Origin of the sequence: Saccharopolyspora karakumensis (assembly GCF_004349225.1) — a bacterium.
Taxonomy (GTDB): Bacteria; Actinomycetota; Actinomycetes; order Mycobacteriales; family Pseudonocardiaceae; genus Saccharopolyspora; species Saccharopolyspora endophytica.
In genome coordinates, this window is sequence record NZ_SMLA01000055.1 from 1 (window position 1) to 41,922 (window position 41,922).

At 69.3% G+C, this 41,922-nt stretch carries 32 protein-coding genes; 20 read left to right on the plus strand and 12 right to left on the minus strand.

Annotated elements, in window-relative coordinates:
• Positions 1–127 (plus strand): adenosylhomocysteinase (locus E1202_RS25705; protein ID WP_132624608.1); only part of this gene is annotated, 127 nt, incomplete at its 5' end.
• 209 nt (positions 128–336) lie between these two features.
• Complete coding sequence (locus E1202_RS25710) at positions 337–1,221, plus strand: mycobacterial-type methylenetetrahydrofolate reductase (protein ID WP_132685710.1); 885 nt, start codon at positions 337–339, stop codon at positions 1,219–1,221.
• Positions 1,222–1,492: 271 nt separating this feature from the next.
• Here E1202_RS25710 and E1202_RS25715 read toward each other — a convergent pair whose 3' ends face one another.
• A complete protein-coding gene (locus tag E1202_RS25715; RefSeq protein WP_132685711.1) occupies positions 1,493–1,870 on the minus strand; it encodes a hypothetical protein in 378 nt (125 codons plus the stop codon).
• 25 nt (positions 1,871–1,895) lie between these two features.
• Between E1202_RS25715 and E1202_RS25720 the strand changes: the two genes are divergently transcribed.
• The 3 genes from E1202_RS25720 to E1202_RS25730 all read left to right on the plus strand — a co-directional run bounded on the left by E1202_RS25720 (position 1,896) and on the right by E1202_RS25730 (position 6,168).
• Positions 1,896–3,182 (plus strand): wax ester/triacylglycerol synthase family O-acyltransferase, encoded by a 1,287-nt coding sequence (locus E1202_RS25720; protein ID WP_235879012.1) that lies wholly within the window; start codon positions 1,896–1,898, stop codon positions 3,180–3,182.
• A gap of 57 nt (positions 3,183–3,239) precedes the next feature.
• Positions 3,240–4,700, plus strand: a complete 1,461-nt coding sequence (locus tag E1202_RS25725; protein WP_165943990.1) for a carboxylesterase/lipase family protein — start codon at positions 3,240–3,242, stop codon at positions 4,698–4,700.
• Between the two features lie 67 nt (positions 4,701–4,767).
• Positions 4,768–6,168, plus strand: coding sequence for an FAD-binding oxidoreductase (locus E1202_RS25730; RefSeq protein ID WP_132685713.1), 1,401 nt, complete (start codon positions 4,768–4,770; stop codon positions 6,166–6,168).
• Positions 6,169–6,196: 28 nt separating this feature from the next.
• Here E1202_RS25730 and E1202_RS25735 read toward each other — a convergent pair whose 3' ends face one another.
• Positions 6,197–7,108, minus strand: a complete 912-nt coding sequence (locus tag E1202_RS25735; protein ID WP_132685714.1) for a DMT family transporter — start codon at positions 7,106–7,108, stop codon at positions 6,197–6,199.
• Between E1202_RS25735 and E1202_RS25740 the strand changes: the two genes are divergently transcribed.
• Positions 7,107–8,483, plus strand: coding sequence for an aminotransferase-like domain-containing protein (locus E1202_RS25740; protein ID WP_132685715.1), 1,377 nt, complete (start codon positions 7,107–7,109; stop codon positions 8,481–8,483). The genes E1202_RS25735 and E1202_RS25740 overlap by 2 nt on opposite strands.
• A 238-nt stretch (positions 8,484–8,721) precedes the next feature.
• Here E1202_RS25740 and E1202_RS25745 read toward each other — a convergent pair whose 3' ends face one another.
• The gene (locus E1202_RS25745; RefSeq protein WP_165943991.1) at positions 8,722–10,392 is read right to left on the minus strand and encodes a right-handed parallel beta-helix repeat-containing protein; all 1,671 of its coding nucleotides are present in this window, start codon (positions 10,390–10,392) and stop codon (positions 8,722–8,724) included.
• A gap of 273 nt (positions 10,393–10,665) precedes the next feature.
• Here E1202_RS25745 and E1202_RS25750 point away from each other — a divergent pair, with 273 nt between their 5' ends.
• From E1202_RS25750 to E1202_RS25765, 4 genes are all read left to right on the plus strand, one after another.
• On the plus strand, positions 10,666–11,667 hold the full coding sequence (locus E1202_RS25750) for a UDP-glucuronic acid decarboxylase family protein (RefSeq protein WP_132685717.1): 1,002 nt from the start codon (positions 10,666–10,668) through the stop codon (positions 11,665–11,667).
• 173 nt (positions 11,668–11,840) lie between these two features.
• Positions 11,841–13,664 (plus strand): glycosyltransferase family 2 protein, encoded by a 1,824-nt coding sequence (locus E1202_RS25755; RefSeq protein ID WP_207918915.1) that lies wholly within the window; start codon positions 11,841–11,843, stop codon positions 13,662–13,664.
• Positions 13,665–13,683: 19 nt separating this feature from the next.
• A complete protein-coding gene (gene galE, locus E1202_RS25760; RefSeq protein WP_268952364.1) occupies positions 13,684–14,742 on the plus strand; it encodes a UDP-glucose 4-epimerase GalE in 1,059 nt (352 codons plus the stop codon).
• A 12-nt stretch (positions 14,743–14,754) separates the two neighbouring features.
• The gene (locus tag E1202_RS25765; RefSeq protein WP_132685718.1) at positions 14,755–16,062 is read left to right on the plus strand and encodes a UDP-glucose dehydrogenase family protein; all 1,308 of its coding nucleotides are present in this window, start codon (positions 14,755–14,757) and stop codon (positions 16,060–16,062) included.
• A 631-nt stretch (positions 16,063–16,693) separates the two neighbouring features.
• Here the strand turns inward: E1202_RS25765 and E1202_RS25770 are convergent.
• Genes E1202_RS25770 through E1202_RS25790 form a run of 5 tightly spaced genes read right to left on the minus strand, consistent with a single transcriptional unit; the run spans position 16,694 to position 23,708 of the window.
• Positions 16,694–18,898: a thiamine pyrophosphate-dependent enzyme gene (locus tag E1202_RS25770; RefSeq protein WP_132685719.1), complete on the minus strand. Its 2,205-nt coding sequence runs from the start codon at positions 18,896–18,898 to the stop codon at positions 16,694–16,696.
• Positions 18,895–19,809, minus strand: coding sequence for a LysR family transcriptional regulator (locus E1202_RS25775; RefSeq protein WP_132685720.1), 915 nt, complete (start codon positions 19,807–19,809; stop codon positions 18,895–18,897). The genes E1202_RS25770 and E1202_RS25775 overlap by 4 nt, the downstream gene beginning before the upstream one ends.
• An 18-nt stretch (positions 19,810–19,827) precedes the next feature.
• Complete coding sequence (locus E1202_RS25780) at positions 19,828–20,979, minus strand: Glu/Leu/Phe/Val family dehydrogenase (RefSeq protein ID WP_207918918.1); 1,152 nt, start codon at positions 20,977–20,979, stop codon at positions 19,828–19,830.
• A 12-nt stretch (positions 20,980–20,991) separates the two neighbouring features.
• Positions 20,992–22,128, minus strand: a complete 1,137-nt coding sequence (locus tag E1202_RS25785) for an NAD(P)/FAD-dependent oxidoreductase (RefSeq protein ID WP_132685721.1) — start codon at positions 22,126–22,128, stop codon at positions 20,992–20,994.
• Positions 22,128–23,708: an aldehyde dehydrogenase family protein gene (locus E1202_RS25790; protein ID WP_132685722.1), complete on the minus strand. Its 1,581-nt coding sequence runs from the start codon at positions 23,706–23,708 to the stop codon at positions 22,128–22,130. Before E1202_RS25790 ends, E1202_RS25785 begins: the two co-directional genes overlap by 1 nt.
• 154 nt (positions 23,709–23,862) lie before the next feature.
• On the opposite strand from E1202_RS25790, the gene E1202_RS25795 reads away from it, so the two are divergent.
• The 5 genes from E1202_RS25795 (at position 23,863) to E1202_RS25820 (ending at position 27,852) form a co-directional block, all read left to right on the plus strand.
• Positions 23,863–24,801, plus strand: coding sequence for an ornithine cyclodeaminase family protein (locus E1202_RS25795; protein ID WP_132685723.1), 939 nt, complete (start codon positions 23,863–23,865; stop codon positions 24,799–24,801).
• A gap of 298 nt (positions 24,802–25,099) precedes the next feature.
• Positions 25,100–25,609, plus strand: coding sequence for a DUF6879 family protein (locus tag E1202_RS25805; RefSeq protein WP_207918919.1), 510 nt, complete (start codon positions 25,100–25,102; stop codon positions 25,607–25,609).
• A complete protein-coding gene (locus E1202_RS25810; RefSeq protein WP_132685724.1) occupies positions 25,596–26,450 on the plus strand; it encodes a helix-turn-helix domain-containing protein in 855 nt (284 codons plus the stop codon). The genes E1202_RS25805 and E1202_RS25810 overlap by 14 nt, the downstream gene beginning before the upstream one ends.
• A gap of 283 nt (positions 26,451–26,733) precedes the next feature.
• Entirely contained in the window at positions 26,734–26,967 is a 234-nt protein-coding gene (locus E1202_RS25815; protein WP_132685725.1) for a hypothetical protein, read from the plus strand.
• Positions 26,968–27,021: 54 nt separating this feature from the next.
• Positions 27,022–27,852, plus strand: coding sequence for a serine hydrolase (locus E1202_RS25820; protein ID WP_132685726.1), 831 nt, complete (start codon positions 27,022–27,024; stop codon positions 27,850–27,852).
• Here the strand turns inward: E1202_RS25820 and E1202_RS25825 are convergent.
• The 3 genes from E1202_RS25825 to E1202_RS25835 form a co-directional block, all read right to left on the minus strand.
• Positions 27,813–29,993 carry a terpene synthase family protein gene (locus E1202_RS25825; RefSeq protein ID WP_132685727.1) on the minus strand — a complete coding sequence of 727 codons (2,181 nt, stop codon included), beginning with the start codon at positions 29,991–29,993 and terminating at the stop codon, positions 27,813–27,815. The genes E1202_RS25820 and E1202_RS25825 overlap by 40 nt on opposite strands.
• A 131-nt stretch (positions 29,994–30,124) precedes the next feature.
• Entirely contained in the window at positions 30,125–31,723 is a 1,599-nt protein-coding gene (locus E1202_RS25830) for an amidohydrolase (protein WP_132685728.1), read from the minus strand.
• Between the two features lie 317 nt (positions 31,724–32,040).
• Positions 32,041–32,862 carry a hypothetical protein gene (locus tag E1202_RS25835; protein ID WP_132685729.1) on the minus strand — a complete coding sequence of 274 codons (822 nt, stop codon included), beginning with the start codon at positions 32,860–32,862 and terminating at the stop codon, positions 32,041–32,043.
• Between the two features lie 511 nt (positions 32,863–33,373).
• Here E1202_RS25835 and E1202_RS25840 point away from each other — a divergent pair.
• The 3 genes from E1202_RS25840 to E1202_RS25850 all read left to right on the plus strand — a co-directional run bounded on the left by E1202_RS25840 (position 33,374) and on the right by E1202_RS25850 (position 36,182).
• Positions 33,374–34,567, plus strand: coding sequence for a Glu/Leu/Phe/Val family dehydrogenase (locus E1202_RS25840; RefSeq protein WP_132685730.1), 1,194 nt, complete (start codon positions 33,374–33,376; stop codon positions 34,565–34,567).
• 308 nt (positions 34,568–34,875) lie between these two features.
• Positions 34,876–35,079, plus strand: a complete 204-nt coding sequence (locus E1202_RS25845; protein ID WP_132685731.1) for a cold-shock protein — start codon at positions 34,876–34,878, stop codon at positions 35,077–35,079.
• 164 nt (positions 35,080–35,243) lie between these two features.
• Positions 35,244–36,182 carry an NAD-dependent epimerase/dehydratase family protein gene (locus tag E1202_RS25850; RefSeq protein WP_132685732.1) on the plus strand — a complete coding sequence of 313 codons (939 nt, stop codon included), beginning with the start codon at positions 35,244–35,246 and terminating at the stop codon, positions 36,180–36,182.
• Positions 36,183–36,250: 68 nt separating this feature from the next.
• Here the strand turns inward: E1202_RS25850 and E1202_RS25855 are convergent, their stop codons facing one another.
• Entirely contained in the window at positions 36,251–39,133 is a 2,883-nt protein-coding gene (locus E1202_RS25855; RefSeq protein WP_235879016.1) for an FAD-binding and (Fe-S)-binding domain-containing protein, read from the minus strand.
• 170 nt (positions 39,134–39,303) lie between these two features.
• Here E1202_RS25855 and E1202_RS25860 point away from each other — a divergent pair, with 170 nt between their 5' ends.
• A complete protein-coding gene (locus tag E1202_RS25860; RefSeq protein ID WP_132685733.1) occupies positions 39,304–40,494 on the plus strand; it encodes a pyridoxal-phosphate-dependent aminotransferase family protein in 1,191 nt (396 codons plus the stop codon).
• Between the two features lie 2 nt (positions 40,495–40,496).
• Positions 40,497–41,762, plus strand: a complete 1,266-nt coding sequence (locus E1202_RS25865; RefSeq protein ID WP_132685734.1) for an SLC13 family permease — start codon at positions 40,497–40,499, stop codon at positions 41,760–41,762.
• Positions 41,763–41,922: the final 160 nt, after the last annotated feature.

Sequence of the window (41,922 nt, forward strand, 5' to 3'; positions counted from 1 at the left end):
TGAGAAGGTCGCGCGTCTGCACCTGGACGCGTTGGGCGTGAAGCTGACCAAGCTGACCAAGGAACAGGCCGCCTACATCGGCGTCGACGTCGAGGGCCCCTACAAGCCCGAGCACTACCGCTACTGATCCGGCCGGTGGTCACCGCTCCCCGCGGGCGGTGACCACCCCCGGTTCCGCGATAGCCAGGCGGGGTGTCCACGACGGCCCGCCGGTCGCGTCGAAAAACCTTCTCCTTGAAAGAAAACGGTCCCTGTCGCACACGCGCAGGTTCGCAGGCGAATCCACTTGAAGCGCCGCGGTGACCGAAGTCGACAGAAGGAATACCTGAGGCCGACATGACCACCATCGCACTCGAACTGGTTCCGCCCGACCTCGACGGCGGTGTGCAGAGGGCCGTTGAAGAGGGTCAGAAGATCGCCGAGCTCAGCCGCAAAACGGGGCTGACCGGCCGCATCGGACACGTGATGATCCCGGGGATCATCCAGGAGGACGGCGACCGCCCGGTCGACTTCCGGCCCAAGATGGACACCATCGACTTCTGGCGCACGATCCGCCCGGAGCTCGGCGACCTGCGGGGTCTGTGCACCCAGGTCACCGCGTTCCACGACGAGCGCGCGCTGGCCGAGCGGCTGCAGGCGCTGCGCGACGCCGACATGGACGGCATCGCCTTCGTCGGCGTGCCCCGGAACATGGCCGACGGCGAAGGCCCCGGCGTACCGCCCACCGACGCGCTCACCAAGTTCCAGGACGTCGTCCCGCACCGCGGCTCCATCCTCATCCCGACCCGGGAAGGGGAGCAGGGCCGGTTCGGGTTCAAGTGCGAGCGCGGCGCCACCTACGGAATGACGCAGCTGCTCTACTCCGACGCGATCGTGGACTTCCTGAAGGAGTTCGCGCGCACCACGCCGCACCGCCCGGAGATCCTGCTGTCGTTCGGGTTCATCCCGGGCGTGGAGGGCAACAAGAAGCTCATCCAGTGGCTCATCCAGGACCCGGGCAACGCGGCGGTCGCCGCCGAGCAGGAGTTCGTCGCCCGCACCGCCGAGCTCGGTTTCGAGCAGCGCAAGCAGGCGGTCGTCGACCTCTACAAGCGGGTCGTCGACGGCGTGCACGACCTCGGCTTCCCGATCAGCGTCCACCTGGAAGCCCCCTACGGCTACAACGCTCCCGCGTTCGAGACGTTCGCGGCGATGTTGGAGCACTGGGAGCCCGGCAAGTAGGCAGAACCACCCGGCTGGGAATCACGCGACCCCGCCCCCGCAGCGCGACACGCCTGCGGAGGCGGGGTCTCGTGCTTTCCGGGGCAGCGTTCGAGTGACAATCCGGCGGCTTCGCGGGTTCCGCTCCGGTGCTCGGCGTCATCGCTTCGTCCGTCGGAGCCGGATCATCGGCGCTGCTGCATGCTTTCGGGTGATCGGCTGAGCGGGAACGGGCACCGAACGAAGTGATCAAAACTCTTCCGGGGTTCAGCGCGGGCGATGTCGGTCGTTCTCAACCGATCATTTCTTCGCTAAGGTCGACGCACTCGTCAGCGGTTACGATGACGAATCGTGCAACGGCGCACCGGTACGTGAATAACGCTCGTGCGTCAAACCGAAAAACCCTCATCGCTGCCGTGTTCGGTGCGCGCACACCGATCGCCGACAGCACCGGAAGGAACCCGTCGATGTCGTCGCCACCAGCATGTTCGTGCTCGTTCGCAGGACTGCCGGTCCACCAGATCGTCGGATTGCGAGCCGGATTCGGTTTGGTTCGCAATCCTGCCGCGCGGTCCTTTCGGAAACTGATTTGTAAAGCGAATGACCAATTCATTGTTGACGGGAAATAGGCGATGAGCGCAACCGAGACGCCATCCAGAAGTGAACTCACGCCACTCGACTGGGCCTTTCTGTGCATGGAGCACGAGGACACGCCCATGCACGTCGGCGCCGTCGCGGTGTTCCGCTCCGACGGCCCGGTCGACCGGGACCGGTTGCGGCGGGTGCTGGCCGAGCGCGCGCAGCGCATCGCCCGGCTGCGCATGCGGCTGGAGCGCTCGTGGCTGCAACCGCACTGGCGCGAAGCCCGCGACTTCGACGCCGCCGAGCACGTCTACGACCACGAGATCCCCGCCCCCGGCGGGCGCGAGGAGCTGGCGATCCTGGCCTCCGAGCTGATCGCCGATCCGCTCGACCAGCGTCGCCCGCTGTGGGAACTGCACCTGATCACCGGCCTGGCCGACAACCGGTTCGCGGTGCTGATGAAGTTCCACCACTCGCTGGTCGACGGGCACGACGCGGTCGAGGTCGGGGTCCGGCTGCTCGACGAGTTCACAGATCTCACCGACACCCCCGCGACGCCGCCGCCGAACCCGCTGGACGAGGCGTTCGGGCTGATCCGCCGACCGGAGAAGCTGGTCGGGGCGCTGCGCGGCACGCTGTCGAAGTCGAGCGAGTCGCTGGGGATCGCGGCGTCGGTGATGCGCAACATGCGGGTCCCGGCGCAGTCCTCGCCGATGCACGCCTCGACGTCCCCGGCGCGCCGGCTCGCGCTGGTGCCCATCGACCTCGCCGACGTCCGCCGCATCCGCTCCCGGCACGGCGGCGGCACCAACAACGACGTCGTGCTCGCGGTGATCGCCGGAGCGCTGCGGATCTGGATGGCCGCGCGCGGCGAGGACTCCGCCGAGGTCCCGGTGCGCGCGCTGATCCCGGTGTGCCGCAGGCGCAGCAACCAGCCCCGCAGCGGCAACAACCAGCTCTCCGGCTACCTGTGCGAGCTGCCGGTCGACGAGCCCGATCCGGCCACCCGGCTGGCGTCCATCCGCGCCGAGATGAGCGGGAACAAGAGCGCCGGACCGCTGCGCGGACCAGGGGCGTTCCCCGTGCTGGCCGGCCGGTTGCCGCAGGTGCTGCACCACGTGGCCACACCGCTGGTCGCGCAGGGCGCGCCGCTGCTGTTCGACACCATGGTCACCAACGTCCCGCTGCCGACCTTCCACGCCGCGCTCGACGGCGCCGAGGTCGCCGAGCTGTTCCCGCTCGCGCCGCTGGCCTCCGGCCACTCGCTGTCGATCGCGGTCTCGCAGTTCCGCGGCACGGTGCACATCGGTGTGCAGGCAAACCGGGCGGCGTTGCCGGACTTGGAGAAGCTCGCCGAGGCGCTGCCGCAAGCGGTCGCCGAACTCAGCGACGGGACGTGAGACGTGGACGCTGGAAATCCGCCTTCGTTATCGAACTTCGGCTGGTTATACGGAGGCGTGGACCTCATCGTTCGAACCGAGCACGGCGCCGTGCGGGGCACCTCCGACGGCGATGTCATGTCGTTCAAGGGGATTCCCTACGCGGCGCCCCTGGACGGTCCGCGCCGGTTCCAGGCGCCGGTGGCGCCGCAGCGCTGGGACGGGCTCCGGGACGCCTCGCGCTACAGCGCGTCGGTGCCCCAGGCCGCGCTGGACCCCGCGCTTCCCGCGTGCTGGCGGCCCGGTGACTCGACCGACTGCCTGACCGTCAACGTCTGGACTCCCGATCGCGGCGGCCACCTGCCGGTCATGGTGTGGTTCCACGGCGGCGCGTACCTGGGAGGGACCGCCTCGACGGACGGCTTCGACGGGGCGACGCTCGCGCGCGACGGCGTGATCGTGGTGACGGTGAACTACCGCGTCGGCTACGAGGGCTTCGGCTGGGTGGACAACGCCCCGTCCAACCGCGGGATCCTGGATCAGCTGGCCGCGCTGCGCTGGGTCCGCGACAACATCATCTCCTTCGGCGGAAACCCGGACAACGTCACGATCTTCGGGGAATCGGCCGGTGCGGTCTCGGTGGCGACCCTGGTCGCGGGTTCCGCGCGGCGCGGGTTGTTCCGCCGCGCCATCGCCCAGAGCCCGGCGGCGATGTACTGCGACGAGGCCGAGAACCGCAAGATCGGCGAGCTGATCACCGGACGGCTCGGCATGCCCGCGACGACCGCGGCGCTCGCGGAGGTCCCGCCCGAAGACCTGCACGCGGCGCAGACCCACGCGATGGCGGAGATCAACCGCAACCGGGCGGCCTGGACCAACAGCACGCCCTACAACGTCGTCCTCGACGGCGAGCTGCTCTCCGAGCTGCCGTGGGTGGCGATGCGCGGTGGCGCGGCCAACGGCATCGACGTGATCGCCGGTTTCAACCGCGACGAGGCCACCGGGTTCACCATCGACCTGCCCGCCGAAGCCCGCGACGTGCAGCGACTGGCCGATGACCTGCACCTGCCGTCGACGACGGTCGCCGAGTACCGGTCGGCGCTGCCGGGCGTGGCCGATCCCGACCTCTACACCGTGCTGCTGGGCGACAGGCTGTTCCGGATGCCCGCGGTGTGGATGGCCGAGGCGCTCGCGGCGGCCGGTGGGCGCGGTTTCCTGTACGAGTTCACCTGGGAGACCCCGCAGCGCGACGGCCTGCTCGGCGCGACGCACGGGCTGGACGTCCCGTTCACCTTCGGCAACGTCGACGACCCGCTGGCGCTGGCGATGCTCGGTGCCTCCCCGGCCGGGTTCGAGGAGCTGTCGGCTGCGATCCGCGGGGCCTGGGCCTCGTTCGCCGCCACCGGGGATCCCGGCTGGCCCGGCTACCAGCTCACCGACCGGCGGACGCGGATCTTCGACGTGCCGCTCTCGCTCGCGTCCGATCCGGTCAGCGGGTCTCGGCAGATCTGGGCGCACCGCTTCCCGGAGCTCGGCTAGGACCTCCCGCTCCACGTCCTGTTCACGGAGTTAGTGTGTGGGCATTTCGCGAAGTGGGAGGTCATCGATGGTGGACAACTCGGACAACGCGGCGTTGCGGGCACTGCGCTCGGCCCTGCCGGACGAGGTGGTGCTGACCGATCCGGACTCCACCGGACGTTTCTCCCACGACGAAGCCGAGTGGGCTCCCTACGGGAAGCCGCTCGCGGTCGTGCGCGCCCGCAGCACCGAGGACGTCGTCGTCACCGTCGAGGCCTGCGCCGAGCACGGGGTGCCCGTCGTGCCGCGCGGAGCCGGGACCGGCCTGTCCGGTGGCGCGAACGCCATCGACGGATGCGTGCTGATCTCGCTGGAGGGCATGAACGAGATCCTGGAGATCAACCCGCGCGAGCAGCTGGCCGTGGTCCAGCCCGGTGTCGTCAACGACGATCTGCGCGCCGCCTGCCGCGAGCACGGCGCCTGGTACCCGCCGGACCCGGCGAGCTCGCCGTGGTCGACCATCGGCGGCAACGTCTCCACCAACGCGGGCGGCGTGTGCTGCGTGAAGTACGGCGTGACCCGGGACTACGTGCTCGGGCTGGAGGCCGTCGTCGGCTCCGGCGAGGTCGTGCGGCTCGGCCGTCGCACCGCGAAGGGCGTCGCCGGCTACGACCTGTGCGGTCTGTTCGTCGGCTCCGAGGGCACGCTCGGCGTGGTCACCGAGGTGACGGTGAAGCTGCTGCCGGGCCTGCGCGCACCGGAGCGCACCGTGGTCGGCTACTTCGACTCGCTGGTCGCCGCGGGTGAGGCCGTCGCGGCCGTCGCGGCATCCGGTGTGGTGCCCTCGGCGCTGGAACTGCTCGACCAGCACTGCCTGCGCGCGGTCGACGAGTGGAAGAACATGGGCCTGTCCGCCGAGGCCAACGTGCTGCTGCTCGGCCGCTCGGACGCGCCGGGCCAAGCGGGGGAGCAGGAGGTCGACACCCTCGTGCGCTGCTTCGAAGAAGCGGGCGCGACCTGGAGCGCGCGCTCCACCGACCAGCAGGAGGCCGACGCCCTGTTCTCGGCCCGCCGCCTGGCCTACCCGGCGCTGGAGCGTCTCGGCCCGCTGCTCACCGAGGACGTCTGCGTCCCGCGCGCCCTGGTCCCCGAGATGCTCGCGCGCATCGAGACCGCCGCGGAGCGGCACGACACGCAGATCGCCAACATCGCCCACGCCGGCGACGGCAACCTGCATCCGCTGATCATCACCCCGCCCGGCGACGACGAGGCCCGCCTGCGCGCCCAGCGCGCCTTCGACGACATCGTCGCCGACGCCATCGACCTCGGCGGCACGGTCACCGGCGAGCACGGCGTGGGTCTGCTCAAGCGCAAGGGCCTGCACGCGGAGCTGTCGCCGAAGGTCATCGACATGCACCACGACATCAAGAACGCCCTCGACCCCGCCGGGATCTTCAACCCCGGCAAGGTCTTCGGCGACCCCTCCTGATCCGGTGCGGTTCTCGGCAGCGCCCCGGTCAGGACGTGAGGCGGGTGCGCACTGAGAGGGCCGCGAAGAGGACCACCGCCAGAGCACCGAGCACGGTGGGCCAGGTGAGGGGTTCGGCCAGCAGGAGGGCGGCCCAGAGGATCGTCATGACCGGCTGGGTGAGCTGGATCTGGCTGACCTGGGCCATCGGGCCGATCGCCAGGCCCCGGTACCAGGCGAGGAATCCGAGGTTCTGGCTGATCACCGCCAGGTAGGCGAAGGCCGCCCACTGCACCGGGGTCGCGCTCGGCGGATGTTCGGCCACCTCGATGCCGGTGATCACGATCATCACGGGCGCGGCCAGCACGAGAGCCCACGAGACCGTCTGCCAGGCACCGAGTTCCCGCGCGAGCAGTCCGCCTTCGGCGTAGCCGATCGCCGCGGCGACGACGGCGCCGAACAGCAGCAGGTCAGCGAGGTGGAGTCCGCCCAGGCCCTGCAGCGAGGCGAAGGACACCGCGGCGATGGCCCCCAGACCGGCCATGATCCAGAACGCCTTCGGCGGCCGTTCGTGCCCGCGCAGCACCGCCATCACCGCGGTCGCCGCGGGCAGGACGCCGATCACGACCGCGCCATGGCTGGCCGGGGTGGTGGCGAGCGCGTACGAGGTCAGGAACGGGAACCCCACGACCACACCGCCCGCGACGATCGCGGCGCGCGCCCACTGCGTGCCGCGCGGCAACGCCTGCCGGGTGACCAGCAGCGCGACGACGGCGATGAGCCCGGCGACGGCGCCCCGGCCGGCGCCGATGAACAGCGGCGAGAGGCCGTCGACCGCGATGCGGGTGAGCGGGAGGGTGAACGAGAACGCCACCACGCCCAGGAACCCCCAGGCGAGTCCCGCGCGAGAGGGGGATAGCGCCGGTTCCCGGAGAGCAGTAGCGCTACTATTGACTGTCATGTCGGATGATAGCAGTTCGCGGATCGTCGCGGAACTCCGCGAGTGGATGGCCACGGCCCGACCGGGCGCGAAACTGCCGTCCACGCGCGAGCTCGTCGCGGAACACGGGGTCAGCCCGGTCACCGTGCAGAAAGCGCTGCGCACCCTGGCATCCCGAGGGCTGATCGAAAGCCGCCCGGGTGTGGGGACGTTCGTCCGCTCGGTTCGGGTGGCCCGCCCGAGCGACTTCGGCTGGCAGACCGCCGCGCTGGGGTCGCCGAAGAACAGCCGCCCGACGCTGTCCACCGCCATGCGGCCCGCGCCCAACGACGTGATCGCGCTGCACTCCGGGTACCCGTGCCGCGAACTGCTACCCGAACGGCTGGTCCGATCCGCGTTCACGCGCGCGGCCCGCAGCGACGCCGTCTTCGACCGGCCCGCCACGGCCGGCGTCCCGGAGTTGCAATCGTGGTTCGCCACCGAGCTCGGCACTGCGGTCCCGGGCGACGTGGTGATCTTCCCCGGCAGCCAGAGCGGGCTGAGCGCGATCTTCCGCGCGCTGGTGGGCGCCGGACGTCCGCTGCTGATGGAGTCGCCCACGTACTGGGGAGCGATCGTGGCGGCCGCCCAGGTCGGCGTGCAGACCGTGCCCGTCCCGAGCGGACCGGACGGCCCCGACCCGGACCAACTCGCCCGCGCCTTCGAGCGCACCGGTGCGCGCGCCTTCTACGCCCAGCCGAACTTCGCCAACCCCACCGGCGTGCAGTGGTCTTCGCGCCTGGCCGAGGACGTGCTCGACACCGTGCGCCGTCACGGCGCCTTCCTCATCGAGGACGACTGGGCCCGCGATCTCGGCATCACCACCGACCCGGTTCCAGTGGCCGCACGCGACGAGGACGGGCACGTGGTCTACCTGCGGTCGCTGACCAAGACCGTCTCGCCGTCGGTGCGCGTCGCCGGGATCATCGCCCGAGGCCCCGCGCGGGAGCGGATCCTCGCCGACACGCAGTCCGAGGCCGTCTACGTCAGCGGCATGCTGCAGGCCGTGGCCCTCGACGTGGTCACCCAACCGGCCTGGCGCACCTACCTGCGGGAACTCCGCAAGCAGCTCGCCGCCCGCCGCGACCTGCTGGCCGAGGCCGTGCGCGAGCACGTCCCCGGCGCGCACCTGGACGTTCCGGCGGGCGGGCTCAACCTCTGGGTGCGGTTGCCGGACACCACCGACCTGCCCGCGCTCGTGCGCGACTGCGAAACCGCCGGGGTCGTCGTGGCCCCGGGCGACGAGTGGTTCCCGGCCGAACCGACCGGCCGCTTCCTGCGCCTGAACTACGCCGGTCCGAACGCCGGCGCCTACCCGCAGGCGGCCCGGCTCATCGGCGAGGCGCTCGTCAGGTAAGGAGCGTGCGACCGTCGGTTACTCAACCAGCGCGGGCAGCTCGGCTGGCTCGTCAGGGGCCACGTCCTGAAACATAGTTGGCGGACGTTGCGATTGTGTCGACCGCACCACCGCACTCGCCTTCGGCGCCTCCGGAGCGCCTCGTGGCCGGCTCGCCGACCTGGTCGACCTGCCGAGAGCCGCCGGTTGATCACGCGGTCGAGACGGGTCCGGTGTGCCGGGCCTCTCGGCCACGCGATCAACCGGCACCGATGCTGGCGCGGTCGGCGATCGGCTCGCCGAAGTAATCGCGTCCACCCGTATCGATGCCGAAGTACTCGCCCAAGGGCAACCCGTTGCCGATCAGCGGTGAGTCGCGGACCGGTTTGATCGCCGTGAAGTCCTCTACCTCGGCGGCGGGCACCACTCGGGTGGGCGTGTGTGCGTTCAAAAGCTCGGGGTCGCCTTCGATGCCCGTGGGGTGGTTCGCGCGTTCTTCCTGCCCGGTAGCGGCACGCCAACTCCCCAGTGAGTCGTACTGCGCTCCGTCCCAATCGAAGGCCGGCCCCGCGGACGAGAAGTAGCTGTTGCCCGCGAAGACGGCGTCGGCCGGTGTCGCGCCGACCGGCATGTGCACCAGGGCCCCCGAGGAGTGGGAGGCGAACACGTTGTTGTGGAGCCCGATGTACGCCGGCGCGTAGTTCTCGGGCAGTGCAAGGTACACCACGGGCGACTCGGGACCGGAGCGCTGAAGCACGAGTACCGTGTTGTTGAAAACGTTGACCCTCTGCACGTTGCCCATAAGCGTCAGCGCGCCGTAGAAGGAATTGCGGCGCGCGTCGTCCACGCTCACGTTGAACCGGAACGTGTTGTTGCCGAAGCAGTTTCGTGGCTGGTCGCTGAACATCATGAAGCCGGGCCCGTCGTTGCCGTACGACAGGTTGTGCTGAACCACCGAGGCGGTGACGTTCTGGTCGAGGTCGAATCCCCCGCCGTCGGCGTGCTGGGTGCGGTTGAAGCACGACACGTTGTGCTGGATCAGCACGTCATCGGAATCGTAGGCCCAGATCCCGAAACCGCCTTGGGGGGCGCGGCTCTCGCTTCCGTTCCGGTAGGCCTGAGACCGTTGCACGCGGGCGTTCCGGACGCTCCCGAGGATGATGCCGCTTCCGGTGTTCCGGGACTGTTCGTCCGGGTCGCCCTTGTTGTCGCGCGCTGTCGTGTCCGAGATCGCGATGATGCTGTGCGAGTAGGACGGGGACTCCGGATCGAATTCGGGGCCGTAGGAGGAGAAGCCAGAATCGCGATTGTCGTGCAGGACTGAATTTGCCACGGAAACGTCGCGGAACCCGGAACGCGAAGTCGCCGATCCGACCTCGATCCCGTTCTGAAACCCGCTGATGTCGAGGTTGAAAATACTGATTCCGGAGAATTCCCGCCCAGGGCCGATTTCCGCGAAGAGGGCGACCCCGCCGTTGTTGTGGAATGCGGTATCCGCGTGCCCGGTGAGGATGAGATCCCGTATCTCGACCCCTCCCGTGTTGTGCACGAAGATCCCCGATTCGGGAGAGTGGATCCGGGCCCGTCCCCACCCGTAGGACCCGATGACCACCGGCCGTGCGGGGTCGCCGGCATCTTTCGGGCCGAGCCGCACCATCCCCTCCAGCGCTGTCCCGCCTTCCAGAAGCAACCTGTCACCGGGGAGGAGAGACACCGACTTCGCCCGCTCGAGCGTTCGCCATGCGCTGGCCGGCGATCGGCCGTCCGCCGAGTCGTCCCCGTTAGGGCTGATGTGGAAGGTTCTTCCCGCCGATACCTCTTCCGGTGGCCTCATCGCCGCACCGACCATTCCACGCCGGGTCATGTCGACGCCGAGGCTGACTCCGCCACCTGCTATGAACGGCCCCATCGCGAACCAGCTGATGGCCATGCGCCGACTGATCCTCCGGGGGGATGCTTTTGCAATCATGGCCGTTCCAATTCTCTTTCTGGTCTGATCTGGCAAGCCCTGCTCAGGTACGCAATCCGGCAAGATCGTAATATCGGGGCTGCGGTTTCCGCAGTGCGCGAATCAATTTCGCGAATGACACTTCTGAGTGGACATTGGGTCCGACCCCCCGGGATGAGTGAATACCGGCAAGCCCGCTGATCTCCCCGCCCATACAGTCGATCAGGTTCGGAGCGGAGAGGTTAGGAGACTCACATGCGCGTAGTGATCACCGGAGGTGCCGGATTCATCGGCGCACACCTCTGTGAGGCCCTGCTCGACCGTGGTACCGAGGTGGTGTGCGTGGACAACTTGGTCACCGGGAGCAGAAACAACATCGCTCACCTCCTCACGGACAGCGCATTCTCCTATCTGAAGCAGGACGTGAGCCTGCCGTTCGATGTGACAGGCCAGGTCGACGCGGTGGCGCACCTGGCGAGCCCTGCCTCACCGGTGGATTACCACCGGATTCCGCTGGAAACCCTCGCCGTGGGCAGCCGCGGAACCGAGCACGCGTTGCAACTTGCCAAGCGGAACGGAGCGCGGTTTCTACTGGCCTCGACCAGCGAGGTCTACGGTGATCCGCTGGAGCACCCGCAGCAGGAGAGCTATCCGGGCAACGTCGACCCGGTGGGACCCCGGAGCGTGTACGACGAGGCGAAGCGGTTCGCCGAAGCCCTCTCCGCCGCCTACCGGCGTTCTGCGGACGTCAATACCGGGATCGTGCGCATCTTCAACACCTACGGGCCTCGGATGCGCGATACGGACGGGCGCGTGGTGTCGAACTTCATCACCCAGGCCTTGGACGGAAGGCCGCTGACCATTTATGGCGACGGTTCGCAGACACGCAGTCTTTGCCACGTTGGTGATCTCGTCCGCGGGCTCCTCGACATGTTGTCGTCGCCGGAACCGGGTCCGGTCAACCTGGGAAACCCCGAGGAGATCACCATCAACTCCCTGGCCGAGACGGTACGAGAGTTGACCGGGAGCAACTCGGAGGTGGAGTACCGGGAGTTGCCCGTGGGAGACCCGGTACGACGTCGCCCGGTGATCGATCGCGCGAGGCACGTCCTCGGCTGGAGCCCGACGACCCCGTTGGAAGAGGGACTGCGGAACACCATCGAATGGTTCCGGACTCCTCTTTCGGCCGAGCTGGTGCTCCCCACCACCGGGCCGGAAACCCAGCCGATGAGGGCGACCACCAACGTCGGCTCGTGATGGTCGTGGTGCTCCGGTGACTTTGGCACGGATGAACTCGCCGGGCATTCCCGGGGAGGTCCATTCCCGAAGGGCCGGTTCTCCGCTTCAGTGGGTTGGGTTGGATTCCACGCGCAGCTGTCGTGCGGTCGCGCGGAACAGCCGGGCGCAGATCTGGGGATTACGAGGAAACTATGACGACGACCGATGGTCCGGGCAGCGTGGAACGTTTCGTGACCGACCTGTCCAACGGCAACATCGCGACGATGGGGCCTGCCGGTCCCAAGTTCACCCGGACTTCGCGGCGGAAGCGACCCGCCCGTTCCACGTTCGTCCACGCGCTCGCGCGGCGCGACCGCGTCGTGATCGGGGTGCTCTCGGCGGGCTGGCTCGCCAGCTTGGTGTACTTCTGGTGCTGGTGGCTGCAGCCCGCCCACCGAGCGAGCGTGTTCGGGCTGGTGGCCAACAGCGTCCTGATCGCTTACCTCTCGGTTATGCCGGCGTACTTCCTGCTTTCCATCAATCGGATGCGGAAAGTGGATCCGACGAAGCGCCTACCCGCCGTGCGCACCGCCATGGTGGTGACCAAGGCGCCTTCGGAACCGTGGTCGATGGTGCGGCGGACGCTGCAGGCGATGCTGGTTCAGCGGTACCCCGGCCCCTACGACGTGTGGCTCTGCGACGAAGATCCCACCGACGAGGCTCTGCGCTGGTGTGCCGAGTCGGGTGTTCTCGTCTCGACTCGGCGGGATCGTCCTGATTACCACCGGTCCGCGTGGCCGCGCAGGACGAAGTGCAAAGAAGGCAATCTCACCTTCTTCTACGATCACTGGGGCTACGAGCACTACGACGTGGTCGCCCAGCTCGACAGCGATCACGTGCCGACCGAGAGCTACCTCGCCGAGATGGTGCGCCCGTTCGCCGATCCTGCGATCGGCTGGGTCTCCGCTCCCAGCGTGTGCGACGCGAACGCCGGCGAATCGTGGTCGGCGCGCGGCCGGCTGTACCGAGAGGCCGCGTTCCACGGTCCGATGCAGATGGGGCACAGCGGGAAGTACGCCCCGGTCTGCATCGGATCGCACTACGCGGTCCGGACGAGCGCGCTGCGCGAAATCGGGGGACTGGGGCCGGAGCTCGCGGAGGACTTCTCGACGACCTTCCTGCTCTCCTCGGCCGGCTGGTCGGGGGCCTTCGCACCCGACGCGATCGCGAATGGAACCGGACCGGTCGGGTTCGGCGGCATGATCACACAGGAGTTCCAGTGGTCGCGCAGCCTGGTCACGCTGTTGATGGGCCTTGTTCCGCGCCACGTGCCGCGTTTTCCGTGGTATCTGCGCGTGAGGTTCCTTCTGGTGCTGACCTACTACCCCCTCGTGGCGTTCACGACGATGGCAGGGCTCGTGTTGCCCGCCGTCGCCGCGGTTACGGGTGTGCCGTGGATCAACGTGAACTACTTCTCCTTTCTGGCGCATTGGTGGGCGGTGTTCGTGTGGTTGTTCGCGATCCAGCTGCTGCTGCGCAGACGTGGTTTGCTGCGGCCTCCCTACGCGCCTGTCATCAGCTGGGAAATGTGGCTGTTCGCCCTGGCGCGATGGCCCTACGTCGCGTTGGGAGTGTCGGCCGCGGTGGTGCAGAAGGTTCGCCGCGCACCGCTCACGTTCAAGGTCACCCCCAAGGCTCAGAACCGGCTGGAACCCATGCCCCGACGGTTGATCGCGCCGTACGTGATGATCGCGGTCGGTCTTTCGCTCTCGGCGGTGGTCGGTGAGCTATACACGAACGCAATCGGATACACGTTCCTATGCCTGCTGGGCTCTACTGTGTACACCGCCGTGGCAGTGATCCTTCCGCTGCTGCACGCGCTGGAGAACGCGCGTTCGGCCGCAGTCCCGCTGGGCGTGGCGTTCGACGTGACCGCCGCTGCTCCGATGCGCCTCGCGGTGTCGGCGTTGTTTCCACTGGGCCTGGCCATATCAATGTACCCGCCCTATGTCGACATTCTGCTGGGCTGGTTCTGAACTTCTCGGGAGGCTTCGAATGTACGGATCTCGCACCATCCTGGTAACCGGTGGTGCCGGTTACATCGGCAGTCACATCTGCGTGGACCTTGTGGAACGCGACTACGAGGTCGTGGTGGTCGACGATTACTCGAACAGCTCACGGCTGGCTCTCGACCGGGTTGCCGAGATCACCGGAAAGAAGGTAGTGGCCCACGAAGCAGACGTGCGGAACTACCGTGAGCTGGCGGAAGTGTTCGAACGTCATCGCATCGACGTCGTGGTGCACCTCGCGGGAAAGAAGCACGTCGCCGAATCGATTGAGCAGCCGCTGGCGTACTACGGCGTCAACGTGGCAGGGACCCACAACGTCCTGAGGTTGATGGACGAACACGGTGTCCCCGAGATGGTGTTCTCGTCCTCCTGCTCGATATACGGGCATGCGCAGGCGATGCCGCTGCAAGAGAGCTGTGCGCCGAACCCAACCAACCCCTACGCGCGCTCGAAGTGGATGGCGGAGCAGATGATTTCGGACCACTGCCGCCGCTCGGACAGCTGCCGCGCGATCTCCCTGAGGTACTTCAACCCGATCGGTGCGCACCAGAGCGGGCGCTTGGGGGAGGCCCCGGTGGGGTCGGTGACCAATGTGGTTCCCCACCTCATGCGAGTGGCCACGAACGAGAGTGGTTGCGCCGACGTGTTCGGATCCGATTACGACACATCCGACGGAACGCCGGTGCGGGACTACCTGCACGTCGTGGACCTCGCCGATGCTCATCGCATGGCGATCGAGCACGCCGGCGATTCGCCCGGCCTGGAGATCTTGAACGTCGGAACCGGTCGCGGAACCTCGGTTCTGGAGCTGATGGCCTTCGTCGGTGAGACGTGCGGACACGAGATCCCGTACCGCATCCTCGGGCGCCGTCCCGGTGACGTCGGCGAGCTCATCGCCGACGCGAGTGCTATCGCGGCCCGGTGGTCCTGGCGCCCTAAGCGGGACATGTCCGAGATGTGCGCCGACGCGTGGCGGTTCCACCGCGCGAACCCGAGCGGTTACCAGGAACCGGCCCACGGCCGGTTCCTGGTAAGCGAGATGTGAACGGAGTTGACGATGCGGGTGAGTGTTATCGGAACCGGCTACCTCGGTGCAGTCCACGCGGCGTGCATGGCCGAGTTGGGCCACGAGGTGCTGGCCACCGACGTTGACGTAGCGCGGCTCGAATCGTTGTCGGTCGGCCGAGCGCCGTTCTACGAGGAGGGTCTCCCGGAACTGCTGGACCGCGGGTTGACCACCGGACGACTGAGATTCACGCCGTCGATCCGAGAGGTGGGGGAGTTCGCCGAGGTCCACTTCATCTGCGTGGGCACTCCGCAGCAGCCCGATTCCGGTGCCGCGGACATACGTCACATCCGCTCGGTGGTGCGCGAACTAACACCTCATCTGCGCACCGGCTGTGTGGTAGCGGGCAAGTCGACGGTGCCGGTTGGAACAGCCGCTCGGATCAAGCACGAGATCGCCGAGAACATCGATCCCGGAACGGAGTTCGCTGTCGCGTGGAATCCTGAGTTCCTCCGCGAAGGATTCGCGGTGCGCGACACCCTGCGCCCCGACCGCGTGGTCATCGGCGTGGAGACCCTGGAGGCCGCCGATAAGCTGCGCGCGGTGTACGCACCTCTGCTCGGGGAGACCGACCTGATCGTGACCGACCTCGCCACCGCTGAGCTCGCCAAGGTCGCGGCCAACTCCTTCCTGGCGACTAAGATCTCGTTCATCAACGCCATGGCCGAGATCTGCGAGGTCGTCGGGGCCGACGTGCACTCGGTGGCCGATTGCCTCGGCCGGGATTCGCGGATCGGCAGGAGCTTCCTCTCCGCCGGTCTGGGTTTCGGCGGCGGATGTCTCTCCAAGGACATACGAGCGTTCGCAACCGCCGCAGAAGAGCTCGGTGCGGGACGTTCGCTCCGCTTCCTGCGCGAGGTCGATGCGATCAACCTGAGGTGCCGGGATCGCACTGTGGACCTGGCGCGGAGATTGGTGGGCGGTTCGTTCACCGGACGGAACATCGCGGTGCTGGGCGCCACGTTCAAACCGAACACCGACGACGTCCGTGATTCGCCAGCGTTGGAGGTGGCGGCCTCGGTCCAGTCGGAGGGCGCCTCGGTGCGCCTGCACGATCCGAGGGGTATCGACAACGCACGCGAGGTGTACCCCGCTCTCAACTACGTGCACGAGGTGGGCAAGGCCTGCGAGGGAGCGGACCTGACACTGCACTTGACCGATTGGGACGATTACCACGACATCGACCCGGCTTCGCTGGGCAGCGTCACCCGGTGCATGTCGGTCCTTGACGCGCGCAACAGCCTGGACGCTCCTCGCTGGCGCGAGGCTGGTTGGACCGTCCGAGTGCTCGGAGCTTGAGCTAGGGCCTTGGCGGAAGGTGGTGGTCAACTTCGAAGGGTGGCTCCCCGGGCTGAGCGCATCGGATTCGTAACGCATGCCGATGCGTTCCGATCCTCAAGATCGTCAGCGTGAGCGCGAGCTGGCACCAGGAGTGATCGACGGTGCGCGTGGCGATGTCGGCGACTACGTCGTCGAGTACCTCGGGGACCGGGGAGGGCGTGCTGATCGCTGACGAGATTGGGTTTTGAAGGACCGCTCGGCGGGGATGCAGCGACACTGCTCGGGCACCACCGGCCGCTCAGAAAACTGCAAGATTGGTACCTTGTGACCTACACCTCCGTGCCTGGGCATGCTTTGCTCAACCGGGAGTTGCACCTGCCCGAGTCTTGGACCCGGTCTGGCTCGCCGACACCAAAGCTGCCTTCGGAACGGTGCAGGCGGCCGCTGCCCCAGGCGTCGCTCGGCTGCGGACCGGATGGCTTCGAAGTGCTCTCGGCGAGTCTCGCGGCTCGTTCGCGGCGACCGGCCCCCGCTGGGGCCCCTATCGGCAGACCGATCGCCTCACCCGTATCTTCGACCTTTCCGTCTCCTCGACCTCCGCCCCTGGTCGCGCACTGCCGACGATCTGGGCCCACGGGGCTCCCAGAACTCAACGCATGAGCTTGAGCGCGGCGGTCTCGATGGTGTCCTCGTCGAGCAGCACGTGGTAGGCCGCCGCGCCGAGCGGGATGAAGCTGTCCTCGCTGGCCACGCGGCCGATCCGGCCGGTGAACCCGGCGTCGACCAGCGAGGTGACGACGGGCTCGGAAACGCCTCCGCTGCGGCGGGTCTCGTCCGCGACCAGCACGGTGCCGGTCGCCTCGGCGGCCCGGAGCAGGTCCTCGGCCGGGAGCGGGGCGAGCCAGCGCAGGTCGAGGACTCGGGCGTGCACGCCCTGGTGCCGGAGTCGTTCGGCGACGCGCAGGCTCATCGGGACGCCGTTGCCGAAGCTCACCAGCGTCAGGTCCTCGCCGTCGCCGTGGACCCGGGCTCGACCGATCGGCACGTGGTGCTCGCCCGGCGCGGGGTAGCGGGACAACCAGCCGTCGTCGCCGGCTTCGTGCAGGTCACGGGTGTGGTACAGGGCGATGGGTTCGAGGAAGGCGCACACCCGCCCGTCCTCGCGGGCGGCGGCCACGCAGGTGCGCAGCATCGCCGCCGCGTCGTCCGGCCGGGACGGCGAGGCCACGACGACACCGGGCAGGTCGCGCAGGGCCGCGACGCTGTCGTCGTTGTGGAAGTGCCCGCCGAAGCCCTTCTGGTAGCCGTACCCGGCGATGCGCACGACCATCGGGTTGGTGTAGCGGCCGTTGGAGAAGAAGCTCAGCGTGCTCGCCTCGCCGCGCAACTGGTCCGCCGCGTTGTGCAGGTAGGCCAGGTACTGGATCTCCGGGATCGGCACCAGGCCCGCCAAGCCCGCGCCCAGCGCCGTGCCGAGCACGCTCTGCTCGTCCAGCAGCGTGTCGAAAACCCTGCTGCCGCCGAACTTCTTGCGCAGACCGCGGGTCACGCCGTAGACGCCGCCCTTGCGCGCGACGTCCTCGCCGAAGACGATGACGCGGTTGTCACGCCCGAGCTCCTCGGCCAGGGACCGGTTGATCGCCTGCGCCAGCGTCAGCGGCCCCTCGTCCTCGGGTGCGGTGCCGAAGGTCGTGGCGCGGCCCGGCGGGGTTTCGGCGGTCCGCGCGGCGATGGCCTCGGGGGAGTGGGCGTGCACGGAGGCCATGACCTCCGCGGCGCTGCCGAGCTTGCGACGGCTCAGCGCGTCCTCGGCGAGAGCGGCGACCTCCGCGCGCACCGCCTCGTAGCGGGCGAGGACGTCGTCCGGGGTGAGAACGCCTCGGGAGATGAGGACTTTCGCGGTCGCCAGCAGCGGGTCGCGCTCGTGGTCGGCGGTGATCTCGGTGCGCGACCGGTACGCCGATTCGACGTCCGAGCCCGCGTGGCCCATGAGCCGCACCGTGCGCAGGTGCAGGAACGCCGGCGCGCGGTGCTCGCGCACCCAGTCGGCGGCCTCCCGGGACACCCGCAGGCACTCCACCGGATCGGCCCCGTCGGCGGTGAAGTAGCGCAGGCCGGGCCGGTCCCGGTAGGTCTGGGCGATCCAGCCCGACGGTGTGCGCACGCTGATCCCGATCCCGTTGTCCTCGCAGACGAACAGCAGCGGCAGCGGGAGTCCCTGAAAACCGCAGTGCAGCGCGGAGTTGATGGCGCCGGTAGTGGTCGAGTGGTTCGCCGAGGCGTCGCCGAAGCTGCACACCACGACCGAATCGGCGGGCCACTCCGCTGATACCCCGAGCTTCGCGCCGCGCTCCAGCGCGAACGCCAGTCCCACCGAGCGCGGCAGGTGCGAGGCGATCGTGGAGGTCTGCGGGATGACCGACAGGTCGGCGTTGCCGAAGACCTTGTGCCGACCGGCCGAGATCGGTTCGTCCGCCGATGCGACGACGCCCAGCAGCACGTCCATCAGCGGGGTGCTCCCGGCGACCGGGCGGGCCCGCTGGAGGTAGAACGCCCCGGACCGGTAGTGGAGCAGCGCCGGGTCGCTCACCCGCAGCGCCGCCGCCACAGCGGCGTTCGACTCGTGCCCGGACGACCCGATGCTGTAGAAACCCACACCTCGTTTCCCCAGCTCCCGGGCCTTGAAGTCCAGGTGACGACTCCCCGCCTGGGAGTCGAACAACGCCACCAGATCCTCACCCGAGACACCGGCGGACCCGATTTCAGTGGAACTCGGGGTCCCGATTTCCACTGAGATCCGGTCATCGAAGTGGGCGAGGGACTGGACGAAGTGTTCGTCGATGGGTTCGGTCATGGTTGCTCCCACTCGGATGCGACCGCTGTGCAGGACTTGGCGAGGAATTCCAGGGCGACGGGGAGCAGCGGGTTGGTGTTCTGCTTGCGGTAGAGGACTTTGACCCGCCGGTGCGGTTCGAACCCGATGATCCGGGCCACGCCCTCCTGCTCCCGGGGGATGGCGAGCGCCGGCAGGACGGCGACGCCCAGGTCCCGGCGCACCAGGTCGCGGATGACGGAGTAGTCGTTGCTGCGGAAGGTGATGCGCGGCGCGAAGCCCGCCGCGGCGGCCAGCCGGACCAGCGAGCGGGCGCCCGCGGTGTCCTGGCGGGTGCAGATCCAGTTGTCGCCCGCCAGGTCCGGCAGTTCCACCCGGCCCCGGCCCGCCAGCCGGTGCGAGGAGGGCAGGACCACGCGGAGCGGCTCGGCCAGGAGCTCCTCCGCGCACAGCTCGATCGGCCACTGACGCGGGTCCAGGTCGTACTCGAAGACCAGGGCCGCATCGAGCAGCCCGTCCAGGACGCCGTCGACGACCTCGTCCGGTTCGCCCTCGTCGAGCTGCACCTCGGCGTGGGGGCGCTGCGAGATCACGGCCGCGAGCACGTCCGGCAGCACGCGGGAGTTGGCGGTGGCGAAGGAGGCGAGGCGGAGACTGCCCTCCTCGCCGACCACCATCGCCCGCACCTCGCGCTCCAGCGAGTCCAGCGCGCCGAGCGCGTCCCGGCTGCGATCGGCCAGCCGCAGCGCGAGCGCGGTGCTGCGGGCCGACCGGGCCGAGCGCTCGAACAGCGGTGCCCCGATCGCCCGCTCCAGCAGCACCATCTGCTGCGACACGGCCGAGGCCGTGTAGCCCAGCATTCGCCCGGCCTCGGCGAACGAGCCCGTGCGCACGCACTCCTGCAAGGTCCGCAGATGGATGGGGTTGAGCACGCCGACTCCTCAGGTGGTTCAGGCCGGGACCGGCAGGCGGCCGCGCAGCCGCATCGCCTCGCGGACCCGCTGCTGGGCCATCTCCAGGGCCGCCGCGTGCGGGAGCACCCCGGTCTCCGCCGCGGCGTCGAGAACCAGCAGGGTGTTGCGCCTGGTCCGGGTCGCGACCTCGTCGAGGATCGTGGCCGGCTCGGGGCGGAACGCGGAATACCGCTCGTCCATGGCGAATCCGGCCGCGATGGCGCCACCGGCGTTGGCGATGAAGTCCGGCACGACCGCCACCCCTCGTGCGGCCAGCGCGGCGCGCGAAGCAAGACCGGTGGGCAGGTTGGCGCCTTCCACGACCAGCCCGGCCCGGATGCGGGACGCGACCGAGGAGTCGATGACGTCCTGGCGGGCGGCCGGGATCAGCACGTCGCAGTCCACGGTCAACTCCTCGCCGTGCGCGATGCGTTGCGCCGGTGCGGCTTTCGCGACGCAGGTGTCGCCGAACTCCGCCTTGGCGGCCAGCCACGCGGGCACGTCGAGACCGTTGGCGTCGTGCACCGAACCGTCCGCTGTGGACAGCGCGACCAGCTGCGCGCCCAGCTCGTGCAGCCGAGCGGCCGTGGCCGCCCCGACCGCCCCGAAGCCCTGCACCGCGACCCGGGCCCCGGACACCGGTTTGCCCGCTCGCTCCAGAGCCGCCACCGCGGCCTCGGCGACACCGTGCCCGGTCACGCCGAGCTGGTCGTAGGGAACCCCGCCCAGGGCTTCCGGGACGCCGACGGCCGCACCGCGATCGCCGAGCTCGTCCTGGATGATCGCCGCGTCGTGCTCGGTCATGCCCATGTCGAGCCCGGCGACGTAGCTGGCCGGGATCTGGTCGGCCAGGCGTCGCGCGAACGCGCGCACCACCGCTTCCTTGTCCGGCGAATCGGGATCGGCCGCGATGCCCGCTTTGGCGCCGCCGTGGAAGAGGTCGACCGCAGCCCACTTCCAGGTCATCACCCGCGCCAGCCGGGCGACCTCGCCGATGGTCACGCCCGGGGCCATCCGCGTGCCGCCCTTGCCGCTGCCGCGCGCGGTGTTGTCGATGACCAGCACGCCCCGCATCCCGGTGCGCGCGTCGGAGACGCAGACGACCTTCTCCGGGCCCCACTCGTCGATCTCCTGCAACAGATCAACCACGGTTGTCCCTTCCTACACGCAGTTGTGCTCGGGCCGGACCTCGGCGCCGTCGAATCGGCGCACGTCGAGACCGGAGACGTCGATGGGTGGTGTGCGGCCCAGGACCAGGTCCCGCATCACCTCGCCGATCGCCGGGCTCTGCAGGAAGCCGTGCCCGGAGAAGCCGGTCGCGTAGAAGAACCGGCCGACGTTGCCGACCAGCGCGTTGTGGTCCGGGGTGATCTCGTAGAGACCGGCCCACCCGTGCGCCACGCCGGCGTCGGCCACCCGGGGAGCCCGTCGCGCGACGGCCTCGCTGAGCCGCCCCAGCCAGCGGTCGTCGGTGCCCAGCCGGAACCCGAACTCCTCGTCGGGATCCGACATGCCCACCAGCAGGCCGGGCCCTTCGTCGTGGAAGTAGAAGCTGGTGGCGAAGTCGATGGTGAACGGCAGCCGGGGCGGCAGGTCCGGCATCGGCTCGGTGACCAGGACCTGCCTGCGAAGCGGACGCACCGGCAGCTCGACACCGGCGAACTCGCCGACCGCCGCGGACCACGCCCCGGCCGCGCACACCACAGTCGAGGTCCGCACGGTCCCGGCGTCGGTGCGCACGGCGCTGATCTCACCGCCGCTCGTCTCGATGCCGGTGACCTCGACGCGGCGCCGCAGCACCGCGCCGTGCTCGCGAGCCGCTCGCGCGTACCCACCGACGACGCCTTCGGGAGTGCAGTGCCCGTCGGTCGGGGAGTAGGCCGCCGCCAGCAGGCCCTCGGGCGAGACCAGCGGGGACAGCTCGCGCGCCTGCGGCACCGTCAGCATGCGGCTCGGCACTCCGAGCGAGTTCTGCAGCGCCACGCTCGCTTCGAAGGCGGCGACATCAGCGGGGTCCGACAGCAGGAACAGGTACCCCTGCTGCTTGAGATCGATGTCGCCGCCCGGCCGCCGGGCGAAGTCCTCGAAGGCCCGCAGGCTGCGATGCCCGAGCTCGATGTTGACGGGATCGGAGAACTGCGCCCGGACACCGCCGGCCGCCTTGCTGGTGCTGCCCGAACCGAGTTCGCCGCGTTCCAGCAACAGCACGTCCGCGCCGGCTTCGGCGAGGTGGAAGGCGGTGCTGACACCCACCGCCCCGCCGCCGACGACCACCACATCCGCTGCGGGCGGAAGCACTAGTTCCCGCCCAGTTCCGGAGGCAGGCGGTAGTCCATCTCGGGCTCGACGGTGTCGACGTCCATCTGGGCCTTCTGCAGCTTGCCGGAGAAGTCCCAGTTCAACGACTGCCACCGGGTGAACTGGTCGAGCACCCAGATGCCCGACTGACGGCTTCCGTTGCCGGACTTGCCGTTCCCGCCGAACGGCAGGTGCGCCTCGGCGCCGGAGGTCGAGTTGTTCACGCTGACCATGCCCGCGCCGATGCCCTGCCGGAACCGGAACGCCTTGGCCGGATCGGTGGTGTAGATCGCCGCCGACAGACCGTACCCGGGTGCGTTGCCGAGCTCGATCGCCTCGTCGAGGGTCTCGTAGGTGGTGACGCCGACGATGGGACCGAAGGTCTCGTTGCGGAAGATGTGATCGTCGGTGCGCATCCCGTCCACCAGCACCGGGTGGTAGTACAGGCCCGCGCCCGCATCGCCGTGAAAGCCCTTCCGCGGCTTGTCGTCGGTGATGCGACCGACCGCATCCGAGCCGAGCGGCGTGTGGTGCGGCTGCAGGGTGTCGAGGATGGATTCGAAGTTGTCGGCGAACTTCTGGTCCAGCATCGGACCGTAGAGCACGTCCCCACCGGGCTCGCCGACGGTGGCCGCTCGCAGCGCCGCGTCCAATCGCGAGGTGAACTCGTCCTTGATGTCGCGGTGCACGATGAGGTTGCCCAGCGAGGTGCAGCGCTGACCGGCGGTGCCCCAGCCGGAGAACAGCGCGCCCTCCACTGCCAGGTCGAGGTCGGCGTCCTCGGTGACGATCATCGGGTTCTTGCCGCCCAGCTCCAGGCACGGGTTCTGCAGGTGACGCCCGCACAGCTCGCCGACCCGCGTGCCAACCGCGCTGGAACCGGTGAAGCCGACCTTGTTCACCGTGCCCGCCTGCAGCGAGGACTCCAGGCCCTTGAAGGTCGCTTCGCCGTCGGTGTAGACGAGGTTGAGCACGCCCTTCGGCACGCCCGCCTTCCACGCGAGCTCGGCCACCGCACGAGCCGCCCCGGCGGCGTACTCGGCCGGCTTCCACACCACCGCGTTGCCGCACAGCAGCGCCGGGACGAGGTACCAGGACGGCACCGCCACCGGGAAATTGCCCGCGGTGATCACCACGGCCACCCCGACCGGCACGCGGAAGGTGAACAGCTGCTTGTCCGGCATCTCCGAGGGCACCGTCTGCCCGTAGAGCCTGCGGCCCTCGCCGAGGAAGAAGTCGCAGGTGTCGACGATCTCCTGCACCTCGCCGAGCGCTTCGGCGTAGGGCTTGCCGATCTCGCGGGTCACCAGCCTGGCCAGCGACTCCTTGTTGGCCTCGACCAGTCGTCCCAGGCCCGCGATGACGCGACCGCGCACCGGAGCGGGGACCTGCGCCCACTCCTTCTGGGCGCGATGGGCCTGCTCGGTCGCGGCCACCAGGGTCTCGGGGGTTCCCAGCGCGACCTTGGCGACCACGTCGTCGAGGTTCGCGGGGTTCTTCGAGAGGTACTCGCCTCCGCCGTCGATCACCTCCGGGGTGTCCGGACCGATCACGGAGCTCAACGTCGCCTGCACCGACATGCACCTCTTCCTGCTCGGGACCACGCTGAGATCACCGTAGAACGGCGGAGCGCGCTCTGTTGAGAATCAGAAGAGTGATTTCTTGTCGCGCTGAGACCCAGCGTCGCTGGGGCTGCCTTCCGATGGGCGAACGGATGTGCCAACGTCGGTGCGCATGGACCTCCTCAGCGACGCGGACGTGGCCGCCTCCCTCGACTACGACGCGGCGATCGGCTCGCAACGCCTGGCCTTCGCATCCCTGGGCCGGGGAGAGGTGCAGCAAGCTGCGAAAACAGCGATCCGGACGGGGGAGGACACGGTCCTGTCGTACCTGAGCCGCCTCTCGCCCCGGCACGGACCGGTGGCCAAGCTCGTCTCGGTCAACCCCGGCAACGCCGATCGCGGCCTGCCGTCGATCAACGCCACGGTCCTGGTGCTCGACGCCGAGACCGGCGCGCTCACCGCGACCATGTCCGGCACGACCCTCACCGAGATCCGCACCGCCGCGGGCAGCGCGGTCGCCCTCGACGCCCTGGCACCGGCTGAGGCGGACGTGCTGGCGGTGATCGGCTCCGGCGTCCAGGCCCGAGCGCACGTCCGGGCGATCTCCCGCGTCCGCGCGCTCACCGAGGTCCGCATCCACAGCCGCGACGCGGCCCGCCGCGAGTCGACCGCCGCTGAACTCGCCGGCGAGCTCGGGCTCGACGTCCGCGCGGTCGCCGCGTCGGCCGAGGCGGTCCGCGACGCGGCGATGGTGGTCGCCTGCACCCTGAGTCCCGACCCGGTCGTCGCGACCGCGGACCTCGCCCGGGGCGCCACCGTGGTCAGCGTCGGGAGCTTCGAGCCCCACCGGCGAGAGGTCGACGGCGACCTCCTGCGCGCAGCGGACAGGATCGTCGTCGACGACGTCGACACGGCCACCCACCACGCGGGCCCGATCATGGCCGCCCTCGACACCGGCGACCTCGACCGGGACGCCCTGACCCCGCTCGGCGCGATCCTCACCGCCCAATCCCCGGGCCGAAAGTCCGCCGAGGACCTCATCTTCTACAACAGCGTCGGAATCGGAGTCCAAGACGCAGCAGCAGCCCTCGCAGTGCTCGGCCTGCTCTGATGGCCTCCGGCGTGGCACATGCGGGTGATGGTTACCCAGCATCGTGCATAAAACCTCCTGGAGCTTGATCAATCGTTTGAGCGCGACGAATCATGGAGCCATGAAGCTATCCAAGGTGACGGAGTGCAAGGACGAGAACTGTCCTGCCGTGTACGTGTCCGACAGGGGACGGCCGTGATCCAGGGGGTGCCGGTCGAAGTGGGCACGGAAGGGCTCACCCTGGGAGATGAGGAGGCCGCCGTCGAGCTTCCCCCGGAAGTTGTTCTTGCCGCTGTTGGAGCCCTTCAGGAGGTCAATAGTGTTCCTTTCGAACCTGCGTGAGCGGTTCGCGAACTGTCATAGCTCAGCGTGGCGGTTCGAGGCTCAGCCGACTTACACCATGCCTGGTGAGCAGGATGAACTGGAGCTCTGGCGTGCTGGGAAACCCATGCCCGAGGGATTCAACTCCGCCTGGCACGAGCGTGTTTCGGGCTATGTCGAACGCGGTGTGTCCATGGGACGTGTCCGCGTGGTCCGCAGGCCGCTCACCGAGTACCTGCGGCATCAGTTCGAGTGGGCGATTCCTGGCAACATCAAGGCGGGGGAGGACATTCGGGTTCTGGATCTGACTGAGCTCGACCTTGATCTGCCGTCTCAGGACTTCTGGCTCTTCGACGATGAGATCGTCGTTGATCTCAACTTCAACCCTGACGGTACGATGATCAACCGGGAGCAGCTCGAAAATCCGGACCTCTCGAAGTACCGGAAGTGGCGCGATACAGCACTTGCGCACGCGGTTCCCTTCCACGAGTTCAATGCTGGAACCTGAGAACGAGAAGCGCGATCGCAGGGACTTAGCTGATTCGCTGAAGCAGTTGCGCAAAGCGGCCGGGCTCTCTGGGGAGAGGCTGGCCGCTCGTGCTGCCATGTCGCAGTCCAAGATCAGCAGGATTAAATCTGGTCGGGTCCTTCCCAGTGTTGCCGATGTCGAACGGATCATGCGGGCGCTCGATGTGCCGGCGGACGCCCAATTCGACATCCTCACGGCCGCGCGATCGGCCAATGTTGATTACGTCTCGGCTCGTTCGGCAGCCCGGCTGGGGATCTGGCGGCGGCAGGCCGAGATCAAGGCGCTTTGCGAAGCATCCAAGACGGTTCGACATTTCCTTCCGGTCATCCCATCGGGTCTCATTCAGGCTGCGGAGTACGCGAGAAGCGTCCTCACTCCGGTCATCGAAGGTGACACCGCGCGGGACGTCGACCGCGCTGTGAAAGCTCGGATGGAAGCTCAGGAAGTCCTCGACGACGCATCGCGGACGTTTCGCTTCCTGCTGACGGAGCAGGCGGTTCGGTTGAAGCAAGCGCCCGCGTCAGTGATGGTGACGCAGCTCCGGCACATGGCTGCCGTGTCCGAGCGGCCGAACGTGGACTTGGCAATCCTGCCGCACACAGCCTCGATCACGTCGCCACCGTTGAACATATTCGTGATCTACGACGAGCGCTTGGCCACTGTTGAAATGTTCTCCGGAACTGTCGCTTTGCGGGACTACCGCGATATCTCGTATCACTTGAACGTGTTCGACTACTTTCGGGAGCGAGCCGTTTCGGAAAATGATGCTCGGCGGCTCCTGAGTTCGGTGGCCGACGAGTTTATGCGAGGTCCTGACTAGAACTGGAATCGCGGTGTCCGCTGCGTCTAATTTCGCGTCATGGTGATGTTGAGCGAGGGGCGGCCCGGTGCCGAACACCCCCCCGAGGTCGCCGGTTGGATGCGAAACGCAGGAGCGCACAACGGTTCTCGTCGACGGTCGCAACTGGTTGGTGTGCCCGGTCGGTGGACCGGCGTGCTTCCGGGTCGTCGCGGACATGGATCAGACCGCCAGGGACGCGGTCGGCTTCCACGCGGAGAACCACTTCCTGTCGTGCGGCTGCCCGTGCTGCGGGCGGTGAGCGATGGCCCGCATTCCGTGCCAGTGGTTGTTCCTCGGCGGGTTCACCTTCCTGTGGGGGAGGGGTGATCCGGCGATCGACGTGCTCCGAGGCGACACGGGCCGCGTTCACGGCAACGGCCGGCGCGTCGCGGTGATCCCCGTGGATCAGTCGCGGAAGGACGTCCAGGGCCTGCAGCAACGCGCCCGGGCCTGGTTGCGGGTGACCGCGGCCAGGCGGGCCGGGGTCCGCGGGTGAAGGCGCTCGGTGTGCTTTCCTTGGCGGGCGACAACGGTGTTGAGGAGGTCATGGGTGGGGTACGCGGCGAGGTTCGAGGCGGAGCTGGCGGAGTGGGATCTTCCCGGGCGCGTGGGCATCGCGAGCTGGGATCTCCGCGAGAACGCGCCGGTCCTGCGAGGAGCCGAGGTCGAGGTGCACTCGGCCAGCACGATCAAGGTCCTGGTGATGATCACCGCGTTGCGGGCCGTCGCCGACGGGCGGCTCGACCTGGACGCGCAGGTGGAGCTGCCCGCCGACCGGACGAAGGGGACCGGCGTCCTGTTCGAGGTCCCCAGCGTGCCCAGGGCATCGCTGCGCGACCTAATCAACCTCATGATCGTGGTCAGCGACAACGCCGCCACCAACGCCGTCATCGACCAGGTGGGCTTCACCGCGATCGCCGAGTGCACCGCCGACCTGGGCTGCACCGGTACCCGCATCGAGCGCCACATCATGGACACCGACGCTCCCGGCGTCCTGCAGACCACGGCGCTCGACCAGGCCCGCGTCCTGACCGCGCTCGCCGAGGGCACCGCGCTGCCGCCCCAGCTGACCGCGCACGCCCTCACCGTGCTGTCGCGGCAGCAGGTCGTCGACCGAATCCCGTTGCTGCTGCCCGAGAACGCGCGCTGCTGGAACAAGACCGGCGAGATCAAGGGCCTTCGGCACGACGTCGCGCTGCTGAGCACCGACGACACCCCGCAGGTCGTCCTCGCCGTGCTCGTCGACCAGCTCACCGACGCGGTGTCCACCAAGGGCTACCGAGGCGGCGACGGCGTCGAGGCCATCGCCGCCATCGGGCTCGCCGCGTGGCGGGCGATGACTCAGCCCAGCACCGGATCCCACGGCGTCGACGGCGCGTAGAGCGAGCGGATCCCGCTCATCGGCGTGTTGTGCCGGAGTTCGGAGTCGCGGTAGCGGGCCACCTGCTCGTGCCAGTTGAGGATGCCGGACAGCCAGTCCTTGAGCTCCTCGGCGTGCTGGTTCAACGCCTCCTGCGCCTCCGGTGCGAGCTCCCGCTCCTGGTACAGGGCGGGCAGTTCCACGTCGATGACGTGCAGGAACTGCTCCATCCGAGCGTTGAACAGCCCGTGCACGATCTCGAAGGCGCGCTCGGAATCGCAGTCCAGGAAGTTCTGCACCACCAGGACGGCGTTGTGCACCTCGCCCTCGAACTCGATCTCCTTGCGGTAGGAGAAGACGTCGTTGAGCATCGTCGCGCAGTCGATCGCCGAGTTCTCCAGGTTCTGCACCGCACGCGTCTCGTAGAGCTCCGGGGGCACCACGTCGCCGTGGGAGAAGCGCGCCAGGCTGATCGTCATGTCCGAACCGAACGTGGCGCGGCGCATCTCGACGTAGTCCACCGGGTCCGGAACGTGGTTGAGGGCTTGGTTGTCCAGCTCCCACACCCAGCTGTCGATCATCACCTCCACGGCGTTGCGCAGCGATCGCCGCTCCCGGGCGTTCATCGGAGCCGTGGTGCGCCGCCACAGATCGGCCAGGCCGCGCTCCATCATGTTCACCGGCACGATCCCCGGCTCACCCGTGTCGGTCATGACTTGCTTGAGCCGCTCGTTCTGCGCCTTGGCCCCGGCCACGTCGCGGACGTGGCCGTAGCGCTGCGGGTAGAGGTCGTCGCCGTAGGTGCCCCACACCAGCCAGTGGGAGGCCAGGTCGAGCTCCTCCAGCGAGGCGTCCGGATCCAGCCCGGCGGCGCACAGCGGCAGGTCGTTGAACCGCACCGCCGCCTCGTCCCACACCGGCGGGGCGTCGGCGAACATCCCCATCTCCCGGGACCAGTCCACCGCGTGCTCCCGGGAGACATCGAGGTGCGGGCACAACCGGAGCTCGAACGGCACCTCCAGCGCGGGCCGCTGAACCGGGCCGACCGGCTGGAAGGGGACCCTGGTGAAGCTCCGAAGGCGTTGCGGTGCGGTCGAGATCAGCGACTTGGCGATGTAGGCGCCCGCGGTGCCCAGACCCGTGGGGCCGCCCAGCACCGACGGGCTGCCACCGCCCTCGGGGTACCGCCCGGAGGCCATGTGCCACTCGTGGCCGCCGGACTGCCAGTCCTGCAGGCCCTTGGCGTAGCCCAGCACCGCCAGCCGTCCGGCCGGGTCCACCCCGCGCTCGTCGAGCAGCCTCGGCACCTCCGTCAGCGCGGTGTGCTCGAACTGGTGCATCCGCGAGGTCAGCAGGTCGTTGACCGTCTCGGCGGCCTCCTGGGAATCGCAGCCCAGGAACCGCTCGAAGACCAGCACGCCGTTGCTCAGCTCGCCCTCGTCGGTGACCTCGCGCTCGTAGGAGAACAGGTCGTTGCGCAGGTGCACGGCGTCGGAGAACGTGTCGCGCAGGACCTTCAGCGGCCGGGTCGCGGCGAGCTCGGCCGGCACCTCCATCCCCACTGCGTGCTCGACCAGGTTCGCCGACCACGGGGCGCCGCCGACCTTGCGCCGCATCTCGATGTACTCGATGGGGTTGGACAGCCGGTTCTCGCTGATGTTGTGCAGCTCCCACAGGGATTCGTCCAGCAGCGCCTTCGTGCTGTCGGCGAACCGGCGCCGCCAGTCGGCGCTCATCGACGGCACCGTGCGGCGCCACAGGTCCGCCAGCCCGGCCTCCACCGGATTGGTCGCCTGCTCGGTGATCGGTCCCTCCACCGGCATGAAAGCCCGCAGCCGGTCGAGGTGTTCGCGGGCGGCGGTCAGGTCCGGGTCGCGCTTGTAGAGCTCGACGAAGTGGTCGTCGAAGTAGAAAACCCACACGTACCAGTCGGTGACCAGGTCGAGCTCGTCGCCGTCGCAGTCGGGGTGGGTGTAGGCGCACAGCAGCGCGTAGTCGTCGCGGTCCAGGTCCGCCTCGGACCAGATCTCCTTGCCCTGCTGCGGGACGTCGATCATCTCCATGCGGCGGGCCCACGCCTTGCTGTGCTCGCGGGCGCGCTGCAGGTTCGGGTTCAACCGGGCGGGGTGGGACAGGTAGAACTCGGGCAGTCGGAACGACATGGGTCAGCGGCCTCCCAGAGGTGTGCACCGTCGCCAGCTGACGGAACCAGTCGTCCGGGTACTCGCCAATGCCTCGTCGGAGTTGGCACACGATCGGGCAACGACATCGCCCGCCCGGCCCAGCGCCGAGATCACCGCTGGTGCACGAACTCCCCGTCGACCACCGTGAGATCCACTCCGCACCCGGCGATCTCCTCAGGCCGCAGCGCGAACGGGTCGGCGTCGAGCACCACCAGATCGGCCGCCTTGCCGACCTCGACGGAACCCGTGTGCTGCTCGACGTGGTTCACCCACGCGCTGCCGACCGTGTAGGCCGCGAGGGCGTCGACGAGGTCCAGCGCCTCCTCCGGCCCCAGCGGCTCGTCCGAACCGGGTTCGCTGCGGTTGACCGCCACGTGCACGCCGAGCATCGGATCGGCCTCCGACACCGGCCAGTCGCTGCCGACCGCCAGCACCGCCCCCGCCGCGCGCAGCGAGCCGAACGGGTACTGCCAGGTCGCCCGGGTGTGCCCGAGCTTGGGCACCGTCAGCTCCGTCATCGCCGCGTCGTTGACCGCCCAGCGGGGCTGGATCGTCGCCGCCACCCCGAGCTCCCGGAACCGCGCGATGTCACCCGGGTGCACGACCTGCACGTGGGCGATCTGGTGGCGGAGCTCGGGTCCGCTCCCGCTCACGGCGTCCAGGGCGTCGCGGACCGCGCGGTCACCGACGGCGTGGAAGTGCAGCTGGAAGCCCTCCGCGGTCAGCAGAGGCACCGCCTCCGCCAGCTCGCCCGGGGACACGAAGGACAACCCCCGGCCGTCGCGGCCCAAGTAGGGCAATCGCAACGCGGCGGTGGCGTTCTCGCACACCCCGTCCTGCATGATCTTGACCGTCTCGGCGCGGAACCTCCGCCCGCGCGCTCGCTTGCGGCGTTCCAGCAGGTCCGGGATCTGCTCGACGCCGCGATCGCGGTCCCACCACAGCGCTCCGCGGACCTTGCCGGTCAGCAGCCCGCGCTCGTCGGCGAGCAGGTAGGTCGACAGCAGGTCGTCGTAACCGAGGTAGCGGCCGACGATGGCGTCGTGCCAGGAGGTCACGCCGCGCGCGTGCAGGTGGCGCTGCCCCGCGGCCAGGGCGTCGAGGTACTGCTCGGAACCGGTCGCCGGGAGCACGTGCTCCATCAGGCGGGTCGCTCCCTCGTGCAGGGTGCCGTCGGGACGCCCGGCCGGATCGCGCTCGATGCGCCCGTCCGGCGGATCGGGCGTGTGCCGATCGATGCCGGCCAGCCGCAGCGCCACGGAGTTCACCCACGCCCCGTGGTGGTCGCGATTGACCAGGTAGGCGGGCCGGTCGCCGGTCACCGAGTCCAGCGCGCGCCGGGTCGGCGTCCCGCCCGGGAACTGGGCCATGTCCCAGCCGCCGCCGAGCAGCCACGGCGAGTCCGGGAACTCCGCGAGGTGCTCGGAGATCAGCCGCAGGCAGTCGCCGGCGTCGGTGGCCTGCGACAGGTCGCAGCGCAACCGCAGCATGCCTCCGAACACCGGGTGCACGTGGGCGTCGTGGAACCCCGGCAGCAGGAGGCGTCCGCGCAGCTCCACCACCTCGGTGCGGGGACGGATCCGCTCGCGCACGGCCTCGCCGCCGACAGCCGCGATCCGGCCGTCGCGCACCAGCACCGCGTCGGTGAACGAGCGCGCGGCATCCATGGTGGCCACCGGGCCGCCCACGAACGCCACCTCATCCGCCATGAGCTGATTGTCGCAGGCGCCGGGCGCCCCGTTACCGAGCAGTTCCGGCCACATCGACCGGTCTGAAGGGACGAAGAGGCGGGACGGTCAGAGCAGTCCCGCCTCTCGGAGTGCGGCAGTGCCGAAGTGGCAGAGCCACTTTCTCTTCTTGGTGACCACCCCAGCAGCCTGCACCGCCGGGGGGTTCTCCAGCGGCTTCGTGGCGAGCACGCCGCGACGCCGCGTATCGACGTACTCGAGGAGCGGTGCGCGGAGTCCACGGAGCCGCTCAGGTTCCCCTACCCGCACCGACGAGCAAAGTGATTCCTCCAGAATTCCTAGCGGCGTTCGCCCGTGATCACCGACACCGCCAGCTCGCGCTGGGGTTCGGTGATCTCGGGGAGCTGGAATCCGAGCGCCCTGATGTGGTTGAGCAGGTCGGGCTCCGGGGCCACGCCGTGCTGGCGCAGGTAGTAGGCCACCGCACCCGGCCAGATCCAGTTGCCGTCGGTGTGGAAGGTCATCGGGACCGTCGCCGTGCGCTGCGGGTCGAGGCGATCGTTGTCGTAGCTGCGGGCGGCCAGCACGACCGGTGCCTTCTCCAGGTAGTCGGCCACCCGTTCGGCCTCCGCGCGGCCGATCTCGGCACGCTCGGTGATCGGGTTGCCGCGGTCGTCGAAGACCTCGGCGGTGCGCAGCGACGGCCGCGACTGCTCCGGTTGCGCGGTCCCGGCGGCCAGCCACTGCGGCGTCGCCTCCGCCGGCCGGGGGTGCCTGCGCAGCTCTTCGGCGTAGGCCGAAGGCGGGGGAGGGGTCTGCCAGTCCGGCTCGTTGTCGCCGTTGAAGTCGACGGCGTAGCTCCCGGGTCGCTGCAGCCGGTAGACCGCGCTGACCCAGGTGCCCCGATCGGGCTGGTGCATGCCGGACCGCAGCTGTCCGAACAGGGCGGAGACCTCCGGAGGTGCGGCGAGCGGGATCGCGCTGCCGTTGGGCGCGATCAGCTGGCACACCGTCTCGACGTGATCGCCGAGCGCGCGGTACTCCGTGGTGGACTCCTGCCAACCGGGGGGCAGCGCGCGCACGATCACCCGGCCGATCTCCTGGATCAGCTGCTGCTGCGTGGCCTCGTCCAGCGATCCCGGCGGCTCAGGTTGACTCATGACTCCCATCCTTCCAGTCGTGCAGCGTGGTCGATGCACGCCGTGACCCCTGCTCCAAGCCCCGCCGATTTTTCTGGAATGACGGTTTTCGAAAGCGGTGGTGAAGGCATCACGAGGCCTTCGCGCAGAAGCTTAGAACCAACACGCCCCCGGCGGGGCCGGGTGAGTTGATCTCGTTACGCACCAACCGGATACGGCCGTTTTACCTGCCGACATGCACCTGTTCCGACGCCGTAACGGTTGTCCGAACCGACGATTGTTGACAATCTCACTTCCCCGGCCTTAGCTTCGAGCCATTCCGGCCAACGCGGGAGGTGCTCATGCGAACCGAGATCAATCGACTTCCGCGTCCGGCCGGGTCCGTGGATCTTCTTCCCACAACCGAACTCTTCGAGTTAGCACATATCTGATCGGGCTATTCCGACAACCAGGGCGGCAATCCCGCCCTATGTCGGCATAGCCCGATCGAGTTACCCAACCTCGTATGCGCTCTGAAAGGAGGTATTCGCCCATGGGACTCGTCGGCGGCGAACCGCTCATGAAGGTGACTTGGACGGATCCGGTGACGGGAAGCAATGGCTTCCTGGTCGTGCACACCCTGGTGTCGGGCCTGGCCACCGGTGGGACTCGGATGCGTGCCGGTTGCACGATGGAAGAAGTCGAGCACCTGGCGCGCGGCATGGCCCGCAAGACCGCGGTGTTCGAGCTGCCCGTGGGCGGAGCCAAGGGCGGTATCGACTGCGATCCGAAGGATCCGCAGGCCAAGGGAGTGCTCCGGCGCTACCTCCAGGCGATGCGTCCGTGGCTGGACGCGCACTGGGTGACCGCCGAGGACCTGGGCGTGCCCCAGCACCTGATCGACGAGGCCTTCGAAGAGCTCGGAATGCACCAGTCCTACCACGCGGCGATCCGCCGGGCGCCGGACGCGGAGCGCACGCTGCGCCGGGTCCGGGCCGGGCTCAACGCGCCGGTGCCGGGTGGCCTGCTGCTCGGTGACGTGGTCGGCGGCTACGGCGTCGCCCAGTGCTGCCTGGGCGTGGTGCAGGCCCGCGACTGGGCGGCGCACGAAACCACCGTCGCGGTGCAGGGCGTGGGGACCATGGGCGGCGGCGCCGCCTACTACCTGCACGAAGCGGGCCTGAAGGTGGTGGCCCTGGCCGATGCGGCCGGAACCCTCCACCACCCGGACGGCCTGGACGTCCCGGCTCTGCTGGAGACCCGCGACCGCTTCGGCGAGATCGACCGCGACCAGGTCCCGGCCGACGTCCTGCGGCTGCCGCGCGAGGCCGTGCTCTCGCAGGAGGTCGACGTGCTGATCCCGGCCGCGGTCTCCTTCGCCATCGGCACCAACCAGGTGCCGGACGTGGCGGCGCGGGTGATCGTCGAGGCGGCCAACAACCCGGTCACGCCCGAGGCCGAGGAGTTGCTGGCGACCCGCGGCATCCCGGTGATCCCGGACTTCGTGGCCAACGCCGGCGCCGCGGCGTGGGCGTGGTGGCTGCTGCTGGGCAGGGTGGACGCCGACCCGGTGCTGTCCTTCCAGGTGCTGCGCGAGGAGATGCTGGCCAAGATCCCGCTGCTGCTCGCGGCGTGGGACACCGAGGGGCACACCCCGCGCGACGCGGCGCTGATGCTGGCCGAGCGGCGGAACGAGCAGAACCGGGTCGCCGAGGAGAGCGGGCAGGCGCTGCTGAGCATCCCGTGACGGCGCGTCGCGGTCCCCGGGTCGAGACCGGCCCGGGGGCCACGACGTCCGGCGGCTGAAAAGCGCTGCGGCGGACCGGATACGGTCTCATGTTGACTGGCTGCGATCAACGTGTGACAACCCGCAACCGTGGTGCTAGCGTGACTCGTGGTTGCGGTTTTGGTCCTTGCAGTACTGGAAAGAGTGCCTGCCAGAACGCAGGCGCTTTTTTTGTGCCGTGGTCGCTCCGCGGGCTGCCGGTGATCGGCTCTGGCAACCAGGGGTCGGCGCGGTGTTGGCCCTGGTCAGCAGAAACGGGAGAACAAGGAATGGCAAGCGGTACGGTCAAGTGGTTCAACGCCGAGAAGGGCTACGGGTTCATCACCCCGGACGGCGGTGGCGCTGACGTCTTCGCCCACTACTCCGCCATCGATGCCACGGGTTTCCGCATGCTGGAGGAGAACCAGCGCGTGGAGTTCGAGATCGCCCAGGGCCCCAAGGGCCCGCAGGCGGCCGGCATCCGCACGGTGTGACACTTCCTCCGTCTGACGGGTGGCGGGTCGTGACCGCCGACCCGCCGCTCGTCGCAGATGATCTTCCTCTCGCCGATCACCGGCGAGTTTCACCCGATGGGGCAAGGGGTTCCGGGGTAGCCTCAGGGCTCGCTGACGTTTGACCAGATGCGAGGTTCCGGGGAATGCCCCTGCGTGTGGTTGTCGCCGGTGCGACAGGTGTGGTCGGGAGGGCGTTGCTGCCGCTGCTGCGGGAGCGCGGTCACCACGTGACGGCGCTGGCGCGCAAAGCCGACCGGTTGGAAGAGCTGTCCGTCGACGAGATCGCGGCGGTCGATCTCCTGGATCCCGATGCGCTGCGCATACAGCTGCGCCGCGCTGCTCCCGACGTCGTGATCGACCAGAGCTCCGCCTTCGGCGCGGCCGACCCGCAGGAAGCCCTGCAGCGCACGGCGAAACTCCGCGAGCGGGGCACCAAGAACCTGATGGACGCCGCCGTGACCGCGGGTGCCCGCCGGTTCATCGCCCAGGGCATGACGGCCGCCTACCGCCCGCACGGCCACGACGTCCTCGAGGAGGACTCCCCGCTGTGGGTCGACGCCCCGGGCCGCTGGGGCGACCTGGTGCGGGCATCGGCCTCTGTGGAGGAGGACCTGTTCAGCCGCTCCGGCATCGAGGGCGTGTCGCTGCGCTACGGCTCGCTGTACGGGCCGGACACCCACTACGCGCCCGGCGGTGACGTGCACGCCCGCGTGGTCGGCAGCGAGCTGCCGCTGGTCGGCGATGGGGTCGGGCTCACCTCCTTCACCCACGTGGACGACGCCGCCGGAGTGATCCTGGAGCTGCTCGAAGGCGGTGATCCGGGCGCCTACAACGTGGTCGACAACGAGCCGGCCGAGTCCAGCGAGTGGCTGCCCGCCTACGCCAGGATGGCCGGTGCGCCCGCCCCGGTCGCGCTGACCATGGAGCAGGCGAAGTCCCAGCTGGACTGGCTGACCGTGCACCAGCTCACCGAGCAGCGCGGCGCGAGCAACTTCCGGCTCCGCGAGACCCTGGGCTGGAAGCCCTCCTGGCCGAGCTGGCGGGAGGGCTTCGCCTCCCTCTTCGGCCTCTGGCCCGCCTGAGCGGGTGACGGACGGTCGTGGTCCGAACCGGACGGTTCGCACCACGACCGCGACCGGCCGAGCGTGGGTCACCCGAAGACGGCGTCGTGGAGCAGTTCGACCGGGTGCTTGGCGTGGCGCCCGGTTCCGTGGGCGACCTGCTGGCGGCAGGAGACCCCGGTGGCGGCCACCGCCGCATCGGCCGAACCCTCGATCGCGGGGAAGAGCCGCTGCCCGCCGATGCGCATCGACAGCTCGTAGTGCTCGGTCTCGAAGCCGAACGAACCGGCCATGCCGCAGCAGCCCGCGTCGAGCACGTCGACCTCGGAGAGGTGCTCCAGCAGGCGGGCGGACGAAGTCGTGCCCAGCACCGCCTTCTGGTGGCAGTGACCGTGGAACAGGACCTTCTCCGGTCCTGGCGACGGCGCGAGGGTGCCGTCCTCCAGGGCTTCCAGGAGCAGGTCCTCGACGAGGCTCGCGCTGCCGGCCACCCGCGAATCGCCCAGCAGCTGGGGGTGCTCGTCGCACAGCGTCGACACGCACGACGGCTCGCACCCCACGATCCGCACGCCGCGCTCGGCCTCCGGCGCGAGCTCGGCGACCAGCTTCCCGGCCACCTTCTTCGCCTGGGGGAGAAGGCCTTTGGAGATCTGCGGGCGCGCGCAGCACACCCGCGACTCGACCCGCACCCGCCAGCCCGCGTGTTCCAGCAGGCGGATCGCCGCCCGCCCGATGTCCGGTTCGGTGTGGCTGGTGAAGGAGTCGGCGAGGAACACCACGTCACCCCGCTCGCCCGGGGCGACTCCCCGCGCGGTCGGAGTGGCGGGACGCGACCGGTTCCAGCGCAGCAGGTCGTCACGGCGGAACCCGGGCAACGGCCGCCTGCTGTCGATCCCGGCGAACTTCTGCATCAGGGCCCGCACCGGCTTCGGGTGGGCCAGCGCGTTGGTCAGCGGCGCGGCCATGGCTCCCAGCCGGTAGAGCCGCCGGGTGGCGCCGAAGATCCGGGTCCGCAGGTCGGTCCCGTGCTGCGCGTGGTGGTGGGCCAGGGCTTCGCTCTTGAGCGTGGCCATGTCCACCGACATCGGGCATTCGTGCTGGCAGGCCTTGCACTCCAGGCACAGGTCGAGGACCTCGTTGAGCCGGTCGCCGCCCAGCGCCGCCTTCGGGTCGGGCTCGGAGAGGGCGAGCACCAGGGCGTTCGCCCGGCCGCGCGTGGAGTGCTCCTCATCGCGGGTGGCCATGAACGACGGGCACATCACCCCGCCCGAGGTGTCGGGCTTGCGGCAGGCGCCGATGCGCTGGCAGCGCTCGGCCTCCCCGCGCATCCCGCCGTAGCGGGTGAAGTCGAAGTGCGTGTCCAGCGGCGCTGCCACCGGGATCGTCGGTTCGCGCAGGTTCTCGGTCATCGGCGGAGCGTCGACGATCTTGCCGGGGTTCATGATGCCGTCCGGGTCGAACAGCGCCTTGACCTCGCGCATCGCCTCGTAGACGGCGTCACCGAAGATCTTGCGGTTGAACTCGCTGCGCGCGTACCCGTCGCCGTGCTCGCTGGAGTTCACCCCGCCGTAGGACAGCGCGAGATCGCAGACCTCCTCGGCGACCTCGCGCATGGTGGCGACCTGGTCGGGACGGGTGAGATCCATGAACGGCCGCACGTGCAGGCAGCCTGCCGAGGCGTGCCCGTAGAACCCGGCGCGCAGCCCGTGGTGGTCGAGGATCTCGGCGAACCGGGTCGTGTACTCGGCCAGGTGCTCCGGTGGCACGGCGGTGTCCTCCACGAACGCCACCGACCGCTCGGTGGAGTCGCCCGCGGCCATCAGCAGCCCGAGCCCGGACTTGCGCAGGGCGCGCAGCGGCGCGAGCTCGGCATCGGTGGCGGCCAGCCTGGTCGCGTAGCCGTGCCCGTCGGTTCGCCACGCGGCCACGAGCCCGTCGGCGACCGCGCCGGCTTCCGCGACTGTGTCGCCGTAGAACTCGGCGAACATCAGCGCGCGCGGATCTCCTTCCAGCGCGCCGAAGAGGTGCTCGTGCTGCGGCGATCGCCGGGCGAGGTCGAGGATGAAGTTGTCCACCATCTCGATGCCGGCGGCGCCGGTGCGCATCGCCGCGTCGGTGCCCGCGATGCACGCGGCGGTGGAATCGAAGTGCCCGACGACCATCACGGTCGCCTTCGGCTTCGGGGTGAGCCGCACCAGCGCTTCGGTGACGGTCACCAGCGTCCCCTCGGCGCCGACGACGAACTTCGCCAGGTCGAACGGCCCCTCGGCCAGCCGGTCCAGCCGGTAGCCGCCGGCGCGCCGCCAGAACTGCTGGGTCTGCTCGGCCAGTCCCGGCCGCGCCGAGTCGACGATCTCCGGCAACCGCCGGTGGATCCGGCCCTCCAGGGTGTCCGAAGTGGACCTCGCCGCGAGCTCGGCGGCCGACAGCTCGCCCAGCGATGCCGGAGTGCCGTCGGAGAGCACGACTTCCAGGCCTTCCACGTGGTCGATGGTCATGCCGTAGCGGGCCGAGCGGGAACCGCAGGAGTTGTTGCCGATCATCCCGCCGAGCGTGGCGCGGTTGCTGGTGGAGGTGTCCGGCGCGAAGAACAGCCCGTGGGCTCCCGCGGCGAGGTTGAGCTCGTCCTGCACCACTCCGGGCTGCACCCGCGCGAGCCCGCGTTCCGGGTCGAGCGCCAGGATCCGGTTCATGTGCTTGGAGAAGTCCAGCACCACGGCCTCGCCGACGGTCTGCCCGCAGTGGCTGGTCCCCGCACCGCGCGGCAGCACGGCGACACCGGCCTGGTGGCACAGCCGGACGGTGGTGGCGACGTCCTCGGCGTGGCGCGGGAAGACCACGCCGAGCGGGCGGACCCGGTACATGCTGGCGTCGGTGGAGTAGAGGTGGCGGGTGTAGTCGTCGAAGCGGACGTTGCCGTCCAGGCTCCGGGCGAGTTCGGTGGCGATCCCTGCGGTGGCGACATTGCGCACTGGGGTTCCCTTCCAGCGTTTTCCGGCCGATTTCGCGGCCGTGACCAGCTAGAACCGTTGTCAAGGGGGAAGTGAGCCACTTGACATGATCGGCTTGCTGTCTACAGAATTCAAGCCGCCGAGACTTGGTTTTCACATGCCGGAAGAGCGTCCTCACCGTGGAGGAACGAATGTCCGTTGCCAGCAGTCGACACTTCTTGCAGATCCCCGGTCCGACCAACGTTCCCGACCGGGTCCTGCACGCGATCGCCAAGCCCACCATCGACCACCGGGGCCCCGACTTCGCCGACCTAGCCCTGGAGGTCTTCGACAAACTCCGCGCCGTGGCTCGCACTTCCGCCGACGTCGTGATCTACCCGTCCTCGGGAACCGGGGCGTGGGAGGCCGCGCTGGTCAACACGCTCTCGCCCGGCGATGCCGTCCTGATGTGCGAGACGGGGCACTTCTCCGACCAGTGGTCCGAACTGGCCGCCACGCTCGGCCTGCGGCCCGAGACGATCCCGGGGGACTGGCGCAGCGGCGCCGACCCGGGCGTCATCGAGCAGCGGCTGCGCGCCGACTCCGAGCGCCGGATCAAGGCCGTGGCCGTGGTGCACAACGAGACCTCCACCGGTGTGGTCAGCGACATCGCCGCGGTGCGCGCGGCCCTCGACGCGGCCGACCACCCGGCGCTGCTGCTGGTCGACACGATCTCCTCGCTGGGATCGGTGGACTACCGGCACGACGAGTGGGGCGTGGACGTCACCATCAGCTGCTCGCAGAAGGGCTTGATGCTGCCGCCGGGCATCGGCCTCAACGTCATCAGCGCCAAGGCGCTGCTGGCCGCGCAGTCGGCGGAGCTCACCAAGTCCTACTGGGACTGGCAGCCGCTGCTCGACGCCGGCAAGCAGGGCTACTTCCGCTACACCCCGCCCACCAACCTGCTCTTCGGCCTGCGCGAAGCCCTGACGATGCTGCTCGAAGAAGGGCTCGACGAGGTCTACGCGCGCCACGACCGGCACGCCGCGGCCACCCGCGCGGCCGTGCGGGCCTGGGGCCTGGAAGTCCTGTGCCGCGATCCCGGGACGACACCCGGAACCGACTACAGCAGCGCGCTGACCGCCGTGCTGATGCCGCCGGAGCACGACGCCGACCACCTGCGCGAGGTCATCCTGGAGCGCTTCGACACCTCGCTCGGCGCGGGACTGTCCAAAGTGGCCAAGAAGGTCTTCCGCATCGGGCACCTCGGCGCCTTCAACGACGCCACGCTGCTCGGAACCCTCGGCGTCGTCGAAGCCGGGCTCGCCCTGGCCGGAGTCCCGCACCGGCCGGGCGGCGTCACCGCCGCGATCGCCGAGCTGACCGGCAGATCGGGGGACTGAGCATGTCGCCCGAACTGATCTCGATCCTGGCGCTGGTGGCCATCTTCGTCATCACCGGCGTGTTCTCGGTCAACATGGGCGCGCTCGCCTTCGCCGCCGCGTTCCTCGTCGGCACCCTCGCCGGCGGGATGAGCTCCGACGACATCCTCGCCGGATTCCCCGGCGAGATCTTCATGGTGCTCGTCGGCGTCACCTACCTGTTCGCCATCGCCCGCGCCAACGGCACCATCGACTGGCTGGTCTACCGGTCGGTGCAGCTGGTGCGCGGGAGGCTGGCGCTGGTTCCGTGGGTGATGCTCGCGGTCTCGGCGCTGCTGACCGCCATCGGCGCGGTGCCGCCCGCGGCGGTCGCGATCATCGCTCCGGTCGCGATGGGGCTGGCCGCCAAGCACGGCATCAGCCCGCTGCTGATGTCGGTGATGGTCGTGCACGGCACGATGGTCGGAGGGTTCTCGCCGATCTCGGTGTTCGGCGTCATCGTCAACGGCGTCGTCGACGAGAGCGGGCTGCAGGGCAGTCCGCTGTTCCTGTTCTTCGCCAGCTTCGTGCTCAACCTCGTCTTCGCCGCGGTCGCCTTCGTGCTGCTCGGCGGCCGCAAGACCGCCGAAGTCCCGGTCACCGTCGACGCGCCGGGCGCGGCGCGCGACGAGACGTTGCTGGCGCGGGTCGAGATGAGCTGGGACAAGGCGCTGACCCTGCTGGGCATCGTGACGATGGTCGTGCTGACCCTGTTCCTGGAGCTGGACATCGGGCTGGTGGCCATCACCGTCGCGGTCGTGCTCGGGATCATCTCGCCGCAGGCCCACCGAGACGCGGTCAAGAACGTCACCTGGCCCACCGTGCTGCTGATCTGCGGCGTGCTGACCTACGTCAGCGTGCTGCAGGAGCTGGGCACCGTCGATTACGTCAGCCAGGCGGTGAGCGGCATCGGAGTCCCGCTGCTGTCGGCGTTCCTGCTGTGCCTCATCGGCGCGGTCGTGTCGGCGTTCGCCTCGTCCACCGGTTTGCTCGGCGCGCTGATCCCGCTGGCGGTGCCGCTCATGGCCGCGGGCGAGGTCGGGATCGCGGGCATGGTCGCCGGACTGGCGATCGCCTCCACGGTGGTCGACATCAGCCCGTTCTCCACCAGCGGCGCCATCATGCTCGCCAACTCCCGCGAGCCCGAGCGCGACTCGGTGTTCAAGGGCCTGGCCCTCTACGGCGGAGCCATGGTCGTCATCGCCCCGATCGTCGTCTGGCTCACCATGATCGCCCCAGGCATCAACTGACCCGAGAACCAACCCCTGCCAGTGGAACCCGGGAACCTGATTCCGCTGGAAATCAGGTTCCCGAGTTCCACTGAGATCCTTCCGGAGGGGTGTGGGAGGAGTGAGCGGGGGAGAGCGGAGAAAATCACTCGGGGTGGGATCGGGGCTGTCTCTTATACAC

Excerpts from the sequence above, each read along its gene's own strand:
- galE (WP_268952364.1), top strand. The coding sequence starts at position 13,684 with ATGTACGGATCTCGCACCATCCTGGTAACCGGTGGTGCCGGTTACATC.
- E1202_RS25830 (WP_132685728.1), bottom strand. The coding sequence starts at position 31,723 with ATGGCGGATGAGGTGGCGTTCGTGGGCGGCCCGGTGGCCACCATGGAT.
- E1202_RS25860 (WP_132685733.1), top strand. The coding sequence starts at position 39,304 with ATGTCCGTTGCCAGCAGTCGACACTTCTTGCAGATCCCCGGTCCGACC.
- E1202_RS25840 (WP_132685730.1), top strand. The coding sequence starts at position 33,374 with ATGGGACTCGTCGGCGGCGAACCGCTCATGAAGGTGACTTGGACGGAT.
- E1202_RS25720 (WP_235879012.1), top strand. The coding sequence starts at position 1,896 with ATGGAGCACGAGGACACGCCCATGCACGTCGGCGCCGTCGCGGTGTTC.
- E1202_RS25745 (WP_165943991.1), bottom strand. The coding sequence starts at position 10,392 with ATGGCCATCAGCTGGTTCGCGATGGGGCCGTTCATAGCAGGTGGCGGA.
- E1202_RS25770 (WP_132685719.1), bottom strand. The coding sequence starts at position 18,898 with ATGACCGAACCCATCGACGAACACTTCGTCCAGTCCCTCGCCCACTTC.
- E1202_RS25740 (WP_132685715.1), top strand. The coding sequence starts at position 7,107 with ATGTCGGATGATAGCAGTTCGCGGATCGTCGCGGAACTCCGCGAGTGG.
- E1202_RS25795 (WP_132685723.1), top strand. The coding sequence starts at position 23,863 with ATGGACCTCCTCAGCGACGCGGACGTGGCCGCCTCCCTCGACTACGAC.
- E1202_RS25790 (WP_132685722.1), bottom strand. The coding sequence starts at position 23,708 with ATGTCGGTGCAGGCGACGTTGAGCTCCGTGATCGGTCCGGACACCCCG.
- E1202_RS25710 (WP_132685710.1), top strand. The coding sequence starts at position 337 with ATGACCACCATCGCACTCGAACTGGTTCCGCCCGACCTCGACGGCGGT.
- E1202_RS25845 (WP_132685731.1), top strand. The coding sequence starts at position 34,876 with ATGGCAAGCGGTACGGTCAAGTGGTTCAACGCCGAGAAGGGCTACGGG.
- E1202_RS25765 (WP_132685718.1), top strand. The coding sequence starts at position 14,755 with ATGCGGGTGAGTGTTATCGGAACCGGCTACCTCGGTGCAGTCCACGCG.
- E1202_RS25850 (WP_132685732.1), top strand. The coding sequence starts at position 35,244 with ATGCCCCTGCGTGTGGTTGTCGCCGGTGCGACAGGTGTGGTCGGGAGG.
- E1202_RS25825 (WP_132685727.1), bottom strand. The coding sequence starts at position 29,993 with ATGTCGTTCCGACTGCCCGAGTTCTACCTGTCCCACCCCGCCCGGTTG.
- E1202_RS25755 (WP_207918915.1), top strand. The coding sequence starts at position 11,841 with ATGACGACGACCGATGGTCCGGGCAGCGTGGAACGTTTCGTGACCGAC.
- E1202_RS25810 (WP_132685724.1), top strand. The coding sequence starts at position 25,596 with ATGCTGGAACCTGAGAACGAGAAGCGCGATCGCAGGGACTTAGCTGAT.
- E1202_RS25750 (WP_132685717.1), top strand. The coding sequence starts at position 10,666 with ATGCGCGTAGTGATCACCGGAGGTGCCGGATTCATCGGCGCACACCTC.
- E1202_RS25815 (WP_132685725.1), top strand. The coding sequence starts at position 26,734 with ATGGCCCGCATTCCGTGCCAGTGGTTGTTCCTCGGCGGGTTCACCTTC.
- E1202_RS25730 (WP_132685713.1), top strand. The coding sequence starts at position 4,768 with ATGGTGGACAACTCGGACAACGCGGCGTTGCGGGCACTGCGCTCGGCC.
- E1202_RS25835 (WP_132685729.1), bottom strand. The coding sequence starts at position 32,862 with ATGAGTCAACCTGAGCCGCCGGGATCGCTGGACGAGGCCACGCAGCAG.
- E1202_RS25865 (WP_132685734.1), top strand. The coding sequence starts at position 40,497 with ATGTCGCCCGAACTGATCTCGATCCTGGCGCTGGTGGCCATCTTCGTC.
- E1202_RS25735 (WP_132685714.1), bottom strand. The coding sequence starts at position 7,108 with ATGACAGTCAATAGTAGCGCTACTGCTCTCCGGGAACCGGCGCTATCC.